Origin of the sequence: Nesterenkonia marinintestina, assembly GCF_025420485.1 — a bacterium.
GTDB classification, from domain to species: domain Bacteria; phylum Actinomycetota; class Actinomycetes; order Actinomycetales; family Micrococcaceae; genus Nesterenkonia; species Nesterenkonia marinintestina.
This window is the reverse complement of record NZ_JAOEFD010000005.1, coordinates 55700-113110: the sequence shown is the minus strand read 5'-3', so window position 1 is coordinate 113110 and position 57411 is coordinate 55700. Positions and strand designations below refer to the sequence as shown.

At 70.0% G+C, this 57411-nt stretch carries 46 protein-coding genes, 1 tRNA gene and 2 riboswitches (2 of these 49 only partly in view); of the genes, 18 read left to right on the top strand and 29 right to left on the bottom strand.

What is annotated here, in order from left to right:
- The 4 genes from N7E59_RS05760 to N7E59_RS05745 form a co-directional block, all read left to right on the top strand.
- Nucleotides 1-1432: the 3' portion of an acetyl/propionyl/methylcrotonyl-CoA carboxylase subunit alpha gene (locus tag N7E59_RS05760; RefSeq protein ID WP_261623965.1), read on the top strand. Its footprint begins 308 nt before the window's first position; the window shows 1432 of its 1740 coding nt (coding positions 309-1740); its start codon lies beyond the left edge, outside the window; the stop codon is at nucleotides 1430-1432.
- Between the two features lie 25 nt (nucleotides 1433-1457).
- Entirely contained in the window at nucleotides 1458-2168 is a 711-nt protein-coding gene (locus N7E59_RS05755; protein WP_261623964.1) for a GntR family transcriptional regulator, read from the top strand.
- Entirely contained in the window at nucleotides 2165-3028 is an 864-nt protein-coding gene (locus tag N7E59_RS05750) for an urea carboxylase-associated family protein (protein WP_261623963.1), read from the top strand. The genes N7E59_RS05755 and N7E59_RS05750 overlap by 4 nt, the downstream gene beginning before the upstream one ends.
- 279 nt (nucleotides 3029-3307) lie before the next feature.
- Nucleotides 3308-4678, top strand: a complete 1371-nt coding sequence (locus N7E59_RS05745; RefSeq protein ID WP_261623962.1) for a hypothetical protein — start codon at nucleotides 3308-3310, stop codon at nucleotides 4676-4678.
- Between the two features lie 27 nt (nucleotides 4679-4705).
- Here the strand turns inward: N7E59_RS05745 and N7E59_RS05740 are convergent, their stop codons facing one another.
- From N7E59_RS05740 to N7E59_RS05730, 3 genes are all read right to left on the bottom strand, one after another.
- Nucleotides 4706-5497 carry a putative hydro-lyase gene (locus tag N7E59_RS05740; protein WP_261623961.1) on the bottom strand — a complete coding sequence of 264 codons (792 nt, stop codon included), beginning with the start codon at nucleotides 5495-5497 and terminating at the stop codon, nucleotides 4706-4708.
- Entirely contained in the window at nucleotides 5494-6747 is a 1254-nt protein-coding gene (locus N7E59_RS05735) for an NRAMP family divalent metal transporter (RefSeq protein ID WP_390905013.1), read from the bottom strand. The genes N7E59_RS05740 and N7E59_RS05735 overlap by 4 nt, the downstream gene beginning before the upstream one ends.
- 95 nt (nucleotides 6748-6842) lie before the next feature.
- Nucleotides 6843-8330 (bottom strand): sodium/glutamate symporter, encoded by a 1488-nt coding sequence (locus tag N7E59_RS05730; protein WP_261623960.1) that lies wholly within the window; start codon nucleotides 8328-8330, stop codon nucleotides 6843-6845.
- Nucleotides 8331-8447: 117 nt separating this feature from the next.
- Here N7E59_RS05730 and N7E59_RS05725 point away from each other — a divergent pair, with 117 nt between their 5' ends.
- The 4 genes from N7E59_RS05725 to N7E59_RS05710 all read left to right on the top strand — a co-directional run bounded on the left by N7E59_RS05725 (nucleotide 8448) and on the right by N7E59_RS05710 (nucleotide 15408).
- Nucleotides 8448-9446 (top strand): DUF368 domain-containing protein, encoded by a 999-nt coding sequence (locus N7E59_RS05725; protein WP_261623959.1) that lies wholly within the window; start codon nucleotides 8448-8450, stop codon nucleotides 9444-9446.
- Nucleotides 9447-9542: 96 nt separating this feature from the next.
- A riboswitch (glycine riboswitch) is annotated at nucleotides 9543-9646 on the top strand.
- Between the two features lies 1 nt (nucleotide 9647).
- A riboswitch (glycine riboswitch) is annotated at nucleotides 9648-9746 on the top strand.
- Between the two features lie 45 nt (nucleotides 9747-9791).
- Complete coding sequence (gene gcvP / locus N7E59_RS05720) at nucleotides 9792-12752, top strand: aminomethyl-transferring glycine dehydrogenase (protein WP_261623958.1); 2961 nt, start codon at nucleotides 9792-9794, stop codon at nucleotides 12750-12752.
- 96 nt (nucleotides 12753-12848) lie between these two features.
- The gene (gene gcvT, locus N7E59_RS05715; RefSeq protein ID WP_261623957.1) at nucleotides 12849-13997 is read left to right on the top strand and encodes a glycine cleavage system aminomethyltransferase GcvT; all 1149 of its coding nucleotides are present in this window, start codon (nucleotides 12849-12851) and stop codon (nucleotides 13995-13997) included.
- A gap of 7 nt (nucleotides 13998-14004) precedes the next feature.
- On the top strand, nucleotides 14005-15408 hold the full coding sequence (locus N7E59_RS05710) for an L-serine ammonia-lyase (protein WP_261623956.1): 1404 nt from the start codon (nucleotides 14005-14007) through the stop codon (nucleotides 15406-15408).
- A gap of 92 nt (nucleotides 15409-15500) precedes the next feature.
- Here N7E59_RS05710 and N7E59_RS05705 read toward each other — a convergent pair whose 3' ends face one another.
- The 3 genes from N7E59_RS05705 to N7E59_RS05695 all read right to left on the bottom strand — a co-directional run bounded on the left by N7E59_RS05705 (nucleotide 15501) and on the right by N7E59_RS05695 (nucleotide 19114).
- Nucleotides 15501-16706, bottom strand: coding sequence for a glycine C-acetyltransferase (locus N7E59_RS05705; RefSeq protein ID WP_261623955.1), 1206 nt, complete (start codon nucleotides 16704-16706; stop codon nucleotides 15501-15503).
- A 58-nt stretch (nucleotides 16707-16764) separates the two neighbouring features.
- The gene (gene tdh, locus N7E59_RS05700) at nucleotides 16765-17811 is read right to left on the bottom strand and encodes an L-threonine 3-dehydrogenase (RefSeq protein ID WP_261623954.1); all 1047 of its coding nucleotides are present in this window, start codon (nucleotides 17809-17811) and stop codon (nucleotides 16765-16767) included.
- A gap of 70 nt (nucleotides 17812-17881) precedes the next feature.
- On the bottom strand, nucleotides 17882-19114 hold the full coding sequence (locus tag N7E59_RS05695) for an acyl-CoA dehydrogenase family protein (protein ID WP_261623953.1): 1233 nt from the start codon (nucleotides 19112-19114) through the stop codon (nucleotides 17882-17884).
- 385 nt (nucleotides 19115-19499) lie between these two features.
- Here N7E59_RS05695 and N7E59_RS05690 point away from each other — a divergent pair, with 385 nt between their 5' ends.
- Entirely contained in the window at nucleotides 19500-20324 is an 825-nt protein-coding gene (locus tag N7E59_RS05690; RefSeq protein WP_261623952.1) for a hypothetical protein, read from the top strand.
- Between the two features lie 15 nt (nucleotides 20325-20339).
- Nucleotides 20340-20564 (top strand): hypothetical protein, encoded by a 225-nt coding sequence (locus N7E59_RS05685; RefSeq protein ID WP_261623951.1) that lies wholly within the window; start codon nucleotides 20340-20342, stop codon nucleotides 20562-20564.
- A 175-nt stretch (nucleotides 20565-20739) separates the two neighbouring features.
- On the opposite strand, the gene thiD is transcribed toward N7E59_RS05685, so the two are convergent.
- The 10 genes from thiD to N7E59_RS05635 form a co-directional block, all read right to left on the bottom strand.
- Nucleotides 20740-21567, bottom strand: a complete 828-nt coding sequence (gene thiD / locus N7E59_RS05680) for a bifunctional hydroxymethylpyrimidine kinase/phosphomethylpyrimidine kinase (RefSeq protein WP_261623950.1) — start codon at nucleotides 21565-21567, stop codon at nucleotides 20740-20742.
- Between the two features lie 23 nt (nucleotides 21568-21590).
- A complete protein-coding gene (locus tag N7E59_RS05675) occupies nucleotides 21591-22199 on the bottom strand; it encodes a hypothetical protein (RefSeq protein ID WP_261623949.1) in 609 nt (202 codons plus the stop codon).
- Nucleotides 22200-22270: 71 nt separating this feature from the next.
- Nucleotides 22271-22810, bottom strand: coding sequence for an NUDIX hydrolase family protein (locus N7E59_RS05670; protein ID WP_261623948.1), 540 nt, complete (start codon nucleotides 22808-22810; stop codon nucleotides 22271-22273).
- Nucleotides 22811-22872: 62 nt separating this feature from the next.
- Nucleotides 22873-24561: a hypothetical protein gene (locus N7E59_RS05665; RefSeq protein ID WP_261623947.1), complete on the bottom strand. Its 1689-nt coding sequence runs from the start codon at nucleotides 24559-24561 to the stop codon at nucleotides 22873-22875.
- Entirely contained in the window at nucleotides 24558-25196 is a 639-nt protein-coding gene (locus N7E59_RS05660) for a DedA family protein (RefSeq protein WP_261623946.1), read from the bottom strand. Before N7E59_RS05660 ends, N7E59_RS05665 begins: the two co-directional genes overlap by 4 nt.
- Nucleotides 25193-26233 carry a pseudouridine synthase gene (locus tag N7E59_RS05655; protein WP_261623945.1) on the bottom strand — a complete coding sequence of 347 codons (1041 nt, stop codon included), beginning with the start codon at nucleotides 26231-26233 and terminating at the stop codon, nucleotides 25193-25195. Before N7E59_RS05655 ends, N7E59_RS05660 begins: the two co-directional genes overlap by 4 nt.
- Nucleotides 26234-26242: 9 nt before the next feature.
- Nucleotides 26243-26722 (bottom strand): VOC family protein, encoded by a 480-nt coding sequence (locus N7E59_RS05650; protein WP_261623944.1) that lies wholly within the window; start codon nucleotides 26720-26722, stop codon nucleotides 26243-26245.
- A 323-nt stretch (nucleotides 26723-27045) separates the two neighbouring features.
- Nucleotides 27046-27210: a hypothetical protein gene (locus N7E59_RS05645; protein ID WP_261623943.1), complete on the bottom strand. Its 165-nt coding sequence runs from the start codon at nucleotides 27208-27210 to the stop codon at nucleotides 27046-27048.
- A gap of 144 nt (nucleotides 27211-27354) precedes the next feature.
- Nucleotides 27355-32034 (bottom strand): ATP-dependent helicase, encoded by a 4680-nt coding sequence (locus tag N7E59_RS05640; RefSeq protein WP_261623942.1) that lies wholly within the window; start codon nucleotides 32032-32034, stop codon nucleotides 27355-27357.
- A 9-nt stretch (nucleotides 32035-32043) separates the two neighbouring features.
- Nucleotides 32044-33231 (bottom strand): MFS transporter, encoded by a 1188-nt coding sequence (locus tag N7E59_RS05635; protein WP_261623941.1) that lies wholly within the window; start codon nucleotides 33229-33231, stop codon nucleotides 32044-32046.
- Nucleotides 33232-33318: 87 nt separating this feature from the next.
- Between N7E59_RS05635 and N7E59_RS05630 the strand changes: the two genes are divergently transcribed.
- Complete coding sequence (locus tag N7E59_RS05630) at nucleotides 33319-33891, top strand: TetR/AcrR family transcriptional regulator (RefSeq protein WP_261623940.1); 573 nt, start codon at nucleotides 33319-33321, stop codon at nucleotides 33889-33891.
- An 18-nt stretch (nucleotides 33892-33909) separates the two neighbouring features.
- On the opposite strand, the gene N7E59_RS05625 is transcribed toward N7E59_RS05630, so the two are convergent.
- From N7E59_RS05625 to eat, 5 genes are all read right to left on the bottom strand, one after another.
- Entirely contained in the window at nucleotides 33910-34680 is a 771-nt protein-coding gene (locus tag N7E59_RS05625; protein WP_261624023.1) for a 3-oxoacyl-ACP reductase, read from the bottom strand.
- 114 nt (nucleotides 34681-34794) lie between these two features.
- On the bottom strand, nucleotides 34795-36156 hold the full coding sequence (locus N7E59_RS05620; RefSeq protein ID WP_261623939.1) for an aldehyde dehydrogenase family protein: 1362 nt from the start codon (nucleotides 36154-36156) through the stop codon (nucleotides 34795-34797).
- Nucleotides 36153-36950: a gamma-glutamyl-gamma-aminobutyrate hydrolase family protein gene (locus tag N7E59_RS05615; RefSeq protein ID WP_261623938.1), complete on the bottom strand. Its 798-nt coding sequence runs from the start codon at nucleotides 36948-36950 to the stop codon at nucleotides 36153-36155. Before N7E59_RS05615 ends, N7E59_RS05620 begins: the two co-directional genes overlap by 4 nt.
- The gene (locus tag N7E59_RS05610) at nucleotides 36950-38296 is read right to left on the bottom strand and encodes a glutamine synthetase family protein (RefSeq protein ID WP_261624022.1); all 1347 of its coding nucleotides are present in this window, start codon (nucleotides 38294-38296) and stop codon (nucleotides 36950-36952) included. The genes N7E59_RS05615 and N7E59_RS05610 overlap by 1 nt, the downstream gene beginning before the upstream one ends.
- A gap of 186 nt (nucleotides 38297-38482) precedes the next feature.
- Nucleotides 38483-39934: an ethanolamine permease gene (gene eat, locus N7E59_RS05605; protein ID WP_261623937.1), complete on the bottom strand. Its 1452-nt coding sequence runs from the start codon at nucleotides 39932-39934 to the stop codon at nucleotides 38483-38485.
- A gap of 198 nt (nucleotides 39935-40132) precedes the next feature.
- On the opposite strand from eat, the gene N7E59_RS05600 reads away from it, so the two are divergent.
- A complete protein-coding gene (locus N7E59_RS05600) occupies nucleotides 40133-40879 on the top strand; it encodes a FadR/GntR family transcriptional regulator (RefSeq protein ID WP_261623936.1) in 747 nt (248 codons plus the stop codon).
- Between the two features lie 9 nt (nucleotides 40880-40888).
- Here N7E59_RS05600 and N7E59_RS05595 read toward each other — a convergent pair whose 3' ends face one another.
- The 3 genes from N7E59_RS05595 to N7E59_RS05585 are packed head-to-tail and all read right to left on the bottom strand — an operon-like array spanning nucleotide 40889 to nucleotide 42691.
- Nucleotides 40889-41560, bottom strand: coding sequence for an NADPH-dependent F420 reductase (locus N7E59_RS05595; RefSeq protein ID WP_261623935.1), 672 nt, complete (start codon nucleotides 41558-41560; stop codon nucleotides 40889-40891).
- Entirely contained in the window at nucleotides 41553-42011 is a 459-nt protein-coding gene (locus tag N7E59_RS05590; RefSeq protein WP_261623934.1) for a 23S rRNA (pseudouridine(1915)-N(3))-methyltransferase RlmH, read from the bottom strand. Before N7E59_RS05590 ends, N7E59_RS05595 begins: the two co-directional genes overlap by 8 nt.
- 23 nt (nucleotides 42012-42034) lie before the next feature.
- Nucleotides 42035-42691, bottom strand: coding sequence for a GntR family transcriptional regulator (locus tag N7E59_RS05585; RefSeq protein ID WP_261623933.1), 657 nt, complete (start codon nucleotides 42689-42691; stop codon nucleotides 42035-42037).
- A 117-nt stretch (nucleotides 42692-42808) separates the two neighbouring features.
- On the opposite strand from N7E59_RS05585, the gene N7E59_RS05580 reads away from it, so the two are divergent.
- Entirely contained in the window at nucleotides 42809-43828 is a 1020-nt protein-coding gene (locus tag N7E59_RS05580) for a 1-aminocyclopropane-1-carboxylate deaminase (protein ID WP_261623932.1), read from the top strand.
- A 38-nt stretch (nucleotides 43829-43866) separates the two neighbouring features.
- Nucleotides 43867-46278, top strand: a complete 2412-nt coding sequence (locus N7E59_RS05575; protein ID WP_261623931.1) for a transketolase-like TK C-terminal-containing protein — start codon at nucleotides 43867-43869, stop codon at nucleotides 46276-46278.
- A gap of 136 nt (nucleotides 46279-46414) precedes the next feature.
- Here the strand turns inward: N7E59_RS05575 and N7E59_RS05570 are convergent, their stop codons facing one another.
- Nucleotides 46415-47899, bottom strand: coding sequence for a helix-turn-helix domain-containing protein (locus N7E59_RS05570; protein WP_261623930.1), 1485 nt, complete (start codon nucleotides 47897-47899; stop codon nucleotides 46415-46417).
- A gap of 286 nt (nucleotides 47900-48185) precedes the next feature.
- On the opposite strand from N7E59_RS05570, the gene aceA reads away from it, so the two are divergent.
- The 3 genes from aceA (at nucleotide 48186) to N7E59_RS05555 (ending at nucleotide 51970) form a co-directional block, all read left to right on the top strand.
- Complete coding sequence (aceA, locus tag N7E59_RS05565) at nucleotides 48186-49484, top strand: isocitrate lyase (RefSeq protein WP_261623929.1); 1299 nt, start codon at nucleotides 48186-48188, stop codon at nucleotides 49482-49484.
- A 59-nt stretch (nucleotides 49485-49543) separates the two neighbouring features.
- Nucleotides 49544-51277, top strand: a complete 1734-nt coding sequence (gene aceB, locus N7E59_RS05560; RefSeq protein ID WP_261623928.1) for a malate synthase A — start codon at nucleotides 49544-49546, stop codon at nucleotides 51275-51277.
- Nucleotides 51278-51430: 153 nt separating this feature from the next.
- Complete coding sequence (locus tag N7E59_RS05555; RefSeq protein ID WP_261623927.1) at nucleotides 51431-51970, top strand: hypothetical protein; 540 nt, start codon at nucleotides 51431-51433, stop codon at nucleotides 51968-51970.
- Nucleotides 51971-52051: 81 nt separating this feature from the next.
- On the opposite strand, the gene N7E59_RS05550 is transcribed toward N7E59_RS05555, so the two are convergent.
- The 3 genes from N7E59_RS05550 to N7E59_RS05540 form a co-directional block, all read right to left on the bottom strand.
- On the bottom strand, nucleotides 52052-52861 hold the full coding sequence (locus tag N7E59_RS05550) for a DNA-formamidopyrimidine glycosylase family protein (protein ID WP_261623926.1): 810 nt from the start codon (nucleotides 52859-52861) through the stop codon (nucleotides 52052-52054).
- A 23-nt stretch (nucleotides 52862-52884) separates the two neighbouring features.
- Nucleotides 52885-53694 (bottom strand): alpha/beta fold hydrolase, encoded by an 810-nt coding sequence (locus N7E59_RS05545; protein WP_261623925.1) that lies wholly within the window; start codon nucleotides 53692-53694, stop codon nucleotides 52885-52887.
- A 461-nt stretch (nucleotides 53695-54155) separates the two neighbouring features.
- Nucleotides 54156-54244, bottom strand: a tRNA-Ser gene (locus N7E59_RS05540).
- 132 nt (nucleotides 54245-54376) lie between these two features.
- On the opposite strand from N7E59_RS05540, the gene N7E59_RS05535 reads away from it, so the two are divergent.
- Nucleotides 54377-56419 carry an FAD/NAD(P)-binding protein gene (locus N7E59_RS05535; protein ID WP_261623924.1) on the top strand — a complete coding sequence of 681 codons (2043 nt, stop codon included), beginning with the start codon at nucleotides 54377-54379 and terminating at the stop codon, nucleotides 56417-56419.
- Here N7E59_RS05535 and N7E59_RS05530 read toward each other — a convergent pair.
- Nucleotides 56359-57411: the 3' portion of an acyltransferase family protein gene (locus tag N7E59_RS05530; RefSeq protein WP_261623923.1), read on the bottom strand. Its footprint extends 993 nt past the window's final position; the window shows 1053 of its 2046 coding nt (coding positions 994-2046); the start codon falls outside the window, past its right edge — the gene reads right to left on this strand; its stop codon occupies nucleotides 56359-56361. The two genes, N7E59_RS05535 and N7E59_RS05530, sit on opposite strands and share 61 nt — an antisense overlap.

The window sequence follows — 57411 nt, the reverse complement described above, 5'->3', positions numbered from 1 at the left end:
CCCCCGCCCGGAGACCATCGAATCGCTGGGCAACAAGGTCTCCGCCCGGGAGATCGCCGTCGCCGTGGGCGCCCCGCTCGCTCCGGGCACCGACGGGCCCGTCACCGAGGCCGAGGAGGTGCGCGCCTTCGCCGAGGAGCACGGGCTGCCGGTGGCCGTGAAGGCCGCCTACGGGGGAGGCGGCCGCGGAATGCGGGTCATCCGCGAGGCCTCCGAGATCGACGAGGGCTTCACCTCCGCGGTCCGGGAGGCCGAGGCCGCGTTCGGCCGGGGCGAGTGCTTCGTCGAACGCTACCTGGACCGGCCCCGCCACGTGGAGGCCCAGGTCCTCGCCGACACCCACGGGAATGTGATCGTGGTCGGGCTGCGCGACTGCTCGCTGCAGCGGCGCAACCAGAAGCTCGTCGAAGAGGCCCCGGCCCCGTTCCTGACCGAGGAGCAGGACCGCGCCGTGCGGGACTCCGCCCGCGCGATCTGCGCCGAAGCCGGCTACGTGGGCGCGGGCACCGTCGAGTACCTCCTCAGCCCAGACGGAGTGCTGAGCTTCCTGGAGGTCAACACCCGCCTGCAGGTGGAGCACCCGGTCACCGAGGAGACCTCCGGGACCGACTTGGTCGCCGAGCAGCTGCGCATCGCAGACGGCCACCGGCTGACTCTGACCGAGGACCCCGCACCGGCCGGGCACAGCATCGAATTCCGGCTCAATGCCGAGGACCCCTCCCAGGGGTTCCTGCCCACACCCGGCCCCATCGAGGTGTTCCAGCCGCCCACCGGCCCCGGGGTCCGCATCGACACCGGGGTGCGCACCGGAGACGAGGTCGCCGGTGCCTTCGACTCCATGATCGCCAAGCTCATCGTCACCGCCCCCGACCGCCCCACCGCCCTGCGTCGAGCACGCACCGCGCTGGCCGAGGTCCGCATCGAGGGACTGCCCACCGTCGTCCCGTTCCACCGGGCGGTGCTCGAGGCTGAGGACTTCCTCGCCGCCGACGGCCCCGAGTCCTTCCGGGTCCACACCCGTTGGATCGAGTCCGATTTCGACGCCGAGCTCGCCGAATCCGAGCACTTGGCCGCGGCCGCACGGCACCAGGAGCGGGACATGCGCCGCTCCGTCGTGGAGATCGACGGTCGCGCGGTCAGCCTCGGACTGCCGGCCCAACTGCTGAGCCTCTTCGGAGGCGCAACAGACGGGGGCGCCGACCCGACGACCTCCGACGACGACGGCGCAGTGGTCTCGCCGGTGGCCGGATCCCTGGTCTCCTGGGAGGCTGAGGACGGGGCTGAGGTGTCGGCCGGGGATGCGCTCGCCGTCGTCGAGGCGATGAAGATGGAGACGACCGTCCGGGCCGAAGCCGCGGGGACCTTCCGGCGCGAGGGCCTCTCGCCCGGAGACGCACTCACCGCCAGGCAGACACTCGGTAGTATCATGTGACGGCTGACCGATCTGAAGGAGCCGGATGACCGCGGAGCGCACAGTGGGCGAGACGCCCTCCGTCGGCGTCTCCGGTCCTCTGGGCAGCTCCGCCCCGACCGAGCATGTGCCTGAGCGGACCGCGTCGGTCCTGCGCGCACGCATCGCCGAGGGCGACCTCGCCCCCGGCGCCAAGCTCACCGAGGCGCGACTCACCGCTGAGTTCGGCGTGTCCCGCCACTCGCTGCGCGCGGCCTTCCAGCTCCTCGCCGCAGAGGGCCTGGTCGACCGTCGTCCGCACCGCGGGGTCGTCGTCCATTCGCCCACGGGGGAGGACGTGCGGGAGATCTACCGGACCCGTCGGGTCCTGGAACTCGGCACGGTCAGCGTCACCGACTACGACGAGGGGGCGCTGGCGCAGCTGGATGACATCGTCGAATCCGCTCGCCGCGCAGCACGCATCGGCGACGCGCCCGAGATGGCCCAGGCCAATCAGGACTTCCATCGGCGGATCACCGCGGAGGCGCACAGCGCCGTGGTCACCCGGGCGATGGAGGAGATGCTCGCCCGGATGCGGCTGCTGTTCCACACGATGCGGGACATCAGCACCTTCCACGTGGACTATGTGGAACCCAATGCGCGCACCGTCGAGCTGCTGCGCGCCGGGCACCGGCCTGCGGTGGTCGAGCACATGAGTGCATACTTCGACGGAGCCGAACGTCGGCTGCTCGACCATCTGGAGGATCGGGGACGATGAGCGAGACCGGGCCGCGCCGCTACACCCGACCCGCCGCCTACCGGTCTCCGGCAGGGGGTGCCCTCGACGTCGACACCGGCCGGTACGACGCCATCGCCTCCGCCGAGCGGACTCCGCGGTCGATGCTGACCGTCCCGGTGCGCTCCGGTGCGGCCTGGGAGGCGCCGGCCGGTTCGATCGTGCGGATCAGCTCCGTCGAGGGCCCGCAGGTCGGGGACCTGAACCTGTGGAACCTGCACGATCCGCGTGAGCGGTTCTGGGCCGCACGGACCCGTCAGCTCCAGCGCTCCTCCATGACGACCTACGACCGGTTCTGGTCCACGCTGCCGTTCCTGCGCCCGATGGCCACCGTCGTCACCGACACCTTGGCCGGTCACCGGGACGCCGAGGTCATCCATGACCTGTTGGGCACCCGCTGCGACCCCTACGTGAATCGGATGCTCACCGGCGAGGACTTCGACCGGCACTGCCACTCCAACCTGGTGCGGGCCGTGCGCGAGTACGGGCTCACCGAATACGACGTCCACGACGTGCTCAACGTCTTCCAGCTGGCCGGGCTCAACGAGGACCGCCAGTACTTCATGGACTCCTGTCCGGCGCGGCCGGGGGACTGCTTCGAGTTCTTCGCCGAGATCGACCTGCTCTGTGCACTGTCGACCTGCCCCGGAGGCGACCTGTCCCTGCACATGTGGGGACCGGAGGCCGCGAGCGAGGCCGAGCAGCTGGAGCACTGCCACCCGCTGCAGGTGGAAGTCTTCGACGTCGACGCCGAGACGCTGACCTCAGTGGGCTGGGACCGGCCGACACGGGCGCAGTACCGAGGTGCCGCAGGGCTCCACGGCCTTCAGCAATTGCAGTGAGTCGGTGAGGCCAAGTGGGCCCAATCCCCGCTGCGGTGAACCCATTTCGACCTCCCGTGTACGTGAGGAAGCCATTCTTAGGCCGGAGGGTCGCCTCTGGGGCATATGCTGCTCACGCTGTAGCGGACGCGCAGCAATTTCCGTCAGGATCGTCCATCTATCAGATAATGATTCTCTTCGGTCGCGACAAAGACCCCGGTGATCTGCAGCACGAAGTGCCTGAGTATGTTGTAGGGTCAATTGTATATAGTTTTACGAGATGAATCGGGAGCATCGGGGATGACTGAAGTGTGGCGTCAGGCGAGACTGATTCCAACACCGAGTACGAAGAACACGACCGACCAAGAGATTCACGCAACATCGGCACTCCTTTCGATTCTCACAGTCGTGCCGAGCTTCGCGCATGCCGTGCTGAAGCCCTGTGGTGCGCCGCTCGGTCGAGTCAGGGCGAACGTCGAGTCCTTTGTTGAGGTTGCCTTCGAGGACAAGCTGAAGAAGCAGACATCTCGACCGGATGGACTGATTCGCGTCAAGCGGGGAAACAAGACGTGGATTGCGCTCGTGGAGGTGAAGACTCAGTCCAATAAGCTCGAAGCGGACCAGGTCGAGCGGTACATGGACATCGCTCGCGACGAGGGCTACGACGCGGTGATCACGATCTCGAATGAGATTCCACCAGTGCTCGGAGCGCACCCGTTGAAACTCAACGCGCGCAAACTGCGTTCGACGCCGGTTGTGCACTTCTCATGGACGCGTATCATCTCCTTGGCGATCATGGAACGTGACGTCCACGGAGTCGAAGATCCGGAGCAGGCATGGATTCTGAGTGAGTTGATTCGGTACCTGGAGCACGATAACTCCGGCACCCTCGAGTTCTCAGATATGGGGTCCGCATGGTCCGAGGTCCGCAGCTCCATCAGGAACGGCATCGTCAGGAAGACTGATGATGCCGTGGCTGAGACGGCGCTCAAGTTCGACGGTTTGGTTCGTTTCACTTGTTTCACACTGAGTCAGCGACTGGGCGCCGACGTGACACCGAAGCTGCCCCGTCGCCAGAGAGACGATCCTCAGGAGAGGGCGGCCGCGCTCGCGGCTGAGATCGAACGGGACAGCTCGATGTCCGCCACGATCAGCGTGCCCGACACGGTGGCTGATCTCGAGGTGCGCTGTGACCTCCGAGGACGACAGATCCACACCTTTGCGACGATCCCCGCCTCGGGGCAGGTGAGAAACCAATCCCGGGTGAACTGGCTCCTGCGGCCCATCCCTGATGAGAGGCAGGAGCTGGTCATCGAGGCAAAGGGCAATCGGAGAACGCACGCGGCGACCATCGCTGACTTCCGTGGGGAACTCAAACACGTACTGCCTTCGGACTTCCCCCAGATCACGAGTTTCACAGTCACTCAGGTCCAGCCGATGGGATCGGCGCAGACGACGCGGGCGAAAGATTCGTTCATCACGTCGTTCATCGAAGCCGTCAGTGACTTCTACATCGGTGTCCTCCAGCCGCAGCGGGTCTGGTCCGCCCCAGCTCCGAAGTACAAGAAGTCGGCACCGGAGATCGCGGAGGAGGAGACCTACTCATCGCAGGAGATCGGCTCTGGCGAACCCTTGCAGGACGAGAGCACTGACGAGCCGGATGACACGTGACCGGTGGCGCGGTCCGGGTCTGGGGTCTTACGGCACCTGGAGTTCGAGGTCCGGCTGATCGGTGATGAGCATGTGACCGGGGGAGTGGCTGATCGCCAGGTCCGGGCGTGACTCCATCACGGCGGCCTGGGGAGTCACACCGCAGGCCCAGAACACCGGGATCCACCCCTCGGGTACGTCGACGGCGTCGCCGAAGTCCGGGGCGTCGAGGTCTGTGATGCCCAGCTGCTCAGGAGGACCGATGTGGACCGGGGCCCCGTGCACTCCCGGATACCTGGAGGTGATCCGCACCGCATCGGCGACCCTGTCGGCAGGGATAGGTCGCATCGAGACCACCAGCGGACCGGAGAGCGAGCCGGCAGAAGCACAGCGACGGGACGTCCGATACATCGGCACGTTGCGTCCGAGCTCGATGTGTCGGACCGGGACTCCGGCGGCCAGCAGCGGAGCCTCGAAGGTGAAGCTGCAGCCCAGCAGGAACGTCACCAGGTCCTCCCGCCACACGTCGACGACGTCGTCGGGCTCGCCCACCAGTTCGCCGTGGCGATAGACCCGGTAGGCGGGCACATCGGTACGGATGTCCCCGCCCTCCATCAGCTCCGAGCTGAGCTGCTCCGGCTCGAGGACCCCCAGCACCGGACAGGGCTTCGGGTTCCGTTGGGCGAAGAGCAGCATGTCGAAGGCCAGCTCCCGGGGCAGCGCCAGGACATTGGCCTGGGCGAATCCGGCGCTGTACCCACTGGTGGGCACCCGCAGGCCGGAGCGGAACGCCGCCCGGGCCTCGGCCGGAGAACGGTCGGCCGGTGAGTCGGCCGTCATCCGGTCTGCCACAGCTCGGCGATGCCGGTCAGCGACTCCGCGCCCATGTACAGGGTCAGTCCCCAGGCCAGGACGCCGATGATCAGCAGCCACTTCGGATAGCGGTATCCGCCGAGCAGGTCCTTCCGGAACGCCGCGGCGATGAGGATCACGGTGAAGCCGATCGGCAGGACCGCGCCGTTGATCGCGCCGGCCAGGATCAGCAGGGTTTGCGGGGCCTGACCCAGCGAGAGGAAGATGCCGCCGGTGACCACCAGGAATGCGGCGAGCATCCATGCGCGGACCCGCGGCGAAGTGTTCCGTGTGGTCAGGAAGGACACCGTGGTGAACGTGCAGCCGAGGATCGAGGTGATGGCCGCGACCCAGAACACCAGGCCGAACACGCGCAGGCCGAACTCGCCCAGCGCGGCCTCGAAGGCCTCCGCGGCGACGTTGTCCGCCGCCAGGGAGACGCCGGTGGTCACCACGCCCAGGATCGCCAGGAACAGCAGGAAGCGGATCACCGAGGCGACGATGATCCCCATCACCGACGTCTGGCTGATCTGCTTGACGTGATCGACGCCGGTGTGGCCGGAGGCGATGAGCCGATGCGCACCGGCGTAGGTGATGTACCCGCCCACGGTGCCGCCGATCAGCGTGGTGATGACGAAGAAGTCGATCTCCGAGGGGAGCACGGTCTCCCGCATGGCCTCGCCCACCGGGGGAGCGGTGGTGACGGCCATGTAGAGCATCAGCAGGATCAGCAGGGCGCCGCAGCCCACGACGATGCGGTCCAGAGCGACGCCGGCCTTCTTGGACAGGAAGATCAGCAGCGCGATCACCACGGAGAGGCCGCCGCCGAGGGCGGCGTCCATGCCGGTGAGCGCGTTGAGACCGATGCCGGCGCCGGCGATGTTCCCGACGTTGAAGACGATCCCCCCGAAGAAGACCAGGACGGCGAGGGCCCAACCGAGGCCCGGGAGGATGCGGTTGCCCAGCTCCTGGGCGTACATCCCGGAGACGCCGATGACGCGCCAGACGTTGAGCTGGACGGCGATGTCCACGATGACAGAGATCAGGATGGCGAACGCGAACGCCGCACCGAGCTGATAGGTGAAGGCGGAGGTCTGCGTGATGAACCCGGGTCCCACGGCCGAGGTGGCCATGAGGAACATGGCACCGAAGAACGCTGTGCGACGAGTGGCCGCCATCGTCGGTCCCTTGGGCCGGGCCTCGTCCTTCGTCTCGGACGGTTCGTGGGTCTCGGACATAGCAAAGCTCCCGGGAGTGCGGCAGTGACGGTGTGACGCATGCCATGCGTCTCAGCTCACACTAATAGTTGTTCCACAATCTGCGCAACAGGGGGTCAGTCCATCTCCTTGGCCTCTTCCACCGACGGGTCGGTCCATCGGCCCGACCTCACGCCGCGGTGATAGATGATGCCGCCGGTCAGCGCCAGCACGAACAGGACCGCCATCGGAATCAGCACGATGTACACGTTGCCCACCGCGACCATTACCGGGATCGAGATCGCAGTGATCAGCCCGCCGCCGAAGATCGGCTCGAAGGCCAGCTGCTTGTATCCGAAGGCCTCCAGTGCCGGGGACTCGTCGTTCGGGTCGGCCACACGCAGCAGTGCGAGCCCGGTCGCTGTGACTCCCATCGACTGACCGAAGTCGGCGATACCGCGCTCCAGCCAGAACTGCGGGATGATCCGTGGGGTGAAATACAGCAGCATCACGGTGCAGAAGACGATGCCGGCCGCCGACAGGAAGACGAACGCCTGCCAGAACTCGGCGACCACCGCCAGTGAGATGGTCGACAGCGCGGCGACGATGAGGATGTCCAGCGCCAGGCCCTGGATGCGCTGCATCAGCTCGGCATCGAGCAGCTTGTCGTTGCCGGTGCGGTCCAGGAAGAGCTGGATGACGACGCCGCCGAGCATGGCCAGCGGGAACAGCGGCACGTAGCCCAGCAGGGTCATACCCTCTTCGCCCTCGCCGACCCACGCCGAGTCCGGCTGGCCCCAGAGCGCGTCCTCGACGAGCACGAGTCCTTCGAGCATCAGCCATCCGATGATGATCGCCAACCCGATCACGGCCACGTGGAGGGTCAGCGGTTCGATCGAACCCGGCCGCGCGGTCATGCGACCGGCGTAGACGGTCTCGTCGTCGGAGTACAGTCCGCGCAGCTCCGAGGCTGACTGGTCCTCGATCTTCTCCAGCACCTCGGTCCGGCCGGTGCGGACTCCCCAGTTGATCACGGCCACGCCGATGATGATCCCCGAGACCAGGCCCACCGTGGCCATCGCCAGGGCGAGGTCGGTGGCTTCGGGGATGCCCATGTCGTCGAAGGCCGGCGCCATGCCGGCGGCGGTGCCGTGGCCGCCCTCGAATGCGATCTCCAACAGCCCGCCGTAGAACGGCTCCAGACCGAAGAACGGCGAGAGGATCAGCAGTCCGATCAGAATTCCGATCACATACTGGCCGGACCCGTAGGCGATGCCGATGGACAGCTGCGGTCCGGCGAGCTTGGCGACGCGCTTGGGTGAGGGAATCCTGGATCCCAGGAAGAGCGTCGCGAACACGACGGAGATCAGCAGGCCCGGCAGGGCGCTCCAGATCTCGACGATGTCCTCGGTGAAGAACCCACCGTCGGAGAGCCACTCCACACCCAGGGCGGAGCCCATCCGCCCGGTGATCTCGGGGCCCAGGAGCAGGCCGACGAACCCCGCGACGATGGAGCTGGGCAGCAGGAGCTTCTGGATGAAGGGCACCTTCACCCGGAGGAACTTGCCGATCAGCATCACTGTGGCGAGAAGGACTATGGCGAAGCCTACGGAATCCGGACTCATGGACCCATTCCCCTCATATCTCGTGCTGTGCGGTGCCCGCGTAGAATGTCCCGGCGATGTCCCTCCGCCGCGGCAACGGCGGTGTGAGAATTCTAGACCCTGGAGGTCACCCCCGCCATGCCTGACGTCGAAGTCGGCCCCGACGCTCCGCCCGCCCATCGCCGCACGTCAGTCCTGGGCAATGCGCTTCGCGGAGCGCTCATCGGCGTGGTCGAGACGGTGCCCGGAGTCTCCGGCGGGACCGTCGCCCTCGTGGTGGGCATCTACCACCAGATCATCGACTCCGCCTCCCACGTCGTGTCCGCGTTGAAGCGGCTGCTGGCCGGACCGGAGCGTGCGGCCGGTCTCCGCGAGGAGCTGGCCCAGGTGCACTGGAAGGTCGTCGTCCCGGTGGCGATCGGAATGGTCCTTGCGGTGTTCACCGCCGCCGGACCCGTCGCCGACGCGTTCGAGGCCCACCCGACGGTGATGCGCGGACTCTTCTTCGGCATGGTGCTCGCCTCGGTCGCCGTGCCGGTGCGGATGGTTCTGCACGACCTGCGCAGCCGCCGCTCACTGGCTCGAGCGGGAGGTCGAGACGCCTCTCACCTGCGGCTGCGACCCCAACACCTGATCGCCGGAGTCCTCGCCGCCGCCGCGACCTTCCTCCTGGTGTCGCTGCCCCCGGCCGACGTGGAGGCTCACCCGGCGGTGCTGATCCCCGCCGCCGCGGTCGCCGTCTCCGCCCTCGTGCTGCCCGGGCTCTCCGGCTCCTTCCTGCTGCTCACCTTCGGCCTCTACGAGCCCACGCTGCGCGCAGTGGACCAGCGTGACCTGGCCTACCTGGCGATCTTCTCCCTGGGCATGGTCCTGGGACTGGTGGTCGTGGTGAAGGTGCTGAAGTGGCTGTTGGAGCACCGGCACACCATCACCATGGTGGTGCTCACCGGTGTGATGATCGGGGGACTGCGATCCCTGTGGCCCTGGCAGGACGAGCAGCGCCGGATCTTCGCCCCGGAGGGTGACGTCGGCCTCGTCTTCGGGCTCATGGCCGTCGGTCTGATCGTCGTCGCGGCCCTGGTCTGGCTGGATTCGCGCATGGTGGCCGCCCAGCAGCGTCGGCCGCAGACCCGCTGAGGTTGTCGGACCCGTCCCTTCCGGCCATGCGGTCGACCCCGTGGCCCCGACCACACCCGTGTGGCAGAATGGCCACCAACTGAATACGTCTGCCATGTCCCCTGCGTGGGAGAGCCCGGCCGCCGAACCCGGCGGGTCGGCGCCGAAGGAGCAATACTCCTCCCCAGGAACCTCTCAGGCACCCGTACCGTGCAGGGGTGGCGACTCTGGAAAGCGGTCCGCCGCGCGCGGACCCACCGACGGTGCAAGCCCCCCGACGACGGAGGGTCAATCTCTCAGGTCCACCACAGAGCGGGGAGGATGCACACCCCCGGCATCCGCCATGCGCCCCAGGAGGCACCTGACATGACCGACACCATCGACGCCCGCACCGAGGACCGTCGCACCGCGTCCGAGGATCCCGCGCACTCCGACCACTCCGTGCCCGAGGGCTTCGCCGCCCGGCACATCGGGATCGGCTCCGAGGGTGCCGAGCAGATGCTGAAGACCCTGGGCTACGACTCGCTCGCCGCGCTCGTCGACGACGCCGTCCCGGCCTCCATCCGCCAGCAGAGCGCCCTCGACCTGCCCGACGCGCTCTCCGAGGCCGAGACCCTCGAGACGCTGCGCGGCTTCGCCTCCCGCAACCGGGTGATGACCCAGATGATCGGACAGGGCTTCTACGGCACCCACACTCCGCAGGTGATCCTGCGCAACGTGCTGGAGAACCCCGCCTGGTACACCGCCTACACCCCCTACCAGCCGGAGATCTCCCAGGGCCGGCTGGAGGCGCTGCTGAACTTCCAGACCATGGTCGCCGACCTCACCGGGCTCGACATCGCCAACGCCTCCCTGCTGGACGAGTCCTCAGCCGTGGCCGAGGCCATCCTGCTGATGCGCCGGGCCAACAAGAAGAAGGCCGCCGGACGCATCGTCGTCGACGCCGACACCTTCCCGCAGACCCTCGACGTCGTCCGGGGCCGTGTGGAGCCGCTGGGCCTGGAGATCGACGTCGTCGACCTCGCCGCCGACGGGCTGCCCGAGGGCGACATCTGCGGCCTGGTGCTGCAGCAGCCCGGGAACTCCGGCGCGCTGACCGACCACTCCGCCCTGATCGCCGAGGCCAAGGAGCGCGGCGCCATGGTCACGGTCGCCGCCGACCTGCTCGCACTCACCCTCATCACCCCTCCCGGTGAGCAGGGCGCCGACATCGCCGTGGGAAGCTCCCAGCGCTTCGGCGTCCCGCTGTTCTTCGGCGGCCCCCACGCCGCCTACATGGCCGTGCGCTCCGGGATGCAGCGCCAGCTGCCCGGACGTCTCGTCGGCGTCTCCGTCGACGCCGAGGGCCGCCCCGGTTACCGGCTGTCCCTGCAGACCCGCGAACAGCACATCCGCCGCGAGAAGGCCACCTCCAACATCTGCACCGCCCAGGCGCTGCTGGCGGTCGCCGCGTCCATGTACGGGGTCTACCACGGACCCGAAGGGCTGACCCGGATCGCCCGGACCGTCCACGCCGGCGCCCGCGCCCTGGGCGAGGCCCTGCGCGGCTCCGGGCTGGAGACCGTGGCCTCGGAGTACTTCGACACCGTGCAGGTGCGACTGGACTCCGAGCAGGCCGCCGCCGAGGTGGTCGCCGCCGCCGCCGAGAAGGGCATCAACCTGCGCCGGACGGACGCGACCACGGTCGGAGCTTCCGTGGACGAGACCACCACCGCGGAGACCCTGAACCTGGTGCTCGGCGCATTCGGCGTCGAGTCCGAGCTGAGCGTCGACGCCGAGGCCGACGGGACCTCCGGGATCCCCGAGGCGCTGCACCGCACCAGCGAGTTCATGACCCACCCGAACTTCCGCGAGATCCGTTCCGAGACCCAGATGATGCGCTACCTGCGCCGCCTGGCCGACCGCGACCTCGCGCTCGACCGGACCATGATCCCGCTGGGCTCCTGCACCATGAAGCTCAACGCGGCCACCGAGATGGAGGCCATCTCCTGGCCCGAGTTCGCCTCGATCCACCCCTACGCCCCGGAGGACCAGACCGCCGGCTGGCGGGCCCTGATCGCCGACCTCGAGGACCGGCTGACCACCGTCACCGGCTACTCGCAGGTCTCCATCCAGCCCAACGCCGGCTCGCAGGGCGAGTACGCCGGGCTGCTGGCCATCCGCGACTACCACCGCTCCAACGGTGAGTCCGACCGCGACATCTGCCTGATCCCCGCCTCCGCGCACGGCACCAACGCCGCCTCCGCCGTCCTGGCCGGGCTGCAGGTGGCCGTGGTCGCCACCGCCGAGGACGGCACCATCGACGAGGGCGACCTCGACGCCAAGATCGAGCAGTTCCCCGACCGGGTCGCCGCGATCATGCTCACCTACCCCTCCACCCATGGGGTGTACGAGGAGAATGTGCGCCAGGTGTGCGGCAAGGTCCACGACGCCGGCGGCCAGGTCTACGTCGACGGGGCGAACCTCAACGCCCTGGTCGGCCTCGCCCAGCCCGGTGAGTTCGGCGGCGACGTCTCCCACCTGAACCTGCACAAGACGTTCTGCATCCCCCACGGCGGCGGCGGACCCGGGGTGGGCCCGGTCGCCGTCGGCGAGCACCTGCGGCCGTTCCTGCCCACCACCTCGGTGGGGCTGTGGGCGCACGACGCGGAGGCCGACGAAGCCTCCGACGCCGTCGCCGACGGCGCCCCGGTCACCGCCACCCCCTACGGCTCGGCCGGCGTCCTGCCGATCTCCTGGGCCTACCTGGCGATGATGGGCGGGGACGGACTCACCTCCGCCACCGCGCACGCCCTGCTGAGCGCGAACTACATCTCGCGTCGGCTGGCCGACCACTACCCGACCCTGTACACCGGGGACACCGGACTGGTGGCGCACGAGTGCATCATCGACCTCCGCGAGCTGAACAAGGCCTCCGGAGTCACCGCCGAGGACGTCTGCAAGCGCCTCATCGACTACGGCTTCCACGCGCCCACGCTGGCGTTCCCCGTGGCCGGGACGCTGATGGTCGAGCCCACCGAGTCCGAGGACATCGACGAGATCGAGCGGTTCGTCGAGGCCATGGTCGGCATCCGGGCGGAGATCCAGGAGATCATCGACGAGAAGATCGCCCTGGAGGACTCCGCGCTGCGGATGGCCCCGCACCCGGCCGCCGTCGTCGGCGCCGACACCTGGGAGCGGTCCTACACCCGCGAGCAGGGTGCGTTCCCGGTGCCGCGGCTGCGCCAGGACAAGTACTTCCCGCCGGTCTCGAGGATCGACGGGGCGCACGGGGACCGGAACCTCGTGTGCTCCTGCCCGCCGCCCGAGGCCTTCGAGATCGACTGAGACTTCGAGATCGACTGAGCCTCCGGCATCGACCGAGCCTCCGACGCCCGCCCTCGGACGGCTCCCCACACCATCGACGACGATCGGACCCCACACATGAGCACTGAGCAGACCACCACCGCCGACGGCGGACCGAAGCACACCGCCCTCTACGCCGAGCACGAGGCGCTGGGCGCCTCCTTCACCGACTTCGGCGGCTGGGCCATGCCCCTGAAGTACACCTCGGAGCTCGACGAGCACCGAGCCGTCCGAGAGTCCGCCGGGCTCTTCGACCTGTCCCACATGGGAGAGGTGCGCGTGGTCGGCCCCGACGCCGCGGTGTTCCTGAACACCGCGCTGGTCGGCAACCTTGCGAAGGTGGCCGTGGGCAGGGCCAAGTACTCGATGATGTGCACCGAGACCGGCGGCATCGTCGACGACCTCATCAGCTACCGCATCGAGGAGAACGAATTCCTGGTGGTGCCCAACGCGGGCAACCGGGAGCGTGTGGTGGCCGAGTTCGAGGCGCGGGCTGAGGGCTTCGACGTCGAGATCTGGGACGAGACCGAGGGCGTCGCCCTCGTCGCGGTGCAGGGACCGAACTCCCAGGCGATCATCTCCTCGCTCGTCCGCCAGGACGAGGTCACCATCGTGGAGAACACGCCCTACTATGCGGCCGACACCGTGACCATCGGCGGCGACCAGGTCCTGCTGGCCCGCACCGGCTACACCGGGGAGGACGGCTTCGAGCTCTACATCCCCGAGGACCGCGCCGGCGCCCTATGGCGCGCCCTGGTGGCCGGCGGGGCCGACCACGGCCTGACCCCCTGCGGGCTGGCCTGCCGGGACTCGCTGCGCCTGGAGGCGGGCATGCCGCTCTACGGCAACGAGCTCACCGAGCAGACCACCCCGTTCGAGGCCGCCATCCCGCTGGTCGCACTCTCCAAGGAGGAGGACTTCGTGGGCCGGGCCGCCCTGGAGCAGGCCAAGGCCGACGGGCTGGGGAAGACCTCGGGACGTCGGCTGGTGGGCCTGAAGGGCCTGGGCCGGCGTGCGGGGCGCGCCGGGTACCCGGTGATGCTCGACGGCGCCGAGGTCGGCGTGGTCACCTCCGGGCAGCCGAGCCCGACGCTGGGCCACCCCATCGCGATGGCCTACGTCGACGTCGCCCACACCGAGCCGGGCACCGCACTGGACATCGATCTGCGGGGCAAGCCGCAGCCCTTCGAGGTCGTGGCGCTGCCGTTCTACCGCCGGGAGAAGTGAGCCGACCATGGCGATCAGCATCTTCGACCTCTTCAGCGTCGGCATCGGCCCCTCGTCCTCCCACACCGTCGGACCCATGCGGGCCGCGGTGCGGTTCGTGGACGAGGAGCTCGGCGACGTCGAGTTCGACGGTCTGCGGGTGGACCTCTACGGCTCGCTCTCGGCCACCGGGCAGGGACACGGCACCTTCGAGGCCGTGCTGCTCGGACTGGAGGGCTGGGACCCGGAGACGGTGAAGCCCGAGGACGTCGACGGACGCACCGAGGCCATGCGGGAGACGGGCATCGTGCAGGTCGGCGCCCAGCTGGGCCGCCGCACCGACGTGGAGCTGCGCGTCGGGGACTTCGTGCAGCGACCCCTGACGTTCCTGCCCCAGCACTCCAACGGGATGACCCTGACCGCGATGCGCGGCCGGGAGGAGGTCGCCTCCCAGACGTACTTCTCGGTGGGGGGCGGCTTCGTCGTCACGGAGAAGGAGGCCGAGGCCGAATCTCTGGGTGCGGTCGTGGAGACCACCGCGGACGCGGTGCCCTACCCCTTCACCACCTCCGAGGAGCTGTTCAAGCACTGTCAGCGCACCGGCCTGCCGGTCTCGGAGATCATGCTCGCCAACGAGCTGACCAATCGGACCGAGGAGCAGGTCCGTGCCGGGGTGCAGCACATCTGGGACGTCATGGAGGAGTGCAAGGACTCCGCGCTCCGGCGCACCGGTCAGCTTCCCGGGGGACTCAAGGTCAACCGACGCGCTCCGGGGTGGCACGAGCGGCTCTGGGAGCAGGATCCGGACCGCAGCCACGCCTACTGGCAGGAGTGGGTGAACCTGGTGGCCCTGGCGGTCAACGAGGAGAACGCCTCCGGCGGCCGTGTGGTGACCGCCCCCACCAACGGGGCCGCGGGCATCATCCCCGCAGTCGGGTTCTACGCCACCCACTACGGACCCGGGGCCACGTTCACCAGCCCGGAGGACAAGGAGAGCAACGTCTTCCGCTACCTGATGACCGCCGCGGCGATCGGGGTGCTCTACAAGGAGCAGGCCTCGATCTCCGGTGCGGAGGTCGGCTGCCAGGGAGAGGTCGGCTCGGCGGCGTCGATGGCCGCCGGCGGTCTGTGCGAGGTGCTCGGGGGGACTCCGCAGCAGGTGGAGAACGCCGCCGAGATCGCCATGGAGCACAACCTGGGTCTGACCTGCGACCCCATCGCCGGGCTGGTGCAGGTGCCCTGCATCGAGCGCAACGCAATCGGCGCGACCAAGGCGGTCAACGCCGCACGCATGGCGCTGATGGGCGACGGGGAGCACCGGGTCTCGCTGGACGAGGTCATCGTCACCATGCGCGAGACCGGCAGGGACATGTCCTCGAAGTACAAGGAGACCGCCCAGGGCGGACTCGCTGTGAACGTCGTGGAGTGCTGAGCGCCCCTCCCACGTGATCGAGTCCCCGATTCCTGCGGCGTGTTCGGCCGTCTCCGGCCCGACACGCCGCAGGAATCGGGGACTCGATGCGTTCAGGAGCCGGCGACGGCGTCGCGGGCGGCGACGAACGCGTCCACGCAGCGCTCGATGTCGTCCTCGGTGTGCACCGCCGACATCTGCAGGCGGATGCGCGCCTGGTCCTTCGGCACCACCGGATAGCTGAACGCGGTCACGTAGATGCCGTGGTCGAGCATGTGGGCCGCGACCTGCGCGGTCACCGCCGCGTCGCCGAACATCACCGGGATGATCGGGTGCTCGCCGTCGAGCAGCTCGAAGCCCTCCTCGGTGAGCCGGCGGCGCAGCAGCTCGGAGTTGGCGAACAGCCGCTCACGCAGCTCGGCCGACTCGGCCAGCAGGTCCAGCGCGGTCAGCGTGGCGGCGACGATGGGCGGGGCCACCGAGTTCGAGAACAGGTACGGCCGGGCCCTCTGGCGCAGCAGGTCGATGATCTCCGTCCGACCGGAGACGTAGCCGCCCGATGCGCCGCCCAGCGCCTTGCCGAACGTCCCGGTGTAGATGTCCACACGGTCCGAGACCCCGAAGTGCTCGGGCACTCCGGCCCCGGTCTCGCCCATGAAGCCGACGGCGTGGGAGTCGTCCACCATCACCAGGGCGCCGAACTCCTCGGCCAGGTCGCAGATCTGCGGCAGCGGCGCCAGGTAGCCGTCCATGGAGAACACCCCGTCGGTGACGATGAGGGTCCGCCGCGCCCCGGCGCCGTCGTTCATCTGCGCGGTCTCCTCGAGCTTGGCGCGCAGATCGGCCATGTCCCGGTTGGCGTAGCGGAACCGTCCGGCCTTGCACAGCCGGATCCCGTCGATGATGGAGGCGTGGTTCAGTGCGTCGGAGATCACCGCGTCCTCGGGGCCCAGCAGGGTCTCGAAGGTGCCGCCGTTGGCGTCGAAGCAGGAGGGGAACAGGATCGTGGCGTCGGTGCCGAGGAGGCCGCTGACCCGTCGCTCCAGCTCCAGGTGCATGTCCTGGGTGCCGCAGATGAACCGCACAGAGGACATGCCGAATCCGCGGTCGTCCAGCGCGCCCTTGGCGGCCTCGATCAGGCGCGGGTCGTCGGAGAGGCCCAGATAGTTGTTCGCGCAGAAGTTCACGACCTCCTGGGCGGCGTCGGCGGTGGTGACCCGCGCGGACTGCGGAGAGGTCAGGGGGCGCTCACGCTTGAGGAGGCCGGCGGACTCGATGCCGTCGAGCTCCTCGATCAGCTGCTCGCGGATGGTGTACATGGGTGCGGCTCCGTCCTGTGTCGGCGGGCGGTGGTCATGGGTCTCGGGAGCGCGGGGCTCAGAAGGTGGTCCAGTCGATGACGACCTTGCCCGCCGAGCGGGAGGCCGCCGTCGCGAAGGCCTCCTCCCACTGCTGCGCGGGGAAGGTGTGGGTGACGATGCCGCTGATCTGCTCACGGAACCGGGCGTCGGTCTGGAGCATCGCGCTCATCGCGTACCAGGTCTCGTACATCTCACGGCCGTAGATGCCCTTCAGCGTGAGCATGCGCGTCACCACGTGCCCCCAGGAGAACTCGGCCGCGGTGCTCGGCAGGCCCAGCAGGGCGACGGCCCCGCCGTGGTTCATATTGTCGACCATCTCCGACAGCGCCGCCGGGTGGCCGCTCATCTCCATGCCGATGTCGAAGCCCTCGTCCATGCCCAGCTCCGCCTGGGCGTCGGCGATGCGGGTGCTGGAGACGTCGACGAGCAGGTCGATCTCCAGGCCCTCGGCCAGCTTCAGCCGCTCCGGGACGACGTCGGTGACCACGATCTTCCGGGCCCCGGCGTGACGGGCGACGGCGGCGGCCATCAGGCCGATGGGTCCGGCGCCGGTGATCAGGACGTCCTCACCGACCAGCGGGAACGACAGCGCGGTGTGCACCGCGTTGCCGAAGGGGTCGAAGAGGGCCCCGAGCTGCGGGGTGATCCGGTCGTCGCGGTGGACCCAGACGTTCGTCTCGGGGATGACCACGTACTCGGCGAACGCGCCGTCGCGCTGGACTCCGACCGAGCGGGTGCGGATGCACATCTGACGTCGGCCGGCCCGGCAGTTGCGGCACATCCCGCAGATGATGTGGCCTTCGCCGGAGACCCGGTCGCCGACCTCGACGTGGAGGGCGAGCTCGCCGACCTCCACGACCTCGCCGTAGAACTCGTGCCCGGGGATCAGCGGCGTCTCCACCATGTCCTGGGCGCTGGTGTCGAAGTCGAGGATGTGCAGGTCGGTGCCGCAGATGCCGGTGGTCATCACACGGATCAGCACGTCGTGCGGGCCGCACTCGGGCATCGGAGCGTCGATCAGCTCCAGCCCGGGGTGGGGGCCGGACTTGTACAGGGCTTTCATGGGGTGGGATGTCCTCTCCGTCGGCCGACAGTCTAGGTGATCGGACTCACGGACCCCAGCGGCGGCAGGCTCAGGCGAAGGCGGAGAACCCGGTCAGGTCCCGCCCCACGATGAGGCTCTGCACCGACTCGGTGCCCTCATAGGTGTGGATCGCCTCGATGTCGGCCATGTGACGGATGACCTTATTCTGCAGCAGGATGCCGTTGCCCCCGAGCATGTCACGACCGACCTGAGCGATCGCCCTGGCCTTCCGGGTGTTGTGGTACTTGGTGAGGGAGGCCTGCGGTCCGGAGAGGCGGCCGGCGGTGTCGAGCTCGGTCGCGCGGCGGGCGTGCAGCTGCATGGAGGTCAGCTCGGACACCATCCACGTCAGCCGCTCCTGGACCTGTTGGAACTGTCCCAGCCGCTTGGAGAACTGCTCGCGCCGGCGTGCGTAGTTCAGGGCGGTCTCGGTGATCGCGGCGGCGTGGCCGACGGCGGACCATGCCACGCCGAGGCGGGTGGCGAAGAGGACCTCGGAGGCGGAGGCGAAGGAGGTCGAGCCCGGCAGCACGGCGGCGGCGGGGACCTCGACGTCGTCGTAGGAGATCAGCGCCTGGTCGATGGCGCGCAGCGAGGCCTTGCCGCGGATGGCCTCGGCGGAGTAGCCCGGGGTGGACTGGTCGATCATGAAGCAGCGGACCTTGCCGTCGAACTCGCCGCCGGAGATCCGGGCCCAGGTGAACGTCAGCCCGCCGGAGGCGCCGTTGCCGATCCACTTCTTCGCACCGTTGATCACGTAGCGGCCGTCGTCCTCGGTGCCGATCAAGGTGGCCGTGGTCTCCAGGGAGACGGAGTCGGAGCCGTGGGTGGGCTCGGTCAGGGCGAAGGCGCCGAAGGTGCGGCCGGTGGCCAGGTCGGCCAGGTGCTCGGCCTTCTGCTCCTCGGAGCCGAAGAGGGCGAGGGTGCGCAGGGCGAGTCCGCCCTGGACGCCGAGCATGGTGCCCACGGAGCCGTCGAGCCGGGAGAGTTCCATGTTCACCATGGCCGCTGCGAGCGGAGAGAGGGTCGTCAGGGACTCGTCGAGGCCGTCGACGTCGACGCCGTCGGTCAGCAGTCCGCGGCGCCCCAGCTCGCCGATCAGGTCGGTGGGGTATTCGCCGCGCTCCCAGTGTCCTGCCATGCGCTCATCGAGGCCCGAGGTGAACTCACGGGTCCTCCGGCGCCATTCGAGGGCGTCCTCGGGCAGGTCGGCCAGGACGTCGTAGTAGTCCAGGTCCAGGGGGGCGGTGATGTCGTAGACGGGATCGATGTCCTCGAGCATGGGTCCTCCTGAGGCGGGGCGTGCAGGCCGTGATGCCAGTCATATTACTCGCCGGTCACCTCTGAGGGGAATCGTGACGAGGATCCGGCTGGTCCGTTCCGGACCCCGAGGTGCGCGGATCATCGCCCCACCCGTGCGTCTACCCCGAACGCCCACCCCACCTCATGCGTCTACCTCGAATGCACACGTCCCCCGAAGAGGCACGGGGGACGTGTGCAAACGGGGTAGACGCGAGGGTGTGGGTGGGGTGCTGGGGCGGGGTCAGTGGGCGACGACGTCGGGCGTCCCTCCACAGCCCTCCGGCGCCGGATGAGAGCGGCACATCCTCTCCACAGGTCCGGGAGGATCGCTGACCGGCCGCCGTCGTCGGGCGCACGGTGGACGGATGACGAGCTTCGAGACGTGCCCCCGATCCCACACGGACAGCCGACTGATCCTCTACTCGGACGGTGTGCCGAGCAGCACGGTGTTCTCCCGTGCGGTGCGTCGTGGAGACCTCCTCCGAGTTCGGACCGGCGTCTACGTCGAGAGCGGGGTGTGGGGCCGGCTTCCGCCGTGGGAGCGCTACCGGCTCGCGGTCCTCGCCGACGCCGCCTCGGACGACGACGCCGTGATGTGCCGGGAGGCGGCCCTCCTGGTGCGGGATCTGCCGCTGATCAGCGTGCCGCCGTTCGTGTGCACTCGGGCGCGTCGGAGGAAGGAGGTCGGACGGCAGCGTGCGACCACCGTCACCGCCGGCGTGCCGAGGACCCGCCGCATCGAGGCGGCGCTGCGGCGGGGGATCACCCGAGAAGAGCTGCGGACGGCTCTGCACTCCGGCGGAGCGGCGCTGCCGGCCGAAGCGGTGCACCTCACGTGCGCGGACGGAGGGCAGGCGAGGACCTGGGCCGACCCCCTGATGCTGAACCTCATCGACACGGTGCCGAGGATGTCGCGCGACGCCGGCGTCGTCGTGCTGGATGCGGCCATGCGCCGATGGCGGCAGGAGGGACAGGTCATCGATCAGGGACTGTGGGCCGAGTGGGCGGACCACCTGCGACCGCGTCGACACGAGGCGCTGTGGCGGGACCGGTGGCGCCTGGCGGACCCGGGGGCCGACTCACCGGGGGAGTCGATCTCCCGCATGCGTCTGAGGGCATGGGGATTCCCGGAACCCACGCTGCAGAAGCGCTTCGTGGTCGACGGGCGGGAGATCTATGTGGACTTCTAGTGGGCGGAGTTCGGTGTGATCGGAGAGTTCGACGGGCGCGCCAAGTATCGTTCCGAGGAGATGCGCGGCGGACTCGACGCCGTCGGCGTCGTCGTCGAGGAGAAGGAGCGGGAGGACCTGCTGCGGAGCACCGGCGCGCGAGTCGGCCGGTGGGGGTGGCACGATCTGGGGCGCTTCGACGGAGTTGCGGCTCGCCTGACGAGGCTGGGTCTGCCGCGGCTCGGCAGCCACGGAGGATGAGTGCGCGGCTCAGAGGCTCCCGACGGGGCTCTCCCAGCTCACACGTCTCCCCCGAATGCACAGGTCCCCCGTTCGTTCACGGGGGACCTGTGCATTCGGGGGAGATGCACGGGGTGTGGTGTGCATTCGGGGGAGACGCGGGGCAGGGGGTCGGGCGCGGCGTCCCCGGAGGGTCTCAGCTGCGGCGCAGGCCTCCCTGCCACAGGGCGTCGAACGGGGTCGCACCCTCCACCCGCTGCCGGATGCCCTCGGTCACGAACTCCTTCGCCCGGCGGGCCGCCTCCAGGGCGGTCGCACCCTTGGCGAGCTCTGACGTCACCGCGGCGGCCAGCGAGCAGCCGGCGCCGGAGACGGCGTGCTCCCCGATCTTCGGGGCGGAGAGGATCTCGGTGGTCTCCGCATCGACGAACACGTCCACAGCCTCGGACCCTGCCAGGCGCACTCCGCCCTTGGCCAGCACGGCCGCTCCCGAGTGCCGGTGGATCTCCTGGGCCGCGGCGGTCAGGTCCTCGACCGACTCCACCGTCATGCCGGAGAGCTGCTCGGTCTCGAAGTGGTTCGGCGTCACGAAGGTCGCCAGGGGCAGCAGCTCGGCCTTCAGGGCGTTGTCGGTGTTCAGCGCGTGGCCGGGCTCCTGACCCTTGCAGATGAGCACCGGGTCCAGGACCACCTGCCGGGTCCGGCGGGCCTTCAGCGCCGAGGCGACGGTCTCGATGGTCTCGGGGGAGCCCATCATGCCCAGCTTCAGGGTGTCGAGCTGCTCCGGGGCGTAGTCGCCGAAGATCGCTTCGATCTGGTCGGCGATGACCTGCTGCTCCACCGGTACGAAGCGGTGACCCCAGTCGTCCTTGGGGTCGAAGGAGACGATGCACGTCAGGGCGACCATCCCGAAGGTGCCCAGCTCCTGGAAGGTCTTCAGGTCGGCCTGGGCACCGGCGCCTCCGGTGGCCTCGGAGCCGGCGATGGTCAGCGTCATCGCGGGACGGGCGGCTGTCTCAGTCATGGGGGAGTCCTTCCGGTGGAGGGTCAGCGGGCCGCGTCGGCGGCCCGGGAGTCGTCGAAGTTGCCGGTCGGGGCGTCCTCGGGCTGCACATCATCGTGCTGCAGTTCATCGGGCTGCAGGTCATCGGGGTGCGCGTCGGGCGCCCGGGTCGACGCCTCGGCCTCCGCGCAGGGATCCTCCACGCGGACCAGCGGCTGGGCGATCCAGCGGCCCACACCCAGCAGCACGCCCGCGGGGAAGCCGATCATCGGGATGAGCATGGGCATCAGCCCGCCGGTGCCGGCCAGCAGCACCACCGGACCGTAGAGCAGCCCGACGAGCACGTAACCCAGCACGTGGACCACCGGGGAGAGGTGGTGGCGGTAGAGCCGGGTGACCAGCAGCGTGCCGGGGATCCCGATGACGACGGCGGCGCCGCCGATCAGCGGGATCAGGGGTGTGAGGAAGCCGTCGTCGTCGAGGCCGGGGACGAAGCTCAGCCCCAGCAGCACCGCACCGGTGAGCGCAGTCGGGACCAGCCAGGACACCGCCCACGCGGTCAGACCCATCCTCAGGCGTGGCCGCGGCCGGTCCGGCGACGCGGTGCGGCGCCTCCGGCGGCGCACCGACTTCTCGGGGGCGGGTGTGGTCATCGAGACCTCTCACGAGATGCTTGGCGTGCAGTTCTGCCGCGGGGGCAGGGGTCCATCCTACCGACCTCGGCTCAGCCGACCTGACCCAGGTGGGCCAGCGCCTGGCGGATCAGCTTGTCCCGCCCACCGACGAACTCCTCCTGGATCTCCGGGCTCAGCGCCTGGTCCGGGGTCATCCAGGACAGCTCCAGAGCGTCCTGCCGCGGTTCGCACTCCCCGGTCACCGGGACGATGTAGGCCAGGGAGACCGCATGCTGACGGTCGTCCACCAGGCCTGTCTCCGACGGGTACGGGAAGTACTCGGCCACGGTGAACGGCACCGGCGACGCCGGCAGCTGCGGCAGAGCCAGCGATCCCAGGTCCTTCTCGATGTGACGCAGCAGGGCCGCCCGGATCGTCTCCCGATAGAGCACGCGCCCGGAGACCACGCTGCGGCAGAACTGTCCGCCGTCGTCGGCGGTGTAGAGCAGGCCGATCTCGGTGACGTACCCGAGGGCGTCGAGTCGGACCGGGACCGCCTCCACGTACACCATGGGCAGCCTTCGGCGGGCCTCATACAGGTCCGCCTCATTGAGCCACCCGGGATTGGGGTCGGGGGTTCGGACGCTCATGCGCTCCTCCTTCGATGCGTCGGGCCGCCGGCTGCGGAGTGCGGATGTCCGGCGGCCGGACCTCAGATGATGTCGTCGACCGGTCGGCCCATCGCCGCGCGACGTTCGGCGTAGTTGATCCGGTGCCGCCGCGACTGCGTGGCCAGGATGATGATGAAGGCCCCCATGGCCGCGACGATCGCGACCGTCACCGACTGCAGGTCCGAGAGCAGGCGGGGGAACACCAGCCAGAACATGCCCCAGCCCAGGCCCAGGGCGATGGTGATGCGGCCCCGCTCGGTCATCGAGTACAGGGAGCCGAGCCAGATGCACACCGCCAGGCCGGCCAGCGCCCACAGGGTGTCGGAGACCACGGGGATGTGGATGTTGTGCGCGGTGAGCCAGGCCGACAGGGAGCCCATCGCATGGACCATGGCGAACCCGGTGAACAGGCCCACCGGGCCGTCGGTCAGACGTCGCTCGCCCGAGTTCCGCGCGGTGCGCAGGGTGAACTGCCGGATCGAATCGATCAGGGCCAGCGCGGCGGCGAGGGCGGAGAGGGCGGCCACGGTCAGGTTGTCGGCCCGCACGGCGAGGACCCAGACGAGCATCATCAGCGACGACAGGGCGACGAGCCAGCCGGTGCGTCGCTGCCGGGGGGTGGAGATCTGGGAGGTCGACCACTGGTGGACGGTGTGCCCGATCAGGGTCACCACGACCACCGGCCAGAACCAGTAGAACCAGTGCGACGGCGTCAGCAGGGCCTGCTGGCCGGAGTACCAGCCGTCCACGATCGTGTCGAAGGCCCCGCCGACGAACATCCCGGCGTCCCACATCATCAGCACGGAGGTCACCGCGCCGACGAAGCCCAGGGAGACGACGGCCTGACGCACCAGATCGGTGGTCCGGGGACGGGGCTCCGGGTCGCGGGAGGGCAGGTTGTAGGGCGGGACGTAGGTGTAGGCGCCGTCGTCGTCGACGCCGCTGTCGGCGCGGTCCTGCGCCTCGCGACGCTCCTGCTCGGCCACCGCCTCGATCGCGGCGGCCTTCTCCAGGATCACTGCGCGCCGGCGCTCTTCGCTGGCGGTGCGTCCGGAGCGGTCGGAGGTCCCATCATCGGCTGCGCGGGACTCCTCGGCCTGATGCTCCTCGGCCGAGGGCGGCCGGGGCAGGCTGATCCGACTGTTGCGGGTGGTCGTCGCCGAGATCACGGGGATCGCCTGGGTCGCCTCGGGGTCGTTCAGTCCGGGGACGATCGACTCGCGGTAGGTCGGATCGGTGTCGGCGCGGGTGGCCTCCTCGACGACGTCGTCGGCCCAGAAGCCCCGGTGGTCCGTGCTCGGGTGCTGCCCACGGTCCCGCACGTAGTCGGCGTCCGGCCCGGCATCCTGATCGAAGCGCTCCAGGTCGTCGTCCTCGGACCCGTCCTCAGGACCGTCGTCGATGTGATCGTCGACGTCGTCGTAGCCGTCGTCCTCTGCGGCTCGGTAGCCGTCCACGTGGGGGACCTGCACCTCGTCGGGGTCCGGGCGGCGGAACGCGCGTCGGAACCGGTCGGTGGCCACGCTGAGGCGATCTCCGAGCCCGTCGAAGAAGTCCTCGCCCTCCTCCTCGGCCTCGGGCTGAGCCTCCAGGTTGGGGGTCGCGTGGCTGTGACGCACCTGATCCTCGGGAAGCACCGGCATCGTGGGGGTCTCCTCACCATCCTCCGACGGTGCCGCCCCCGCGTCGACCGAAGTGGGCTCGACGGCGTCGGAGGACCGGTCGGTCATGGTGTGATCCCCCCTCGCTCAGCTCGGCGCTGGTGACGATGCCGATTCCCGATCAGCCGCCGTCGTCCCACGACGACGGCGATCATGAACCCCACCATCGTACCTGCCGCCACGCCGATCAGCGTGCTGACCCACGGGGCGAGACCCGTCGCGGCGCCGGCGAACCAGCCCAGGCCGATCAGCCACCCCGACCACACCGCCGCACCGCACACGATCAGGACCCCGAGGCGCCCCCACCCCATACGCGTGAGGCCGGCTGCGGCCATCGATGCGGTGCGGCCGGCGGGCATCCAGCGGATGAGGAGCAGGCCCCACCATGTGGTGCGCGGTCCCAGGCGCACCGTCACCCGCAGCATCCGCCGGTGCAGCCCGCGCCCCCAGGCCCAGCGGTGGAGGATCCGCAGCGCCGGTCTGCGGCACATGATGAAGACGGCGAGATCTCCGAGCAGGCAGCCGAGGAAGGTGACCGCCGCGACCAGCCAGAGCGGCAGCGATCCGTGCGCTGCGAGGCTGCCCGAGCCGATGACCAGCACCTCCGAGGGGGTGACCGGCACCGGTCCGGTGAGCAGGACGGCGACGAGCAGCGCGGCCAGGAACCAGAGTCCCCAGTCGGAGAAGAGGTCCTCGGCGGTCACGCGTCCGTGCCCTCCCGCGGGGTCGCCGCGAGGCTGCGTCGCGAGGTGAACGTCCTGTCCCGTCCGGTCACCGGATCGGTGAACCGCAGCTCGCGGGCCAGCAGCTGCAGGGGCGCGCCGAAGTCGTCCGGGGCGTCGGGCAGCAGCTGCGGGTAGAACCGGTCGTGGAGGATGCCCAGCCCCAGCATCGCCATGTGCAGCCGCAGCTGGTGGGTCTTGCCGGTGTGCGGGGTCAGTCGGAACAGTCCGACGTCGTCGCCGTCGGTCCCCGGCCCCTGGGCGAGCAGCTCGACCAGCGAGGCGGAGTTGGCCCCGGGCAGCGGGGTGGTGCGGCGGCGACCTCGCCGGGGGGCGCGCCGGTCCTCAGGGCGGCGCCCGGAGTCGGCGACGTCGTAGTCGACCCGCTCCGAGACGACGACCCCCTTGGTCTTGGAGATCCGGCTGCGCACCGTCAGCGGGAACCTGGCGGCACGATCCTCCGGGGGTCTGGAATCGCGGGAGAAGGAGGACACGCATTCGTAGGTCTTCCCGACCCGTCGGTCCTCGAAGCACAGCTGGTAGGCCCCGCGGGTCTGCGGCCGCTTGGAGAACAGCACGACGCCGGCGGTGCCGCGGTCGAGCCGGTGGATCGGGATGAGATCGGGAAGGTCGAGCCGCCGTCGCAGCCGCACCAGCAGGGACTCCTGGACGTAGCGTCCGGCCGGTGTGGTGGGCAGGAAGTGCGGCTTGTCGGCCACCAGCAGATGCTCGTCCTCGAAGAGGATCTCTTCGGTGACCGGGAGGGGGACCTCATCGGTCACCGAGCGGTAGTACCAGAGGAACTCGACGGCGCCGAGGGGAGTCTCGACGGACAGCGGTGCGCCGTCGGCGTCGACGACCTCCCCGTCGGCGAACCGTCGGGTGATGCCCCCATGGTCGATGTGGCCGAAGGTCTCCAGCACGTACTCGTGCACCGTGGACCAGGGGCCGTCGGCGGGCACCTTCAGCCGGGTGGGGTTGACCCCGTCGCGGACCGGCAGCGGCGGGCGGAGAGCCATGGGGCCCGGTCAGCCCCAGACCGGGGGCCGAGCCTGGGCACTCTCCTCAGCTGAGGAGGACAGCGGCAGGTTGATCTGCCACGAGACGCCGAACGGATCCCGGATCCAGGCGAAGCGGCGGGAGAAGCCGTAGTCGTCCGGCTCCATGAGGAAGCTGCACCCGGCCGCGGTGAAGGCCTCGACGATGTCCTCGAACTCGGGCGAGGTCTCCACGACCACGGCGAACGAGATCGCCGGCGTGAAGTCGAAGTCGTGTCGGATCAGGCTGTCCTGGATCATCAGCGCCTGGCCGCCGATCCGCAGTTGGGCGTTGGCCACCAGGCCGTCGCCCTCGCGGGCGGGGGAGACCGGTTCGCCACCCTCGGCGACGGCCCCCTCGGGATGGTGCTCGAGCTCGAGCAGCTCGGCGTCGGGGAAGGCGCGCAGGTACAGTTCCACGGCCTCCTGGGCACGACCCTGGAACATCAGGAACGGAAGCGACATCGTCATGGGCTCCAGCCTAATTGGTGTGGGGTGCGCAGGGGTCTTCTGAGGTGGCGAGGTGGTGCCGCGGTCGTGGCCTCTTGTCGGCGATGATGCCCCACGCGCCGCTCACCCCGCTGGTGCCCTAGCCTCGGCGCGTGCCGCGCCAGCTCCCATACGCCAACCCGATACCTGCACCCAGCGGAATCCCGAACGCGAGGACCACGCCGATGTGAAGCTCGAGGAAGAAGAACAGCTGGAGTCCGACGACCACGCCCACGGCTGACATGGGGGAACGGCTGAGATCAGCGTATCGCCCGCGTGCGCTGCGGTCATCAGGGGTTCTCGTCTCAGCAGCCGTCGCTGGTGTGGAAAGCGCGGATGTTCTCCAGTGTCCCGGCCAGGCTGTCAGTGGGGCAGTTCGAGGTGATGAGATGTAGGTAGAGGAAGACTGCGACCAGAGCCAACGCAGCGGCGGCGGTCCAGCCGAGCGAGGATCGTGTCTGCTGAGCCATGGAGAGGAGTCTACTTCGTCCTCCCTCATCAGCTCACCACCGCAGCCAGCTCACTACCGACACGTTCATCCGTTCCACGCAGCCAGACGTCGAGGCGGTGGCCCATCGAGGCTGACAGTTGCCTGTTATTCCGGGTCCTCAGCGTCATCCTGAGAAGCGGAGCCCTGAGGGGGAGGTGTGGAAACCGGCTGCGCGCAGGGCATCGCCGAAGGGATGTTTCAGGGCGGAGATCCCGCTGATCTTCTCCACTGCGAGCCTACCGGTATGGGCCTGCCGCAAGGTGTCCACCAGCGGCTGCGCCACCTGGGTGAGCACCTCCTCGTCCTCGGTGTAGACCAGCATGGTCCTGCCGCCGCGCTCCATGTAGACCACGAGCTCACCGCCGCGCAGCACCACCACCGCACCGGCCTTCCGGCCCGGACGATGGGTGACGTCCTCCAGCTCCGGCCAGTCCAGGGCCGCACCGTAGGCGTTGGCCGGATCCGTCGCGGCCAGCACGACGACGTCGGCGTCGCGGCCGTCCTCGAGCGCCTCCGATACGTCTCGGATCCGGTCGATGGTCGCCGACAGTGCGAACTGCGAGGCGCCGAGACGCTCCACCACGTATCCGCGCCGCACCCGTCCGGCCTGCTCGGCCGCGGACAGCACCCGGTACACGGCGGCGAAGCCTCCCACCTGCTGCTCGGCGACCACGGATCCTCTGGTGAGCACTCCGTAGCGGTCCAAGAGGATCTCGGCCCGCGCGTAGGCGCGGGCCGTGGCGTCTGCGGCGGACTCCGCCCTCACCGGTGGCACGGACCAGCGCGCACCGGGGGCGGCCGCCTCTCCGCGATGCTGCCGGACCGCACCCCGCAGTGCGGTGCGCCGGGCGGCATGGCGGGAGCTCCGCGGACGGCTGCGGGAGCGGTGGGCGGTCGAGCCGCCGCGCAGCCGTGAGCGCACCGGGGCGAAGGAGTCGGGGTGGGTCCGTCCTGCCCAGAAGAGCTCCCACAGCGAGTCGTCGACTCCGCCGCGGGTGAGGTCGAGCTGGTGCTGCAGCGCCTCGGCGAACCACGCGCCCCCGCGCTCCAGGACCTCCAGGATCATGCGCTGCCGGGCGTCCGGGACGAAGTCTCCGCCCTGCGGGTCGTCCGAGGGCAGCAGTCCGGCCTCGACGTCCTCACCCGGGTGGAAGGAGATCCACCCGTCGTGGCCCGAGAGCGCCCCACGGCCGGTGACCACCACGTCGCCTGCGCCGATGAATTCGTCCAGCATCGCCGGACGATAGTCGCGCAGTCGGGCCGGCAGGATGAGGCTCTCCCAGGCGCTGGCCGGAGCTGCGACCCCGGAGAGCTGGGTGAGCACTTCGAGCAGCCCGTCACGGCCCTCGGTGCGGGACCTCGGAGTCGCGGACTGCCAGGCCGGGAGGAAGGCCGCATAGGCCGACGGGGAGACGGGTTCGACGTCGGCGCGCAGGGCGGCCAGCGAGCGACGGCGGATCCGCCGCAGCATCTCGACCTCGCACCACTCCTCCACCTGAGCGCCGGAGGGGGTCCGCTCCTCGGCGCGTTCCGGGCGGAAGAGGCCCGCGACGATCCGAGACTGATCGGCGAGTCGACGCAGCACCTCCTCGACGACGGCTGCGCTGAGCCCCAGGGTGTCGGCGGCCTCGTCGGTGACGAAGGGCCCGTGGGTGCGCGCGTAGCGGGAGATCACATCCCCCAGCGGGTCATCCACCGGTTCGAGGAACGTCTGGGGGATGCCCGGCGGGAGGGGAGTGCCGAGCCCGTCGCGCAGTCGGGCCGCGTCCTCGACCGCCGCGTACCGCTGATCGCCGGTGCCGCCGAACCGGAACGCCCGCTGCTCAGCGACCAGAGCTTCGGCGTGCTCGGCCGCGCGCTCCGGCGTCAGGGCGGTGATGTCCGGCTCGTCGTCTTCCCCGTCCGAACCCTCGGGACCGTCCTCCGGGCGCATCCGGGCCGCCAGCTCCTCCGCGGAGAGGGGTCCCAGCAGCCGCAGCAGGTCGGCCACCGACTCGGGACCGTGGGCCGCGTCGCCGCGCAGCCGCCGGGCCGGGAGCAGACGCTGGGAGTAGGCCTCGGCCTCCGCGATGATCTCCGGGTCCAGCACGTCGCGCAGCTCGACCCGGCCCAACAGCTCGCCGAGCATCTGTGGATCCACGGACAGGGCGGCAGCTCGGCGTTCGGCCAACGGTGAGTCGCCCTCGTACAGGTACTGGGCGATGTACCCGAACAGCACCGACTGGGCGAAGGGTGAGGGGCTCTGGGTCACGGACTCGACCATCCGGACCTCGCGCCCGGCGATCCGGCGCATCAGATCCAACAGGGCGGGCATGTCGTAGACGTCCTGCAGGACCTCCCGCATCGCCTCCATGATCATCGGGAAGTCCGGGTACCCGGCGGCGACCTCGAGCAGCTGTGAGGAGCGCTGCCGCTGCTGCCACAGGGGCGTCCGTTGGCCCGGGTTCGTCCGGGGCAGCAGCAGGGCTCGGGCCGAGGCCTCACGGAACCGCCCGGCGAACAGGGGGGAGGAGCTGACCTGCGCGGTGACGAATTCTTCGAGCTCGTCGGCGTCGAAGCCGAACAGCTCCGCCCCCGGCGGCTCCTCGTCCATCATCGGTACCCGCAGGACGATCCCGTCGTCGGAGGCCATGGCCGAGCCGTTCAGTCCGTAGCGTTCGTCGAGGCGCTCGCCGACTGCCAGCGCCCACGGGGCATGGACCTGCAGGCCGTAGGGGGAGTGGAGGATCACCCGCCAGTCGCCGAGCTCGTCCCGGGTGCGTTCGACGACCAGCGTGGTGTCCGAGGGCAGGGCGCCGACGGCCTCGGACTGCTCCTCGAGGTAGCGGCGCAGGTTCTCCCGCGCCCATGTGTCGAGTCCGATGCCGTCGAGTCGGCTCTGCTCGGGCTCGGTGCCTTCGGCCAGGACCTGCCGTTGGAACTCGCCCAGCGCACGGCCCAGCTCAGCGGGGCGTCCCAGCCCGTCTCCCCGCCAGAACGGCATGGCTGCGGGCTGGTCGAAGGCGGGGGTGACCAGCACACGGTCGAAGGTGATGTCCTCGATCCGCCAGCTGGTGGCCCCCAGGGCGAACACGTCACCCACCCGGGACTCGTAGACCATCTCCTCGTCCAGCTCCCCGACCCGGCGACCTCCGGTGCGCGCGGACCCGGAGTCCTCCCCGCCGGCGAGGTAGACCCCGAACAGTCCGCGGTCGGGGATGGTTCCCCCCGAGGTGACCGCCAGTCGCTGGGCGCCGGGACGCCCGGCCAGGGTGCCGGCTTCACGGTCCCAGACGATGCGCGGGCGCAGCTCGGCGAACCGGTCGGAGGGGTATCGGCCGGAGAGCAGGTCCAGCACCGCTTCGAAGGCCGAGCGCGGGAGCGAGGAGAACGGGGCGCTGCGGCGCACGGTCTCGAACCATTCCTCGACGTCGAGAGGTTCCAGCGCCGCGGCGGCCACTGTCTGTTGAGCCAGGACATCCAGCGGATTACGCGGCACGTGGAGCGCTTCGATCCGCCCGGCCAGCATCCGTTCCACCACGACGGCGGCGGAGACCAGGTCCCCGCGGTGCTTGGGGAAGAACCACCCGACGGAGACCTCGCCGACCTGGTGGCCGGCCCGTCCCACCCGCTGGAGTCCGGCGGAGACCGCCGGCGGAGACTCGACCTGGACGACGAGGTCCACAGCACCCATGTCGATGCCCAGCTCCAGCGACGAGGTCGCGACCACGCAGCGCAGCCGTCCGGCTTTGAGGTCCTCCTCGATGACCTCGCGCTGCTCCTTCGACACCGAGCCGTGGTGGGAGCGGGCCAGGAGGGCGGAGGAGTCCTCCTCCTGTGATGAGGGTTGGTCCTCGGGGGCGACGCCGCGCCGTTCGTCCCAGATCTCGTTGAGCCGCCCGGTCAGACGTTCGGCGAGGCGCCTGGAGTTGACGAAGACGATGGTCGAGCGCCTCTGGGTGACCAGGTCCACGATCCGGTGCTCCACGTGCGGCCAGATCGAGGGCTGCATGGGAGCGGAGTCCTCGCCGCCGTCGTCGAGCCCTTCGGGACGGCCCAAGTCCGGCACCGGCACCGAGACGGTGATGTCCCACTGCTTCTCCGCCGGCGGGGCGACCACTTCGGCGGGGGCGCGCCCGCCCAGGAATCGCGCGACCTCGTCACGCGGCTCGACGGTCGCGGAGAGACCGATCCGTTGGGCCGGACTCTCGAGCAGCGCATCGAGCCGCTCCAGGGAGAGCGCCAGATGGGCGCCGCGCTTGGTGCCCGCCAGGGCGTGGACCTCGTCCACGATCACCGTGGAGATTCCGGTCAGGGTGCTGCGTGCCTGGGAGGTGAGCATCAGGTACAGCGACTCCGGCGTGGTGATCAGCACGTTCGGCGGATTCCGCACCAGGTCCCGTCGCCCCTTGGCGGTGGTGTCGCCGGAGCGGACGCCGACGCTGATGTCGCCGGGCTCCTGGCCCAGCCGCCGGGCGGTGTGGCCGATCCCGACCAACGGGCTGCGCAGGTTGCGCTCGATGTCTACGCCGAGCGCCTTCAGCGGGGAGATGTAGAGCACCGTGGTGCCCTCACCCGGCGCGGCGAAGAGCCGGTCCAGCGACCACAGGAACGCCGAGAGGGTCTTGCCGGAGCCCGTCGGCGCGACGACCAGGGCGTTCCTCCCCTCGGAGACCGCACGCCAGGCGCCGGACTGCGCGGAGGTGGGGGCGCCGAAGGCCGCACGGAACCACTCGCGGGTCGGTGCGGTGAAGAGCTCCAGGACGTCGTCCGGAGCCGCACCCTCGGTGTGTGCGCCCGCGGCGGCGTCCTGTGCATCGGTCATGGATCAACTCTAGGCAGAGACCTCTGACACGGTGCGTCGTGCTCCGCGGATGAGACTTCCGGTCAGCGCGACGCCGGCGGCGACGAGGAAGGCTTCGGACATCGAACTGAGGTCCGCGACCGCGCCGATCGCCGGGGTGGCCGCCGCCTGACCGAGCGCGATCGCCAGGAAGGCGATGCCGACACCGGTCGACGGCCGGCGAGTGTGCAGACGGGTGCCCCACACCAGCAGCACGCCGGTCAGCGCGACATAGAGGGCGCCGAAGGCCGCCGAGGCGAGCACGGCCACAGCGGGGCTCTGCGGCCAGAGGGCCCACACGGCGGTGGTCGCGGCGAAGGCGAGCATGAGTGCCGTCCAGGCGCTCCGCAGCGACACGGCGCGGATCAGGTCTCCGGCGACGGCGCCGAACAGGCCGCTCGCGCCGAGGCAGATCCAGGCTGCGGTGGCCAGTGTTCGGTCGTGCCCGCCCTCGGTCTGCAGGAAGTCCTGGCCGAACGTCCATCCGGCGGCACTGGCGGCACCCATCAGCACGGCCGCCGTGACGAGGGAGAGTGAGCCTCTGGGGAATAGCGCGGAGGGTGCGGGGCGGGTCGTCTGGGACGCCTTCTTGGGTCGGTGGGGCGGGCGCGGCGGGACCGTGCGCCAGACCCAGACGGCGACGACGGCCGCCGCCAGGGTGAACGCCAGCCATCCGATCCGCCAGTGGTCCTGCGCCAGCAGTGCGACCGGGCCGGAGACCATGACGCCGATGCCGGTGCCGGCGTTCACGATGGTCTGGGCACGGTCCCGTCGACTCGGGTCGATATGCAGCGCCACGGCGTGGGCCAGCGGGGGAGAGGCCACTCCTGTGCTGGAGCCGGCGACGGCGACGCCGACCCCCAGGGCCGCCGTCGACGGTGCCGCGGCGATCAGTGCGCAGCCGACCGTGGCCAGGACCCCGGCAGAGACGGCCACGGTGCGGGCCCCCAGCCGAGGTGTGAGCGCGCCGGACGCCGCGATTCCCGCGCAGTACGCCGAATAGCTGGCCGCCGCGATGACTCCGGCGGCTCCGGAGCTCAGGGCGAACTCCTCCCGCATTCCGGGCAGGAACAGCCCGTAGGCGAAGCGTGCCAGTCCGTAGCAGACCGCGATCAGGCACGCCCCGGAGACCGTGAGGTGCCGAGCCGCCTGGGCGGACAGCGTCCCGGTGTCCGTCACGGCCGCCTCCCCCCGTCGGGTTCACCGATCGGTGAACTTTTCTGACGCTAGCTATACTGATCGGTGAAGTCAACGACGGAGGCAGTCATGACGGAGACGTCGACCGGTGGTCTCACCCCTGGGGGAGTGAGGATCCTCGAGGCCTCCGGGCGGCTCTTCTACGCACGGGGGATCCACGCCGTCGGCGTCGAGGCGATCGCGGCCGAGGCCGGAATGACCAAGCGCACCCTCTACGACCGCTTCGGCTCCAAGGAGGCCCTGGTCGCCGCCTACCTCCGGCGCCACCATGAGCAGTGGTGGGCGCGGATGCGGGAGCGGGTCGACTCCGCTCCCGGGCCCAAGGTCCTCGCCCTCTTCGACGCCTACCTCGCCGCGGCGGAGGAGTCGCACTACGGATGTCCCTTCCTCAACGCGGCGGCCGAGCTGCGCAATGGACACCTCGGCCTGCGCGTGGTCGCAGACCACAAGCGTCAGGTCCGTGAGGAGGTCTGTCGACTCATCGAGGCCGAGGTCTCAGCACAGGGGGCGGCCCAGCTGGGCGAACACGTGTTCCTGCTGCTGGAGGGCGGGATCGCGCACCGCGGGATCGACACCGGCGTCGACCACCTTCGCGCCGCCCGAACGCTCGCGGAGCGGCTGGTGGCCGACGCCGTTCGGTGAGGCGGCGTCAGAGCGCGGTCAGAGCGCGGTCACGTATGACCCCGAGAGTCCTCCGTCGACGAGGAACTCGCTGGCGGTGATGAACGAGGAGTCGTCGGAGGCGAGGAACGCCACGGCGGCTGCGAGCTCGTCGGCCTCGGCGAAGCGCCCCATCGGCAGGTGGACCAGTCGCCTCTGGGCCTTCTCCGGGTCCGCGGCGAAGAGCTCCTGCAGCAGGGGGGTGTTGACCGGGCCCGGGCACAGGGCGTTGACCCGGATGCCCTGCTTGGCGAACTCCACTCCCAACTCGCGGGTCATCGAGAGCACCCCGCCCTTCGAGGCCGTGTAGCTGATCTGGCTGGTCGCCGCACCCATCACGGCGACGAAGGATGCGGTGTTGATGATCGACCCGCGCCCCTGCTCCTGCATGATCGGGATGACGTGCCGGCAGCACAGGTACACCGATGTCAGATTCACCTCCTGCACGCGCCGCCAGGCGTCGAGGCCGGTGTCCAGGATGGAGTTGTCGTCGTCCGGGGCGATGCCGGCGTTGTTGAAGGCGACGTCCACCCGCCCGAACCGCTCCCGGGTCTCGGTGAACAGGCGGGCGACGTCGTCGTCGTCGGTGACGTCGGTGCGAATAAAGACTCCGCCCACGGAGTCGGCGGCGGCCCGGCCGCGCTCCTGGTCGACGATGTCGGCGATGACGACCTGCGCACCCTCGTGGGCCAGTCGGCGTGCGGTGGCCAGACCGATCCCGGAGGCGCCGCCGGTGATCGTGGCGACTCTGCCCTGCAGACGGTTCGACACCAGGCCGCCGTAGGCGGCCTCGGCGGCGTGCGGAGTGCTCTGAGGTGCGGAGGAGGTGGTCATGATGTGCCTCTCTGTCGGCGGAACGGGACGTGCTGCGGGAGGGGCGGACCCTCAGGAGTCGGCGATGAAGACGTTCTTGAGCTCGGTGAACGAGTCCAGGGCGTCGGGGCCCAGCTCGCGGCCCAGCCCCGAGGCTTTGAAGCCGCCGAAGGGCGTGGAGTAGCGGACGGAGGCGTGGGAGTTCACCGAGAGGTTCCCCGCCTCCACGCCGCGTGAGACCCGCAGCGCGCGACCCACGTCGCGGGTCCAGATGCTGCCGGAGAGTCCGAACTCGGTGTCGTTGGCCAGCCGTACGGCCTCCTCCTCCGAGTCGAAGGGGACCACGGCGACCACCGGTCCGAAGATCTCCTCACGCAGCAGCGGGTCCGACGGTCCCGCCGGCACCACGGCGGTGGGCGGGAACCAGAAGCCGGGCCCCTCGGGAGCCGCTCCTCGGGCGATCACCTCAGTCTCTGCAGAGATGAAGGAGCTGACACGCTCTCGGTGGGCCGCGGAGATCAGCGGGCCCATGACGGTGTCCTCGCGCTGCGGATCTCCGACGGCGACTGATTCCACGGCAGGGGCGAACAGTTCTACGAACCTGTCCAGCACGCTGCGTTCGACCAGGATCCGCGACCTTGCACAGCAGTCCTGTCCGGAGTTGTCGAACACGCCGCCCGGAGCCTGGGAGGCGGCGAGCTCCAGGTCCGCGTCGGCGAAGACGATGTTCGCACTCTTGCCCCCGAGCTCGAGGGTCAGCCGCTTCACCTGATCGGCGCAGCCGGCCATGATGCGCTGTCCGACCTGGGTGGATCCGGTGAACACGACCTTCCGCACCGCGGGATGGGTGACGAAGCGCTCGCCGACCACCGACCCCTTGCCGGGCAGCACGGTGAACACTCCTTCGGGGATCCCCGACTCGAGGGCGAGGCGCCCCAGGCGCACGGCGGTGAGCGGCGTCAGCTCCGCCGGCTTGAGGACCACCGTGTTCCCGGCCGCCAGCGCCGGAGCGAAGCCCCAGGCCGCGATCGGCATCGGGAAGTTCCACGGCACGATGATCCCGACCACGCCGAGCGGCTCATGGAAGGTGACGTTCAGTCCTCCGGCCACCGGGATCTGAGATCCGATGTGCCGTTCGGGCGCCCCCGCGTAGTAGTCGAGCACATCACGGACGTTGCCCGCCTCGCCGCGGGCGTTGGTGATGGTGTGGCCGGAGTTGCTCACCTCCAGGCGGGCCAGCTCCTCGAGGTCCCGGTCCACCAGCGCGGCGAACCGGCGCAGCAGCCGGGCTCGGTCGGCCGGGGCCGTGCCCGCCCAGCCGGGCTGTGCGGCCGCAGCCCGGGCGATCGCCGCATCGGTCGCGGCGACGTCGGCCAGCTCCACCTCGGCGATCTGTTCCTCGGTGGCGGGGTCGATGACGTGATGGATGCTCATCGGTGGGACTCCTCGGCCGCTGGGACGCGGCGATCGGGTGTGGTCATGTGGTCTCCGGCGGCGGCGACGAACCCGCGGAACAGGCGCAGGTCCTCGAGGTTCTCCTCCGGATGGAACTGGGTGCCCAGGACCCAGCCGGGGGCCTCGGGGAGCTCTACGGTCTCCACCGTGCCGTCCTCGGCGTGGGAGGCGGCGCGGAGCCCGCGCCCCAGGCGGTCGAGGCTCTGATGGTGGTAGCAGGGGGCCGAGGCCCGCGGCCCCAGCAGGTCCGCCGTCAGGGTGTCCGGGGCCACGGAGAACTCGACCTCTCCGAACACTCCGGGGGAGGGCTGGTACCGCCCGGCGTCGGGGATGAGGTCCGGGACGTGCTGGTGCAGGGTGCCGCCCAGGGCCACATTGAGCACCTGCGCGCCGCGGCATATCGCGAACAGCGGCATGGCCCGCTCCAGTGCACACCGGATCAGGGCGGTGTCATGCTCGTCGCGTTCCGGCTGGGGTGCGGTCCGCGGATGCGGATCCTGTCCGTAGCGGGAGGGGTCGACGTCGACACCGCCGATGACGATCAGTCCGTCCAGCACCTCCAAGACCGTGACGTCCGTGCCGACCGGGGGCAGCAGCACCGGGGTTCCACCGGCGGCGACGACGGCGCGCACATAGTTCCCCGGAACGATGGCGGCGATGTCGGACCACACGCCCCATTCCCCGTGCTGCCAGTACGTCGTCAGTCCGATCCGTGGGCGACGGTCATGAGTCCCTCTCGACTCGGCCGTCTCACAGGTCGTCCCCTCCGCCATCAGTGCCTCTCGAATCCGCGACGGACCTCCCAGTCGGTGACTGTGGAGTTGAACTGGGAGAGCTCGATGTCGGCGTAGTGGGTGTAGTGCTCCACGACCTCGTCCCCGAAGAGCTCCCGGGCCACCGTGGAGGAGGCGAAGAGTTCGCGGGCCTCGGCCATGGTGTCCGGGACGCGGGCGGCGCCGGAGGTGTAGGCGTTGCCCTCGACCATAGGAGGCAGCTCGAGCTCGTGCTCGATGCCGTAGAGGCCGGCGGCCAGCATCGCCGCCATCGCCAGATAGGGGTTGGCGTCCGCCCCCGGCACGCGGTTCTCCATGCGTGCGGAGGGACCCTCGCCGACCAGCCGCACCGCACAGGTGCGGTTGTCGCGTCCCCAGGCCACAGTCGTCGGGGCGAAGGTGCCCTCGGCGAAGCGCTTGTAGGAGTTGATGTTGGGCGCGTAGAACAGCGTGAACTCCCGCATCGTGGCGAGGACTCCGGCGATGAAGTGGTCGTAGAGCGCGGTGCGTCGCTCCTGCTGCGCGTCCCAGAAGGCGAGTCCGCCGTCGAGCCCGCGCAGCGACATGTGGATGTGGCAGCTGGAGCCGTCCCGATGGTTCGGCTTGGCCATGAACGTCACCGACCTCCCGCGCTGGGAGGCCATGTGCTTGGCCGAGAGCTTGTAGAAGGTGTGGTTGTCTCCGGTGGTGACGACGTCGTCGTACTTGAAGGCGATCTCGTGCTGGCCGAAGTTGCACTCTCCCTTGGCGGATTCGACGGTCATTCCCGCCTCGTACATCGCATTGCGGATGTCGCGCAGCAGCGGCTCCACCCGCATGGAGCCCAGGACGGAGTAGTCCACGTTGTACTGGTTCGCCGGGACGAGGTTCCGATAGTCGCCCAGGGACGCGTCCTCGTAGGAGGTGTCGAAGATGAGGAACTCCAGCTCGGTGCCGGCCAGGGCCCGGAGTCCCATGGCGGCCGCCCGCTCCTGCTGGGCGCGCAGCATGGCCCGCGGAGCCACGGGGACCGGTGCCCCGTCGGTGGTGTTGAGGTCGGCCTGGACCATCACGGTCTTCTCCAGGTAGGGCACCCGGCGGATGGTGCTGGCGTCGAGCTCGAACTCCATGTCCCCGTAGCCGGTCTCCCAGCTGGTCAGGGAGTATCCGTCGACGGTGTTCATGTCGGTGTCCACGGCCAGCAGGTAGTTGCAGGCCTCGGTGCCGTGGGAGAGCACCGAGTCGAGGAAGAACCGGCCATGGATGACCTTGCCCTGCAGGCGTCCCTGCATGTCGGTGAAGGCGAGGATCACGGAGTCCACCTCGTCGGCGGTGATGGCCTCGGTGAGCTCCTCGACTGAGAGCATCCGCGGGTTGCGCGGCCGGACGTCGCGGTGGTCTCCCGTCGCGTCGGTTGTGTCGCCGGACCGGTGGTCCGGGGTCTGGGAGGGGGGATTCATGGGGATGAGGTCCTTCCTGTGCTTCTCGGATCGGTGCGGCGGTCTGGGTGCTCCGGGTCGGTGCTCCTGCTCGGGTGCTCCGGCCTGTCGGTGTCAGTGCAGCTGCTGCTCCTCCTCGGCCAGCAGCGCGAACTCCTCCTCGGGCGCGGCGGCCACGAGCCGGTGCCGGCTGTAGAACCAGAAGTAGGCCAGTGCGAGGGCGAAGACGGCGGCGGTGATGAGCGCGGCGGTGATGTCGACGAAGAACACCGCGATCAGGGCGACGACGGCGAGGACCAGGGCGATCCCCGTGGTCACGGTGCCGCCGGGGGTCAGGTAGCCGCGCTCGAGGTGCGGCTCGCGGCGGCGCAGGACGATGTGGCTGAGGTTCAGCAGCACGTAGGAGACGGTGGCTCCGAACACCGCGATCTGGATGAGCAGGCCGCCGTCGCCGGTGATCGCGGCCAGGGCGAAGCCGATGGTGCCCGGGACGATCAGCGCGACCCACGGGGTCCGGCGCGAGGAGGTCAGCGACATGAACCGGGGGAGGTAGCCCGCGCGGGAGAGGGCGAACAGCTGCCGGGAGTACGCGAAGACGATCGAGAAGAAGCTGGCCACCAGTCCGGCCAGCCCGGCGTAGTTCACGAAGTCGGCGAGCACCGAGTCTCCGCCGAGTGCGGCGCGCAGCGCATCGGGCAGCGGCGAGTCGGTCTGCCCCATGGCGTCGGCTCCGGCGGCGCCGGGGACGAGGATCAGCATGAGCGCCCCGAAGACCAGCAGGATCATCATCGCCGCGATGATGCCGCGCGGCATGTCCCGCTTCGGGTCGGAGGACTCCTCGGCGGCCAGGGGGACGCCCTCGACGGCGAGGAAGAACCAGATGCCGTAGACCAGTGAGGCCAGCACGCCGGCGAAGCCGAAGGGGAGGAAGGCGCTGGATCCGACCGAGCCGTCGGGGACGATGTCGAACAGGTTGGAGGGCTGGAATCCGGGCAGCAGGCCGACGACGGTGGCGACCAGGGCGACGACGGCGATCGCGGTGATCGCGAACATGACCTTCAGCGCCTCGCCGACGCCCCAGAGGTGGATGCCGATGAATATCACGTAGGTGGCGAGGTAGATCGGCCAGGAGTTGGTCATCCCGAACAGGCCCAGCGCTTCGATGTAGCCGCCGATGAACGTGGCGATGGCGGCGGGGGCGACGGCGTATTCGATGAGGACCGCCATGCCGGTGGCGTAGCCGCCCAGGGGGCCCAGGGCCCGTCGGGCGAACCCGTAGCCCGCACCTGCGGTGGGCAGCGTGGAGGACAGTTCGGCCAGGCCGAACACCATGCATGTGTACATCAGTCCCATGAGCACGAAGGCGATGAGCAGTCCGCCCCAGCCCCCGTAGGAGAGCCCGATGTTCCATCCCGAGAAGTCGCCGGAGATCACGTAGGCCACGCCGAGCCCGGCCAGGAGGATCCAGCCGGCGGCGCCGCGACGCAGCTGGCGCTGCTGCAGATAGTCCGAGCCGACGCCGGCGTATTCGATGTGCTCGCTGCGCGAGGAGGCTGGCTGTGTCATGGTGGGCCCCTGCTTCTTCAGGACGGGAGGTCATGACCGTTCGGCAGCCCGGTGCGGACCTCTGAGCATCAATGGGTTGATTGCAGTCCATTGACTGGTCCTATGTGAGCACGGCCACACGGAAGCGTCAAGGGTAGCGGCCAGCATTTATCTGGATTCTCCTGTCTGTCCAGGTGAGCGGTGTGTGATGATTGGTCTATGGGGCAACCACTGGAGCGGACGAGGTCGACGAGCGGAGACCTCCCCGACCGTGCGGCCCTCCTGGGGCAGGCCCGTCAGGGCAATGCGTTGGAGGAGACCGTGGAGGTCGTCCTTCGCGGGCTGAAGCTGGGCGTCTTCGCGCCCGGGGACCGACTGCCCGCCGAACGCCAGCTGGCGGAGGACCTCGGGGTCTCTCGGTCGACCCTCCGGGAGGCGCTCGCCGAACTGCAGAGCGCGGGGTACCTCTTGGTGCGGCGCGGCCGCTACGGAGGCACGTTCGTGACCTCGCCCCCGCCGAACGAGCAGGCTCGGACGCTGTTCACCTCGGATCGGCTCCACGACGTGCTGACCTTCCGCCTGGCCGTGGAGCCGGCGGCGGCCTCCGCCGCGGCACGGTCGGCGCTGAGCCCGGAGCAGCGGGCCCACCTGAATGCGTGCTTCGAGGCGGCCCAGCAGGCCGACGAGCAGAGCTTCCGCCCCTACGACTCCCGATTCCACATCGCGCTGGCCGAGGCGACGGGATCCCCGTCTCTGGCGGCGGCGGTGGCCGACGCCCGAGCGGCGGCCTCACAGCTGCTCGACGCGATCCCGCTGCTGCCGCTGAATCTGGAGCACTCCGACCAGCAGCATGCCGAGATCCTGCGTGCCGTGCTGGCCGGAGACGCCGACGGCGCCCGTCGCGCGATGGAGGACCACCTCGAGGGGACCGCGGCCCTGCTCCGAGGATTCCTCACCGACTCGTGACGCCAGGCCTCACCCGGTACGACGCAGGACGTCCTCACGACGGAGCCGGCGGTCGAAGAGGGGGCCGTCGGGCTCCATGATCCGGGAATCGGCCAGCGCCCCCACGGAGACGGGGTCGAAGCCGATCCGGTCCAGCATCCCCATCACCAGTCCGCGGTCGGCGTCGACGTCGCCGGCCGCACCCGCCGCACGCCGCTGGTCCAGCGGCAGCTCGGGATGGACGTCCTCGTCGAAGTCCGCATGGGCGATGTGGTTCAGCGCCTTGACCGTGCGCGCACCCGGGAAGCGGGCGGCGACGGCCGTCGACGTCGGGGCTCCGGCGTCGACGGCCTGCTGGAGCCAGGTGGGCAGGATCTCGTGGTGCCAGGCGTTGGTGGCGTCCACCATCACGCAGCCGTCGGCCCAGTGGGTGTCCATCTCGTCGAGATCCTCCTGGGGGACCGCAAGGATCACCAGCGGTCGCTCCTGCCCGCGAGCGCGATCGGCGACCTCGTCGGCGTCCACGGCCCGAGCACCGGGAGCATAGATCTTCAGGTGATGGCGCAGGGCCTTCGGCGGCCGAGTCCCGGCGATGTCCACCTCGAAGCCGGCCTTCAGCAGGGCCCGGGCGAAGGCGGTGCCGGCCCGTCCCGCGCCGAGGACACCGACGACGCCGGGGGCGTCGGCTGAGGTCTCAGACATGGTGGTACGGCCTCCCTGCGGAGATCTCCTGGGCGCGGTAGATCTGCTCGGCGAGGATCATGCGTACCAGCTGGTGGGGGAAGACGAGCTTCGAGAGCGACCACACCAGATCGGCCCGTCCGTGCAGCTGCTCGTCGACCCCGTAGGCCCCGCCGATCACCATCGCCACCGAGGCTCCGACGTCGAAGCGGGACTGCAGGTGCTGGGCCAGGTCCGGGGAGCTGAGGTTCTTCCCCCGCTCGTCGAGGAGGATCACGTGCTCCTCCGGGCGGATCGTCCCGAGCATCCGCGTCGACTCCTCGGCTCGGGCGGCGGCCTCGTCGCGGGAGGAGTGGGGGTGCAGCTTCCATTCCAGGTCGTAGGGCTTTCGCAGGCGCTGGGTGTACCGCTCGATGCCGTCGACGGCCCACTTCTCGTGCTTCTTGCCCACGGCCAGGACCCGGATGCTCATGCCGTCGAGCCTAGCCGCCGCCGTCACTCCGCCGCGTGGGGAAGCTGCAGTCCGCCGAAGTTGTCACGGGTCAGGGCGGCGGCACGCTCGCCGTCGGCGGCGCGCAGGGCCTCGAGGATCTCTTCGTGCTGCCCGGGGGATCGGGCGCCGGCCCAGGTGCCGAAGTGGAAGTACTCGCCGCGCCGCAGATACGGGGTCACCGTCTCCAGCTGGGTCGCGATCAGCGGGTTTCCGCTCGCAGCCACCGGCACCGAGTGGAAGGCGTCGTCGGCGGCGATCGCCGCCATCGGATCTCCGGCGTCGAGGGCCTGCTGAAGCTGCGAATTCGCCTCGTCCATCCGCTCCAGATGCTCTGCGGTGAGGCCTTCGGCCGCCCGTCGGGCCGCCAGGGCGTAGAGCTCCGCGGCGATCTCCCGGCAGTGCGCGAAGACCTCCGGATCGATCTCGGCGACCTTGGTGGTGCGTCCCGGATTCGCCTGCACCAGCCCGGCCTGGGCCAGGCGCAGGAGCGCCTCACGGACCGGGGTGCGGGAGACGCCGAGCCATTCGCCCAGCTCGCCGTCGCGCAGCTGCTCACCGGGGGCGAGGTCCCCGACGACGACGGCGTCTCGGATGGAGTCGTAGACCTCGTCGCGCAGCAGGCGCCGGGCGTGGACTCCGCGCACCGGTGGGATCGGCATCGTCGTCTCCTGGGCGTGAGGGGGTGTTGCTCTGATGTGACCTATGCCATGATAGAGCATGCGTCATGCAATATATTGCATACGGAATCGTCGTCCTCTTCCTCCTGGAGGTGCCCCATGGCCACCCGCGATCTGCCCCGCCACTCCCTGACCTTCGGCCCGAGCCCCATCCACGAGCTGCCGCGGCTGGCCGCTCACCTGGGCGGGCCGCGCATCTTCGCCAAGCGTGAGGACGTGAACTCCGGGCTGGCCTTCGGCGGCAACAAGACCCGCAAGATGGAGTACATCGTCCCGGACATCCTCGAGTCCGGCGCCGACACGCTGGTCTCCATCGGCGGATACCAGTCCAACCACACTCGTCAGGTAGCCGCCGTCGCCGCGCACCTGGGCCTGAAGGCCCGACTTGTGCAGGAGCGCTGGGTGGACTGGGACGACCCGGTCAACGACAAGGTCGGCAACATCGAGCTCTCCCGCATCATGGGCGCCGACGTCCGGCTCGACGACGCCGGCTTCGACATCGGCATCCGCGACTCGTGGCAGCAGGCCCTGACCGAGGTCGAGGAGGCCGGCGGCAAGCCGTATCCGATCCCCGCGGGAGCCTCCGAGCACCCGCTGGGCGGCGTCGGGTTCGCGAACTGGGCCCACGAGGTCGTCGCCCAGGAGGCCGAGACCGGCGAGTTCTTCGACACGATCATCGTCTGCGTGGTCACCGGGTCCACCCAGGCGGGTATGATCGCCGGCTTCGCCGAGATCGAGGACGCCGGCGGTCGGAAGCGCCGCGTCATCGGCATCGACGCCTCCGCCACCCTGGAGAAGACCGTCGACCAGGTCACCCGCATCGCGAACACCACCGCGGAGAAGATCGGTCTGGGCCGCGAGATCCGCGACGACGAGGTCGACATCCGCTCCGGATGGGCCGGGCCGGTCTACGGGATCCCCGACGAGACCACCATCGAGGCCATCCGCACCACCGGCGAGCTCGAAGGCGTGATCCTCGACCCCGTCTACGAGGGGAAGTCCATGGCCGGGCTCTTCGGGCTCATCCGCGGCGGGCAGCTGACCGAGGAGAACACCGTGCTCTACGCACACCTGGGCGGTCAGCTCGCCCTGAACGCCTACAGCTCGATCTTCGAGTGAACCCCGCCCGGACCCGCTGACACCTTCAGGAGGCTGAGATGACCCAAGACGTCGAGGAGCACGCCCAGTTCGAGACCTCGGCCCAGGTGGATCCGCCGAGCGCCAACGAACGGCCCCTGCGCGCCACCGCCGACGCCGAGGTGCTCGACGAGGTCGCCCAGCGCGTGCTGTGGCTGGCCACCAGCATCATCGACGCCGCCAACCGCGGCCGGAAGAACCCCGACGGGGTCAAGGTGGGGGGCCACCAGTCCTCGTCGGCGTCGCTGGTGGGCATCATGACCGCGCTGTACATGACCGAGCTGACCGGCCGGGACCGGGTCTCGGTCAAGCCGCACGCCTCCCCGGTGCTGCACGCCCTGAACTACCTCCTCGGCGACCTCGACGAGAAGTGGCTCACCACCCTGCGCTCGCAGGGCGGCCTGCAGCCCTACCCCTCGCGGACCAAGGACCCGGACACCGTCGACTTCTCCACCGGGTCCGTCGGGATCGGCGCCACGGCACCGGTCTGGGCGGCGCTGTCCCACCGGCACCTGGCGGACCGGTTCTCCGAGACCACCCCGGAGGCCGGCCGCTTCATCTCCCTGCTCGGCGACGCCGAGCTCGACGAGGGCGCGGTCTGGGAGGCGATCATCGATCCGGAGGTCCGCGGTCTGGGCAACGTGCTCTGGGTGGTGGACCTGAACCGACAGTCCCTCGACCGGGTCATCCCGGACGTGCAGATCCGGCGTCTGCAGGGCATGTTCGGAGCCGCCGACTGGCAGGTGCTCACCGTGAAGTGGGGCCGACGCCTGCAGGAGCTCTTCGCCCGGGAGGGAGGGGAGCTGCTCGAACGGCGCATGGATCAGATGCCGAACGAGGAGTACCAGCGCCTGCTGCGCTCCCATCCCGGTGAGGTGCGGGAACGCATCCTCGCCGGCGTCGGGGAGGATGCCGAGGCGCTGCGGAACCTGCTCGAACCCCTCAGCGACGCCGACCTCGCTGAGGCGGTCCGCGACCTCGGCGGCCACGACCTGAGCCGGCTCACCGACACGTTCGGGCAGGTGGCCGAGGACCGGCCGACCGTCGTCTTCGCCTACACCATCAAGGGACGCGGGCTGGCCACCGAAGGCCACCCGGGCAACCACGCCGCCCAGCTCACCGAGGACCAGATGCAGGACCTCGCCGAGGCCTCCGGCATGAGCCTCGACGACCCGTGGCACCGCTTCGACGCCGACAGCCCCGCCGGGCACCTGGTCGGCGAGGCGGCGCGGCGGCTGCGGCGCGAGGAGATCGTCCACCAACCGGCGCCGGAGGTGCCCGCGGAACTCGGATGGGCGCCCAAGGCCGTCACCTCGACCCAGACTCAGCTGGGGCGCCTGCTCTCCGACCTGGTCCGCGCCGCACCGGAGCTGGCGGCCCACGTGACCACCGTCAGCCCGGATGTGGCGACGTCGACGAACCTCGGCGGTTGGATCAACAAGTCCGGGGTCTGGTCCATCGCCGGACGGCACGACTGGTTCGCCGACGACCGCGAACGCATGCTCCGCTGGCAGGAGGGGCGCCGCGGCCGCCACATCGAACTGGGCATCGCCGAGGTCAACCTGGTCAGCCTGGCCGGAGAGCTCGGCTCGGTGGGCCAGCGGTGGGGCCGCGACCTGATCCCCCTGGGAGTCCTCTACGACCCGTTCATCAACCGCGCCCTGGAGCCGTGGACGTTCAGCCTCTACGCGGGCGGACGCTCCATCATCGTCGGCACCCCGTCGGGGGTGACGTTAGCGCCGGAGGGTGGGGCGCACCAGTCCTTCAACACGCCCTCGGCGACTCTGGAGGTCCCTGGGCTCACCAGCTGGGAGCCGGCCTTCGCCCAGGACCTCGAATGGACGATGCTCGAGGCCATGCGGCGGCTCCACCTGCCCGAGTCCCAGGGCGGGGAGGCGGCCTACTTCCGGCTGTCGACGCGGCCGGTCGAGCAGGCGCTCGCCGCCGTGCCGGAGGATCCGCTGCTGCGCGAACGACGTCGGCGGCAGGTGGTGGCGGGCGGCTACCGGATGAGTGGGCATCCGACCGGAGAGGACGAGGTCACCCTCGTCGGAGCCGGGGCGATCATGCCCGAGGTGCTCCGAGCCGCTGACCGGCTGGGCGCCCTCGGTGTCCGGGCCGGGGTGGTGTGCCTGACCAGTCCCGGTCGGGTGTTCCGGTCGATGCAGGACCGCGGGCGGGTGGGAGAGTCGGCCCGCTCTGCGATCGTCGACGAGCTGTTCCCCGCCCAGGCTCCGGCCCCGCTGGTCACCGTGCTCGACGGGCATCCGCACACCCTGGCGTTCCTCGCCGGGGTGCGCGGGGATCGGACGCGGAACCTCGGGGTGACCGACTTCGGCCAGGCCTCGTCGATGACCGAGGCGCACCGGATCCACGGCATCGACGCCGAGTCCGTGGTCTCGGCCGCACTGGACCTCACCGGCCGCGGCTGAACCCCCACCACCCCCATCGGTTGGGCGCTCCGCGTCGCTCACGAGCCGAAATCCGGCCGCTGAGCGACGCGGAACGCCCAACCGATGAAGTGAGGGGGTGAGTGGGGAGGCGTGAGTGCGGAGGTGGGGGGTCGGGTCAGTCCCGGTCGGCCTGCTGCTGGAGGAACTCGAAGACCTCCACCTCGTTCACTCCGGGGAAGGCGCCCGAGGGCATGGCCGCCAGCAGGTGGGCGTTGGCCCGTGCCGCCGGCCAGGCGTTGCCTCCCCAGGCGGACTCCAGCTCGGGGGAGGGGAGTCGGCAGCAGGTGGGGTCGGGGCATCGCGAGATCGACCGAGACGTGGTGTCCTTGCCGCGGAACCAGCGGGCGTCGTCGAAGGGGACTCCGATCGACAGCGAGTACAGGCCCGAGGAGTGACCCTCCACCACCGCCGTGCACCAGAAGGTGCCCGAGGGGGTGTCGGTGTACTGGTTGAAGGCGCGGAAGTGGTCGCTGACCCCGAAGACCTCCCGCGAGGTCCAGTAGCGGCACACCTGCTGGCCCTCGATGGCGCCGATGTGGTCGGAGGGGAAGGTCACCTCGTCGTTCTCATAGGCCTTGTGGATGATCCCGGACTCGTGGACCTTCTGGAAGTGGCACCGGATGCCCAGATGCTCGGTGGCCAGATTGGTGAACCGGTGTGCGGCGGACTCGTAGGACACCCCGAAGACGTCGCGGAGATCCTCGATGGCCAGGTCGCGCCGCTCCTTGGCTCCGCGGAGGAACCTCACCGCCTGCTTCTGCGGCATCAGCAGCGCTGCGGCGAAGTAGTTGGTGTAGACCCGCTGGCGCAGGAAGTCCGAGTAGTCCTCCGGTTCGCCCTGATTGAGCACGTAGGCGCCGATGGCCTGCAGCAGGACCGACCGCGGCTCATGGTTCGGGGTCCGAGCGCGGGAGAGGTAGAAGCGGCGGTTCTTCAGGTCGGTGACCGAGCGTGTGGAGTGGGGCAGGCCGGAGACCAGGTGGACGGAGAACCCCAGGTGCTCGGCGATGTCGGCCGCGGCGTGGTGGCTCAGCGGGCCGTCGGAGTGGCCGACCGCGTCGAGGAGCTGCTGGGCCTGACGCTCCAGCTCGGGGTAGTGGTTGCCGCGGGACTTCATCTCCTCGCGCAGCTCCACGTTCGCCCTCCTCGCCTCCTCCGGAGTGGCCGCCTGCTCCTCCATGCGGCGCCGCAGCTCCTGCTGCAGCCCGGCGATCACCTCGAGCACGTCGGTGGGGGTGCGCGGGCTGATCTTCACCTGCGGCAGGCCGAGTGCGGCGTAGTGCGGGGCCCGCTGGGACTTCTCCACGGCGATCTCCAGCGCCGCACGGCGGGTCGGTGCCTCTGCGGAGAGCAGCTCGTCGACGCCGGTGCCCAGTGCGGAGGCCAGCTCGGCCAGCAGGGAGAGCTTCGGCTCCCGCCGTCCGTTCTCCACCAGCGACAGGTGGGATCCGGTGGCGCCGACCCGCTCCGCCAGGGCGTCGAGGGTGAGGTTCCGCTCGGTGCGCAGATGGCGCAGCCGTCGTCCGAGGACCACCGCGTCCCAGGACTCGGCGGCCGTGACGTCGTCGGTCGGGGCGGGGGCCGGGGGACGGGGAGACATGGCAGGACTATGGCACGGCGCAAGACCCTCTGTCCACGCCACTCTGTCAGAATCAGCGGATCTTGCCGCGGGCGCGGTCACGGACAATGCGCACAGCGAGAATCTGTGCAGGATCTGCAGTTCCCCTGAGTCCGTCAGGTCTTGACGATCTTTTCTTCCCCACCCCCTCGTGACCCCTTCCGTGAGCGAGCAGAGTGGTCATCACCGGTCCCCGCCGAGACCCATCGAAGTCCGCGGGGACACCACCGAGGACCAGCACCGATCACGACGACGAAGGAGTCAGATCATGGGACAGCAGCACACTCCGGCCTCCGCAGAGCAGATCCAGCACGACTGGGACAGCAGCCCGCGGTGGCAGAACGTCGAGCGCACCTACTCCGCCGATGAGGTCGTGAAGCTGCGCGGACGGGTGCAGGAGGAGCACACGCTGGCCCGCCGCGGCTCCGAGAAGCTGTGGGAGCAGCTGACCGAGGAGCAGCGGACCGGCGAGTACACCAACGCACTCGGCGCGCTGACCGGCAACCAGGCCGTGCAGCAGGTCAAGGCCGGACTGCGGGCCATCTACCTCTCCGGGTGGCAGGTCGCCGCCGACGCGAACCTCTCCGGCCACACCTATCCCGACCAGTCGCTCTACCCCGCGAACTCGGTGCCCCAGGTGGTCCGACGCATCAACAACGCGCTGCTGCGCGCCGACCAGATCGAGTGCGCCGAGGGCGTGCAGAGCGTCGACGACTGGCTGGTGCCGATCGTCGCCGACGCGGAGGCCGGCTTTGGCGGACCGCTGAACGCCTACGAGCTCATGAAGTCCATGATCACCTCGGGCGCGGCCGGCGTGCACTGGGAGGACCAGCTGGCCTCCGAGAAGAAGTGCGGTCACCTCGGCGGCAAGGTGCTCATCCCCACCGGGCAGCACGTGCGCACCCTGAACGCGGCCCGCCTGGCCGCCGACGTCGCCGACGTCCCCTCGGTGATAGTCGCCCGGACCGACGCGGAGGCCGCCACCCTGATCACCTCCGACGTCGACGAGCGGGACCGTGAGTTCCTCACCGGCGAGCGCACCGCCGAGGGCTTCTACAAGGTGCACAACGGCATCGAGCCCTGCATCTCCCGGGCCAAGGCCTACGCCCCCTACTCGGACCTGATCTGGATGGAGACCGGCACCCCGGACCTCGAGGTCGCCCGCCGGTTCGCCGAAGCGGTGAAGTCCGAGTTCCCGGACCAGATGCTGGCATACAACTGCTCGCCGTCGTTCAACTGGAGGAAGAACCTCGACGACGACACCATCGCCAAGTTCCAGCGCGAGCTCGGTGCCATGGGCTTCACCTTCCAGTTCATCACCTTGGCCGGCTTCCACGCCCTGAACCACTCGATGTTCGACCTGGCCCGCGGCTACAAGGAGCGCCAGATGTCGGCCTACGTGGAGCTGCAGGAGCGCGAGTTCGCCGACGAGGTCAACGGCTACACCGCCACCAAGCACCAGCGCGAGGTCGGCACCGGCTACTTCGACGCCATCTCCACCGCCCTCAACCCGGAGGGGTCCACCCTGGCCCTCGCCGGATCCACCGAAGCCGGTCAGTTCCACTGATCCCCACGGTCCGACCGACGACGCCGGACCGGGACGCCACAGCCTTCAAGGAGCACATCATGTATTCAGCCGACACCGAAGTCACCGTCAACGGCATCACGCTGCGCGGACACCAGGTCCGCGGCCAGCGCAAGGTGCTCACCATCGAGGCGCTGGAGTTCCTCGCCCACCTGCACCGCACCTTCGAGCCTCGCCGCCGGGAGCTGATGGCCGCCCGTGAGGAGGTCCGGGACCGGATCTCCCAGGGGTGGACGCCGGACTTCCCCGAAGAGACGCGGGCGATCCGAGAGGACGAGACCTGGAGGGTCGCGCCGCTGGCGCCGGGCCTGAACTACCGGCAGGTGGAGATCACCGGTCCGGTGGACCGGAAGATGACGGTCAACGCCCTGAACTCGGGGGCGCTGGGATGGATGGCCGACTTCGAGGACTCCTCGACCCCGGCCTGGGAGAACGTCGTCTCCGGACAGATCAACATGCGCGACGCGGTCCGCCGGCAGATCGACTTCCGGACCGAGGCGGGCAAGCGCTACCGCCTGGACCCCGAGCCGGAGGAGCGCACCCCGACCATCAACGTGCGGCCGCGAGGTCTGCATCTGATGGAGGACCACCTGCTCGTCGACGGTGAGCCGATCGCCGGGGCGCTGATGGACTTCGGGCTGTACTTCTTCCACAACGCGGAGGAGCTCATCGCCCGTGGGCGCGGTCCGTACTTCTACCTGCCGAAGCTCGAGCACTACGAGGAGGCCCGGTGGTGGAACGAGGTGTTCTGCGCCGCGCAGGACCACCTCGGCATCGAGCGGGGCACCGTCCGGGCCACGGTGCTGATCGAGACGATCACCGCCGCGTTCCAGATGGAGGAGATCCTCTACGAGCTGCGCGACCACGCCGCCGGGCTGAACGCCGGACGCTGGGACTACATCTTCTCGATCATCAAGATGTTCCGGGACCGCGGCGCCGAGTTCGTCCTGCCCGACCGGGTCCAGGTGACCATGACCGCCCCGATGATGCGGGCCTACACCGACCAGCTGGTCCGGGCCTGCCACCGGCGCGGGGCCTCCGCGATCGGGGGGATGGCCGCTCAGATCCCCGACCGGAGGAACCCGCGGGCCAACACCGCCGCCCTGGAGAAGGTCGCCGCGGACAAGCTGCGCGAGGCCGCCGACGGCTTCGACGGATCCTGGGTCGCCCACCCCGACCTGGTGCCGATCGCCGCGGAGGCCTTCGACGAGGTCCTCGGCGGCTGCCCGCACCAGATCCGCACCCGGCGGCGCGACGACGTCGTCCCCGATGCGGCGGCGCTGCTGAACGTCGGTGCCACCGAGGGGGAGATCACCGAAGAGGGGGTCCGCACCAACATCGACGTCGGCATCCGCTACATGGAGTCCTGGCTGCGGGGCTCCGGCGCCGCGGCCATCCACGGTCTGATGGAGGACGCCGCCACGGCGGAGATCTCCCGCTCCCAGATCTGGCAGTGGATCGACGCCGGTGCTGAGGCTCGGATGAGCGACGACGGCACCATGCGACGGGTGACCCGCCGGTGGGTCGAGGAGCTGGTCGAGGATGTGTCCTCGAAGCTGCCGCGCAGCGGGGAGGACCGGATGGACGAGGCCCGCGAGCTGTTCGTCGCCTCGGCCCTGGCGCAGGACTTCCCGGCCTTCCTGACGGTTCCCGCCTACGAGCAGGCGCTCTCGGCGGCGTCGGGCACCTCCTCCGCCGAGGAGCCCGCGGAGCCGGCGGTCGGTCGACGTGCTGCGGGTCGCGGATCCGCCCGAAGGGACGCGATGGCCGCCTGAGGTGGGTGTTCGACGGTGGTGACGACGGTGGGGGCCGGTCTGTTCCGACAGGCCGGCCCCCACCTCTCGTGTGCGGAGAAACTCCAGGTCAGAGCGGTGCTACTCTGTCCCCAGGGGTTGCTGTTGCCCCGTCGGACGGACAGGAGGTCTCCGATGCGCGAGATCAGCTACGCCTATCTGCCGGTCCCCCGGCTCCCGGAGCAGGTGCCGATGAGCACGAGGCTGAGCCGACGCCGGGACGTGCACCGTCTGGTCGACACGGTGGCGAACTTCCATCAGGACGAGATCCGCACGCTGGACCAGGAGTACCGCGAGGACGGATCGCACGGCACCGGCGATCCCAGCCTCCCGCTGGGGGAGAGGGCCGCGGAGATGTGTCCGCTGCTGGGGATGCTGTGCCGCAGCGACATCGGGACGGACACCTGGACCCGTGAGCTCCTGGAGGCGATCGATGGCGCCGACTGCGTCGACTGGGACGCCTGGGCCGAGCGGCATGACATGCGCTTCGAGACGCTGGCGGCCTCGGAGCAGGTCGGTGAGGTCGTCGAGCTGCGGATGGGCGACGGCGCACGGGAGACGTGGACCCTCGTCCCCGAGGTGGATCTGACCGACCGGACGCTGCGGCGCCACCTGATCTGGGGGATGCTCTCGGACGAGAAGCCGCATTCGGCGATCGTGCTCACCGAGCACTGACGCCCCTCTCATCGAGTCCCCGATTCCTGACGCACTTCCCGCCCTCGCGGGGCCGGGAAGCGTCGGAGATCAGGGTCTCGATCAGGGCTGGGGCTGGCAGTGCGGACACCAGTGGACGACACGGTCGTCCCGACCCCGCCGGCGGTCCTCCTCTTCGCCGATCTCGGCCCTGACGATGCGGCTGCGACATCGCAGGCACAGCTGGCCGTCACGGCCGTAGACCCAGGTGCGCACCGCGGCCGACGCCGTGCCGGTGGTCACGCGCCGCGGACGGAGCCTGTTGACCTGCAGCAGTCGGTGCGCCGTCTCGACCATGCCCGGCAGGTCGGGGACGGCTGAGACGGGGGCGGACGGGTGCACTCCGGCCAGGAAGCAGATCTCACTGCGGTAGACGTTGCCGATCCCGGCGAGGTTGTGCTGATCCAACAAGGCCGGACCGACGGCCCGCTCGGGGCGGGCGCGGAGTCTGCGCAGCGCCTCCTGGGCATCCCAGTCGTCTCCGAGCAGGTCGGGCCCCAGGTGTTGCTGGCGCTGCGCGCTCTCGCTCCGGGGGAACACCACCAGCTCTCCGAGGGAGAAGCCGACGGCCTGGTGCTCGTCGGTGGCCAGCACGCAGCGGGCGGTGTGGGCCGCACGGCGCCATCGTGGGTGACCGGGCCCCAGCGGATAGACGTGCCACACCCCCTCCATCTTCAGATGGGAGCGGATGACGGTGTCGCCGATGCGGCAGAGCAGGTACTTCCCATGGGCGACGACGTCGTCGACGACCCGTCCCGACAGATCCACTGCGGCGTACGACGGCACACGCAGGTCGCACGTCGTCAGCGTGCGTCCGGCGAGCACCCGGTGCAGCTGTGCGGCCTGACGGTAGACGCTGTCACCTTCGGGCACGGAGCTGTCGTCTCAGCCGGGGATCACTTCCGGAGGAAGTCCAGCAGCGCCCGGTTGAACTGCTCGGCGTGGCTGACGTTGAGCCCGTGCGGGCCGCCCTCGACGATGACCAGCTCCGAGTCGGCGACCTGCCGGTGGGTGCGCTCGGCGGATCCCTCGGCGGGCACCGTGGCGTCGGAGTCGCCGTGGATGACCAGGGTCGGCACGGTCACCGCGTCGAGGTCCCCGCGGAAGTCCGTCGTGGCCCATGCGTCCATGCAGCCCAGGGCGGCCTGCTGGTCGGACTGCTCAGCCAGGCGCTTGGCCTCGCCGAGCTGCTCGTCGGAGACGGTGACGGTCTCGCCGGCGCTGAAGAACCCGGTGATGAACTCGTCGAAGAAGCTGTCCCGGTCGGACTCCAGTCCGCCGCGCAGCGAATGGTAGGTGTCGTCGTCGAGGGGCCCGTCGGGGTTGTCCTCGGTCTGACGCAGGTACGGGGGAACGGCGGCGGCGAAGACCACCGAGCGCACCCGGTCCAGGCCGTGGCGGGAGGCGTAGCGAGCCACCTCACCGCCGCCCATGGAGAACCCGACCAGGGTGGCGTCGGTCAGGTCGAGGGACGTCATGACCTGCTGCAGGTCGTCGGCGAGGGTGTCGTAGTCGTAGCCGCCCTCGGGCTTCTCGGAGTCCCCGAAGCCTCGGCGGTCGTAGGCGACGACCCGGTGGCCGGCGTCGGACAGGGCGCCGATCTGCTCGGACCACGAGGCGTGGGACAGGGGCCATCCGTGGATGAGCACGACGGGTCGTCCGTCGCCGCCGGTGTCATGGATGTTCAGGCGGATGTCTGTGCTCATGGGTGTCCTCCTCGGATCGTGATTCCGGTCTGACGGTCTGCGTCCATCTTTTCATCGCAGGTCACCCGGTATCTAGGGGGCTGCCGGAGGAGGGGGGCTCCGAGCGGTCGGCGCAGCCGACAGGAACGCCCCCGTGCGGCCGCTGTCGACCGGTGCGGGGGCGTTCCCGGGGGTCTCGGCTCAGAAGACGAGGATCAGAATGATGATGATGAGCAGAAGGGTTCCCAGTCCGATGGGAAGAACGGGTCCACGCATGATGTCCTCCTAAGAATCCGAAGGTCTTCGGATAGTCAGATCGTACACCTGACCTGGAGCTTTGGGTGTGAGGACCCGGACGAATCCTGCAGATCAGCTTCGAGTGCATGCTGCGCGCACGCGCTCGCGGGCCGACAGATCGGGCGATCTGGCCGACAAGAGACCCCCGCCGACCTGTCATCCCAGGTCAGACGGGGGTCTGAGTGCGGAGGCGGGGGGATTTGAACCCCCGGTCCGGTGTTAGCCGGACCCTTCATTAGCAGTGAAGTCCATTCGGCCGCTCTGGCACGCCTCCTCACATCACCGGGTCGAGACCCGGAAGATGCGACTCACCAGCCTAACGCGTGCTCACAGTGCAGATCAAAGCCCACCGCGACCAGCGGACCCCGGAGCCTGACACCTCTGACGGGCCAGTAGGCTGATCTGCATGCACAGTGCACAGGAGCGTGTGATCGCCGTCGTCGGCGCCGGACCCCGCGGCACGTCATTCCTGGAACGTCTGCTCTCGCAGCTGGAACGCGGCGAGCCGCGGGACCCCGCCGACCGTCGGCTTCGGATCATCGTGATCGACCCGGCCCCGCACGGCGCCGGACGCGTCTGGGATCCGGACCAGTCCCCGCTGTTCCTGATGAACACGCCCGCCTCATTCCCTACCGCGGCACCCGCCGCGGCGACATGCGCAGAACTGCCCGCCTCGTCTGCGGCGATGAGCTACGCCGACTGGCGCCGCTCCGACCAGGGTCGGGTCAGCGCCGACGAGTCCCGCACCGGCCGAGGCCAGAACCTCGGGGGAGAGGCCGACGACAACGACTATCCGGCCCGGGCCGACTACGGGCGCTACCTGACCGCCCTGCACCGCCGCATCGTCGAGGCGCTGGAGGCGCTCGACGGCGTCACCGTCGACTCCCGACGTGCCTCGGCCACCGGCCTGCGCCCCAGGCGCGGGGCCTACGAGGTCACCCTCGACGACGGCACGTGGCTCGCCGCCGACTCGGCCGTGCTCAGCCTCGGCCACGTGCCCGCCCGTCTCAACGAGTCCGCCGCCAGGATCGCCGTCGTCGCCGCAGAGCTCGGGCTGCGCTACGTCCCGCCCAGCGTCCCCACCGATGTGGACCTCGAGGCGATACCCGCCGGAGAGAACGTCCTCATCCGCGGCATGGGGCTGAACTTCTTCGACCTGATGATCGGCCTCACCGCCGGACGGGGCGGCACCTTCACCCACGACCCCCACGCGCCGGCCGGCCGCCGCATGCACTACACCCCCTCCGGACGCGAGCCGCATCTGATCGCCGGCTCCCGCCGAGGCACCCCCTACCGGGCGAAGTCGGTGGCCCGCGGCTTCGTGCCCGAGGGCGTCGAGCTCGTCCACTTCACCGACGACACCATCGCCGAGGTCGTCTCCCGCCACGAGACCGTCGAGTTCGCGGCCCACCTGTGGCCGCTGCTGCAGCGCGACGTGCTCCGCACCTACTACCGCACCCTGGCCCACGTGGCCCCAGAGCTCTTCGCCGACGGACCGCAGGACTTCCTCGACGAGTTCGACGAGCTGCTGCACGCCTCCCGAGGAGGGGAGCAGGTGCTCAATGCGCAGGGACGCCGGCTGCTGAGCCGTCACGCGCCCGACGCCCTGTGGTTCGACGTCCGTGCCATGGCGCGGCCCTTCGCCGACACCATCTTCGACTCCTCGGCCCAGTACCAGGAGCAGGTGCGGAGCTACCTCGAAGACGATGCGCACTCCTCGGTCGCCGGCACGTCCAGCCCGGTGAAGATGGCCGTGGGCGCCCTGCACGCCGGGCGCATCAGGCTCAAGGCGCTCATCAGTGAGCACACGATCTCCGACGCCAGCCTGGTCAGCGACGTCGAAGGATGGTTCGAGGCGCTGGTCGAAGGCCTGGCCAGCGGTCCGCCGGTGCAGCGCATCGAGGAGCTGGTCGCCCTGAGCCGCGCCGGCATGGTCGAGTTCCTCGGCCCGGATCCGAACTTCGAGGTCGAACGCGACTCCGGGACGTTCATCGCCGAGTCTCCCTGGGTCGACGCCGACCCCGTCCACGCCTCGTGGCTGCTGGAGGCGATGATGCCCGCCAACCGTGTCCAGCTCTCCGACTCCCCGCTGGTGGCGGGGCTGCTCGCCGACGGCTATGCGCGGCCCCGCGAGATCCTCGACTCCGTCGGCTCCCCCCGCGCGGGCAAGGGCTTCGACGTGACCGACCCGCCCTACCGGCTCATCGACGTCCGCGGCGAGGTCCTCGACGGCGTGTACGTGCTGGGCCTGCAGCTCTCCTCGGTCCAGTGGGGCACCGCCATCGCCGCCGAGTCCGGGGGGTCGGTGGCCGACACCGCGCGCACCCTGGCCGACGCCGACGCCGCGGCCGCGGGGATCCTCGCCCGGGCGGGCCTCGGCCCCCGGGCTCAGTCCTCCGGTGCCGGCTCTGGGGCCGACTCCAGGGCGGACTCCAGGGTCTCCACGTAGAGCTCCGCACCGGTGGGCCCCGGGTGGATGCCGTCGCCGGCCAGCAGATCTGGACGCTCGCTGATCGCGGCGTCCCAGTCGACCAGATGCACGTGGTCGTGCTCCTCGGCGGCGTCGGCGAGGATACGGTTGTTCTCCGGCACCCAGTCGACGGAGAGTCCGTGCGCATTGACCAGGTAGACCTCGCGCTCCCGGCCCGCGGTCTCCAGCAGGTCGTCGAGCTCCTCCTCGGTCACCGGGCCGTTGGTCGCCAGCGAGACGACGACGACGTCGCGGAGTCTGCCCTCACCCTCCAGCTGTGCGGCGATGTCGACGCCGTCTCCGATGAACCGTGAGGTCGCGGCATGGATGTCGATGCCGTCGAGCTGCTCCAGCAGGGGAGGAGAGGCGGCCACGCCGACCGAATCGCCGATGTAGGTGATCGACCCTCCGGAGACGGCCTCCCCGCCCGCGTCGGAATCTCCGTCCGCGGCGTCGTCCGCCGCGTCGACCTCATCCTCATCGTCTTCCTCGTCAGGGGTGTCATCGGTCTCGTCCCTGGTGCCGTCGGGCTCCTCGACGGTCCCGTCCTCAGTCTGCTCGGGCGGCTCGGGACTCTCCGGGGATTCTGACCGCTCGGTCTCGTCGGTCTCGTCGGCCTCCTCCAGCGCCTGCTCGCCGGCGGCCACGTAGTCCTGGGCCGCCGTCTGCTGCGGGGCCACGGCCACGGCCGCGCCGGTGGCCAGCGCGCCGACGAGCACGGCGGCGCTCGCGGCACGGGCGAAGTGCGCCCGCTGCGCACCGGCGCGCCCCACCATCCGCCTCCACAGCATCTCGGTGCAGGCGCCGAAGCCGTACCTGCGCACCGGCTGCTCGACGAACCGGTGCGAGGCGGCCGCCGCAGCCACCGAGAGCACGACCACCAGGCCGGCGCGGACCAGGGGATCCAGGGTCGGCGCCGCGTGGACGAACAGCACGTAGACCGGCCAATGCCACAGGTAGATGCCGTAGGA

Bases quoted from the DNA above. Each gene is read 5' to 3' on its own strand.
- N7E59_RS05755 (WP_261623964.1), top strand. From the start codon at position 1,458: ATGACCGCGGAGCGCACAGTGGGCGAGACGCCCTCCGTCGGCGTCTCC.
- N7E59_RS05750 (WP_261623963.1), top strand. From the start codon at position 2,165: ATGAGCGAGACCGGGCCGCGCCGCTACACCCGACCCGCCGCCTACCGG.
- N7E59_RS05745 (WP_261623962.1), top strand. From the start codon at position 3,308: ATGACTGAAGTGTGGCGTCAGGCGAGACTGATTCCAACACCGAGTACG.
- N7E59_RS05740 (WP_261623961.1), bottom strand. From the start codon at position 5,497: ATGACGGCCGACTCACCGGCCGACCGTTCTCCGGCCGAGGCCCGGGCG.
- N7E59_RS05735 (WP_390905013.1), bottom strand. From the start codon at position 6,747: ATGTCCGAGACCCACGAACCGTCCGAGACGAAGGACGAGGCCCGGCCC.
- N7E59_RS05730 (WP_261623960.1), bottom strand. From the start codon at position 8,330: ATGAGTCCGGATTCCGTAGGCTTCGCCATAGTCCTTCTCGCCACAGTG.
- N7E59_RS05725 (WP_261623959.1), top strand. From the start codon at position 8,448: ATGCCTGACGTCGAAGTCGGCCCCGACGCTCCGCCCGCCCATCGCCGC.
- gcvP (WP_261623958.1), top strand. From the start codon at position 9,792: ATGACCGACACCATCGACGCCCGCACCGAGGACCGTCGCACCGCGTCC.
- gcvT (WP_261623957.1), top strand. From the start codon at position 12,849: ATGAGCACTGAGCAGACCACCACCGCCGACGGCGGACCGAAGCACACC.
- N7E59_RS05710 (WP_261623956.1), top strand. From the start codon at position 14,005: ATGGCGATCAGCATCTTCGACCTCTTCAGCGTCGGCATCGGCCCCTCG.
- N7E59_RS05705 (WP_261623955.1), bottom strand. From the start codon at position 16,706: ATGTACACCATCCGCGAGCAGCTGATCGAGGAGCTCGACGGCATCGAG.
- tdh (WP_261623954.1), bottom strand. From the start codon at position 17,811: ATGAAAGCCCTGTACAAGTCCGGCCCCCACCCCGGGCTGGAGCTGATC.
- N7E59_RS05695 (WP_261623953.1), bottom strand. From the start codon at position 19,114: ATGCTCGAGGACATCGATCCCGTCTACGACATCACCGCCCCCCTGGAC.
- N7E59_RS05690 (WP_261623952.1), top strand. From the start codon at position 19,500: ATGACGAGCTTCGAGACGTGCCCCCGATCCCACACGGACAGCCGACTG.
- thiD (WP_261623950.1), bottom strand. From the start codon at position 21,567: ATGACTGAGACAGCCGCCCGTCCCGCGATGACGCTGACCATCGCCGGC.
- N7E59_RS05675 (WP_261623949.1), bottom strand. From the start codon at position 22,199: ATGACCACACCCGCCCCCGAGAAGTCGGTGCGCCGCCGGAGGCGCCGC.
- N7E59_RS05670 (WP_261623948.1), bottom strand. From the start codon at position 22,810: ATGAGCGTCCGAACCCCCGACCCCAATCCCGGGTGGCTCAATGAGGCG.
- N7E59_RS05665 (WP_261623947.1), bottom strand. From the start codon at position 24,561: ATGACCGACCGGTCCTCCGACGCCGTCGAGCCCACTTCGGTCGACGCG.
- N7E59_RS05655 (WP_261623945.1), bottom strand. From the start codon at position 26,233: ATGGCTCTCCGCCCGCCGCTGCCGGTCCGCGACGGGGTCAACCCCACC.
- N7E59_RS05650 (WP_261623944.1), bottom strand. From the start codon at position 26,722: ATGACGATGTCGCTTCCGTTCCTGATGTTCCAGGGTCGTGCCCAGGAG.
- N7E59_RS05645 (WP_261623943.1), bottom strand. From the start codon at position 27,210: ATGGCTCAGCAGACACGATCCTCGCTCGGCTGGACCGCCGCCGCTGCG.
- N7E59_RS05640 (WP_261623942.1), bottom strand. From the start codon at position 32,034: ATGACCGATGCACAGGACGCCGCCGCGGGCGCACACACCGAGGGTGCG.
- N7E59_RS05630 (WP_261623940.1), top strand. From the start codon at position 33,319: ATGACGGAGACGTCGACCGGTGGTCTCACCCCTGGGGGAGTGAGGATC.
- N7E59_RS05620 (WP_261623939.1), bottom strand. From the start codon at position 36,156: ATGAGCATCCATCACGTCATCGACCCCGCCACCGAGGAACAGATCGCC.
- N7E59_RS05615 (WP_261623938.1), bottom strand. From the start codon at position 36,950: ATGGCGGAGGGGACGACCTGTGAGACGGCCGAGTCGAGAGGGACTCAT.
- N7E59_RS05610 (WP_261624022.1), bottom strand. From the start codon at position 38,296: ATGCTCTCAGTCGAGGAGCTCACCGAGGCCATCACCGCCGACGAGGTG.
- eat (WP_261623937.1), bottom strand. From the start codon at position 39,934: ATGACACAGCCAGCCTCCTCGCGCAGCGAGCACATCGAATACGCCGGC.
- N7E59_RS05600 (WP_261623936.1), top strand. From the start codon at position 40,133: ATGGGGCAACCACTGGAGCGGACGAGGTCGACGAGCGGAGACCTCCCC.
- N7E59_RS05595 (WP_261623935.1), bottom strand. From the start codon at position 41,560: ATGTCTGAGACCTCAGCCGACGCCCCCGGCGTCGTCGGTGTCCTCGGC.
- N7E59_RS05590 (WP_261623934.1), bottom strand. From the start codon at position 42,011: ATGAGCATCCGGGTCCTGGCCGTGGGCAAGAAGCACGAGAAGTGGGCC.
- N7E59_RS05585 (WP_261623933.1), bottom strand. From the start codon at position 42,691: ATGCCGATCCCACCGGTGCGCGGAGTCCACGCCCGGCGCCTGCTGCGC.
- N7E59_RS05580 (WP_261623932.1), top strand. From the start codon at position 42,809: ATGGCCACCCGCGATCTGCCCCGCCACTCCCTGACCTTCGGCCCGAGC.
- N7E59_RS05575 (WP_261623931.1), top strand. From the start codon at position 43,867: ATGACCCAAGACGTCGAGGAGCACGCCCAGTTCGAGACCTCGGCCCAG.
- N7E59_RS05570 (WP_261623930.1), bottom strand. From the start codon at position 47,899: ATGTCTCCCCGTCCCCCGGCCCCCGCCCCGACCGACGACGTCACGGCC.
- aceA (WP_261623929.1), top strand. From the start codon at position 48,186: ATGGGACAGCAGCACACTCCGGCCTCCGCAGAGCAGATCCAGCACGAC.
- aceB (WP_261623928.1), top strand. From the start codon at position 49,544: ATGTATTCAGCCGACACCGAAGTCACCGTCAACGGCATCACGCTGCGC.
- N7E59_RS05555 (WP_261623927.1), top strand. From the start codon at position 51,431: ATGCGCGAGATCAGCTACGCCTATCTGCCGGTCCCCCGGCTCCCGGAG.
- N7E59_RS05545 (WP_261623925.1), bottom strand. From the start codon at position 53,694: ATGAGCACAGACATCCGCCTGAACATCCATGACACCGGCGGCGACGGA.
- N7E59_RS05535 (WP_261623924.1), top strand. From the start codon at position 54,377: ATGCACAGTGCACAGGAGCGTGTGATCGCCGTCGTCGGCGCCGGACCC.